Raw genomic sequence first — 56,468 nt, 5'->3', positions numbered from 1 at the left:
CCGGTGGCGAAGAGCGACAGCCCCATTCGTTCGGCCAGATCCTCGAAGACCTCCCATTCGGGGCGTGCCTGCCCGTATGCGGGCACCACCGGTTCGGCGGCCTGCAGGAATACCGTGGGACAGCAGGCCGCGTACGCCATCGGGAGGTCGTCGCGCTCCAGAAACGTGGTGGCGGGCAGGATGTAGTCGGCGTGCCGGTTGGTCTCGTTGACATACAGATCGAGGGACACAAGCAGATCCAATTCCCCCAGCGCGGACTCCAGGGCAGCGCTGTTGGGCACCGACAGCACGGGATTGCCCGCGAGCACGAAAAGGGCTCGCAGTTGTCCCTTTCCGCCGGTGGTGATCTCATCGGCCATCAGCGCAGCCGGGAACGAGCCGAAGACATCCGGGAACCCACCGATGCGCGACGTCTTGGTGTCGTAGCTGAACGCCCCGGACTTTTCCCCGAACTGCTCGACCGGGATCACCTGATGTGACATCAGGGCACCGCCGGGGCGATCCAGATTGCCTGTTGCGGTGTTCAGTGCGTCGATCAGAAAACTGACCAGCGTGCCGTGATGGCCAAGGCATGCGCCGGTTCTCCCGTACGCCACCGCGGTGCGGGCGGTGGCGAAGTCGCGGGCCAGTGCGCGGACGGTCGGCGCCGGGATACCCGTGCGGATGGCGGTGTCCTCGGGTGGGAAGTCCGCGCACAGGGCGCGTAGAGTTTCCGCGCCGACGGTGTGTGCCGTCAACGCGAGATTGTCCTGTAGATTCTCGGCGAACACCACGTTCAGCAGCGAGAGCATCAACCAAGCATCGGAATCGGGTCGGACCGCGACATGTTCGTAGGCGGCCGCCGTCTCGGTGTGGCGAGGATCGACGACGATGACGCGGCCGCCGCGCTTGACGATGCCGGCGAGGTCATCCTTGACACGCGGTGCGCGTAATGCGCTGCCGTGGGAGACAAGCGGATTGGCCCCCAGCATGAACAGGAAGTCGGTGCGCGGCAGGTCGGGGAACGGGATCTGGGTGGCGGCACCGTAGAGCAGCTTGCTGGCGACGTAGCGGCTGTTGATGTCCTGCGATCCGGCCGAGTACAGATGGCCTGCCCCGATCCGCTTCATGAACAGTCCCGACCACAGGCTGGCCGCGTACCCGAATGCCGAAGGGTTACCCAGATATTCGCCGACGGCTCCGCCGCCGTGCTCGGCGAGCACACTTCCCAGGCGGGTGGCGATGTCATCGAGTGCCTCGTCCCAGCTGACGGTTGCGAAGCTGCCGTCGGGCCGGCGCCGAAGGGGTTGCAACACCCGGTCGGGATCGTTCTGGACGTCGCTGAACGCGATCCCCTTGGGGCAGGCGCGCCCCTGCGAGAGCGGGTGGTCCTTGTCGGGCCTGAGTGAGAGCAGGCGGCCGTCCTCGACGGTGGCGATCAGTCCGCACAGCGGTTCGCAGATGCGGCAGTAGGTGATCTTCTTCTCGGCGGTCACGCTGTCCTCCTCGGTCGCGGACTTCCGCGAGGTGTGCTGGCCGTCACAGTAGGCGGGGTGTCAGTGGTCGGGCAAGCGGTGGCGCCGTTGTCGGAGCACGGTGCCACTGATTCGCCAAACTCCGTCTTCTTTCTTGAAGACAATCTCGCTACTGATATTGGTGATGTGGCTGCGCTCAGGTGGAAGCCGCGGGTCTGCGAATGATGTGACCAGATAGCCGATGGCTGTCGTCTCGCCGACCGCTTCGACGGTGAAATTCTCGACAGCTGCGGGGCCGTGCGCTTCGACAGCGACTCGTATCGGGGAGATGATGTCGTATGGCAGATCGACTTTCATCGGGCCGACTGTCGTCCTCTCAAGGATTTTTCGGTCGTGGCTGTTGATTGCGGTTACGTAGCCCTCGACCACTCGTAGCAACGAACTATGCGCTTTGCGTTCAGCGCGCTCGGTCACAATGTCCGCGTAGAGCCAGTATGTGCACGCGCCGACAAGCGCAGCGATCAGTGCTATGGCCACCAGATGCAAGGCGTCCTCCCGTTCTTCGAGTCGTATTCGCCGGAGATCGGCGAGCTGACAAAGCAATTCCTCTCAACAGGGAGGTCTGCGTCGGGCAGTGAGGAGTTCCGACAGTCGCCGGAACCGCGCACGGCCAAACGTCGTGTTGCCGACGGCGGGACTGAGGCCAGGGTTGTCAGCAATGAGCAGTGTGATATCGCTCGGTCCGGATGTCGGGAATTCAGCGGGAGGGTGAGTGAAATAGATTGTTCTGATCGAGGTTTCGATGAAGACGCTGACGTGAAGTGTGGCTGGTTCACCGAACAGGAGCTGACGATCCGGGCTCCGCGCGTCACCGATCGCCAGCACTCCACTTCCTATGGTGAGCGGTCCGCGGAACACGAGCCTGCCGAGCCCTCGCGTGTCAGAACCGACCAGCACTCGGGCGCGAACCCGTCTTCCGAGGAGCTCCGCTTCGTGAACGCTCATTGTGCGCACCCACAGGGCATGCACGGACCCGGCCCTATCGACGGTGGACGCGGCGCCGTCCACATAGACGCCCCCGAGTCCGCGAGCGCCGACATCTTCGATCGCCAAAACCGATCCGTCCGGTGTCACCCGTGCGTCACAGAGCAGCGCATTCATGGTCGTGGCCCCCTGACCTCACCGTTCCCACGCCTGGTTGCCACAGAAGCTGCTGTAGCCGGCTAGTCACAATTACCTGATTAACGTGTCACTCGCAATATGGAGTCGCCCCCGTCACTTCAGCTTGACATTTCAGTCAGTTATATGTGGGCGTGACGCCACGCACGTGCTGAGCTGGGCTGTGGGGGTACCGGGATGTGTGTGGCAAACGGGGGTTTGTGCGTGTTGGCGGTGGTCGGCGCGGTCGCGGGGTGTGGGTGATCTAGAAGCCGTCGAGCGTCGAATGCTCTACACCACTGCCCATGGTGGCGAGAAGATGCTTCCGAGCACTGCCACCTCGACGAACGCGCCCGGCGATCGGCACTGTCCGGCGGGCTCCACGCCACAATCACCAGCGGCAACACTCGGGGGTCGGCAAGGTCCCGGGCGTCACCCGATTGACCGTTCTACCTCGGCAGTACCACTAGCTCCTACGGTCGAACTCGATCCTCGCGTCGTCGACGGCGCGCATGTTCGACTCAGCCCAATTCCGCAGGGTGGCAAGCGGTTCGGACAGTGATCGCCCTAGGGGTGTCAGCTCGTAGTACACACTCGGCGGGGTGGTTGGCTGGACCCTGCGTGACACCAACCCATCGCGCTCGAGGTCACGCAGCGTGCTCGCCAGCATTTTGCGCGATATGCCCGCTGCGCCCCTTGAGAGCTCGCTGAAGCGGCGCTCGCCGGCCTCGTCGAGAAGCTTCACGAGCATTGCCGTCCACTTTCCGCCGACGCGATCGAGCAGATCACGGGTGGGGCACCTCACGTCGAAAAGATCGCCACGAGGCGCCCGCTTGGACTGCACGGTCACCTCGACGTAACCAGGGGCTGGGCAGGTGCCGTCTTCCCAGGCAAGTAGAGGTTTCCTACGGTAACCATGACTACATTCTTAACCACTAGGAGGGTTTCCGCGGCGATGACGATCGAGATTGCGCGCGTTGATGTCGGGGAGATCACGCTGAACACGGCGCTGGCTGGATCCGGACCGCCGATCGTGTTGTTGCACGGCTGGCCGCACACCTGGCGTTTGTGGGGCGGCGTGATCGAGATTCTCGCCGAAAGTCGCCGAGTCATCGCGCCAGATCTGCGCGGCACCGGTGGGAGTACCCGCGCCGCAACCGGTTACGACCTGCAGACGGTGGCGGACGATATCGACAGGCTGCTCGATGTATTGGACGTCTCCGACGCCCTGGTGGCGGGTATCGACGTCGGCGCGCCCATAGCGTGGATGTTTGCGGAGCGGCACCCGGCACGTGCCCGCAGGCTGGCCGTGATGGAGGCAGTGCTTCCGAATGCGCCCGGCGCCGAGGAGTTCTTCGCAGACGGTCCGCCATGGTGGTTCGGATTTCACGCTGTGGACGGCCTCGCCGAGGCCATCGTCACCGGCCGCGAGGACCACTACCTGGGGTGGTTCCTGGACGGGGGCACGGTGACGGCACTCGCCCCGGGTCTTCGAGAGGAGTTCGTGGCGGCGTACTCCGGCTATGACTCGCTGCGCTGTGGGTTTGAGTACTACCGTCGAAATGCCTTGAACAGCAGTCAAATCCAATCGGCAGTGGCCGACGCGCGCCGCGTTCCCGTGCCAACCTTGGCTATCGCGGGCGGGGTTGTCGGCCATGTGTTGGGGGTTCAACTCCAGCCGATCACTCAGAACTTGCGGACCGTCGACATGACCCACTGCGGCCATCTCATCCCCGTCGATGATCCCTGCGGACTTGCCGTCGCGCTCGCGGAGTTCGCCGATCCAGAGTCAGCTGATCCCCAGCAGTACAGCTAGCGCTCAACGATCAGCGGGAACGCAGTGCCACCCGCGTCTGTGTCTGCTCTGCTCCGCACTCCTTCTTGAGCCGACGCAGCAGCAGGTCCAGCGCGCCGGTATCCGGGACGTACGCCCGCAGCAGGTAGTCGTAGGGACCGGTCATGTGGATGGCGTCGACGACCTGGCGAACCTGCGCGATGCGTGTGGTGAACGTGTCGTTGTCGGTTTCGGCGTCGAGGCGGACATCGATGAATACTTCCAGGCCGCCCCGCGGACCGGGCACATTCTGGCCGGCGAGGATGGTGTAGCCGAGGATGACCCCCTCGGTTTCCAGCCGTCGGACTCGGGCCGCCGCAGCATTCGTGCTGAGTCCGACCAGGCGGCCGAGCTCACTGAACGAGCAACGCGCATTTTCCCGCAGGATCCCGAGAATTTGCTCGTCCAGACCGTCCACGCTTGGTATTTTAACCGTCCACCGGAGATTTTGTCGGTGCGCGCACGGGGAGGACGCGCACACTCGGCGGGTGCTGAATGACATCGTGGCACCGGCCGTTGCCGGGGTGGTGGCTGGGCTCGGCGTGGCGATGCCGCTGGGCGCGGTCGCGGCGCTCTTGCTGCGTGAGGGACTGGTCAACGGGTTCCGCACCGCGGCCGCCGGGGCCGCGGGTGTGGCGACGGTGGATCTGGTCTATTGCATCATCGCGGCGCTCACCGGCGCGACCTTCGCGCGGGCGATCGATGATCACCGTGGCGTCTTCCTGCTCACATCGGGGGTGCTGATCGTCGCGATCGGCGTGCGGCAGCTGTGGCAGGGCATGAGACAGCCGCCGCGAGCGGCAGCCGAGGTAGAACGAGCGTCGGCGCCGGCGGCGTTCGCCCGGTTCGTCGGGCTCACGGCGATCAACCCGATCACTTTGGTGTACTTCATCGCACTCTCCGGTGCAGTGACCCATTCCGATGGCTCGTGGATCGGGTCGGTGATCTTCGTGGCCGCGGTCGGCGGTGCGTCGCTTACCTGGCAGCTTCTTCTGGCCTGGGTGGGCTCGGCCTTCGGTGGGGCGTTGAGCCTGAGCGCTACTCGCGCCATCGGCGTCATCGCTTCGTTCCTCATCGTCGCTCTGGGCATGGTTGTGGTGGTCAATGGCGCTGCCGCACTTGGCTAGTCGCCGGCCGTCCCGTCAGCCCACGCGGGCGAGCAGCGCCAGGTGATCGGCACCCGGGACCTCGTGCGCCGTAACCGCCGCGGCGCCGAGGCCGCGTAGCAGGATGTGGTCGATGCCGACCACCGGCGGATAGGTCTTGTCCGTCGGGTACGTGGGCAGCCACCCGGCCCCCGCGAGTTGCCCAGCGTCGCGGTAGCCACCGGTGAGCAGGTTCCGGAAGCGCACGTGGTCATAGGTGGCGTTGTAATCACCGAGCGCGACGACGGGTCGACCCTCGGGAACGCCCTGCAAAACAGCTCTGATGCGGCCCAACTCGGAGTCCCAGGTGCCCACGTCCAGCGGTGGCATGGGGTGCAGCGCGAAGAGCTGCACGTCGCCGCGGCCGGGAACGGTGGCGACAGCGGTCAGCGCCGTCATGACGAAGCCGGGCACGACGCCGGTGTTCTTGAGGGGGTGGCGGCTGTAGAGCGCGGTGCCGTTGGCCAATGCTGCCGGACGCACCAGTGCGTGTGGAAGGTCGATGGTGATCGTCGTCGCAGAAATTCGTTGTGCCGCCTCATCGGTGACCTCGTGAACGGCGAGGACGTCGACATGGTTGTCGCGCACCAGCTTCGCGAGTGCCTCGGCGTCGCCCGCCCCGACCTGGATGTTCGCGGTGAGCACCGTCAGGGCCGGGTCTGTGGGTGCGGGCTCGCCGCGCCACAGCGGCGCCTGCACCCAGATCCCGGACGCAGCCAGCGCGGCGGCGAGCACCAGGCGCCGCGGGGCGCGAGCGTACAGAAGGCACACCACCGCGGTCACGGTGCAGGCCGACCAGAGCACCGGCGAGACCGCGGCGGCGGCCACTGTCACCCGATCGACACCGGGCCAGAAGTGCAGCACGAGCGCAAGGAGCGCACCCAGCAGCGCCGCGGTCCCGACGATGCTTGCCGCCGTCCGTAAGAAACTCATGTCGACATCCTCCGCACTGCGCCGTCACTGACCTCAGAAGCGCAGGTGAATTCCCATCACACCGTGTCGGGTAGCTCCGTGCCCGTGGCCAACCGGGCGTAGTCGCGCATGAGCCGCAGTGCCACCGGTCGGTCCAATTGGGGATCGCGCGCCACGATCCGGTAACCGAAGTAGTCCTCCATCGCCATCAGCGTCATGCCGATATCGCGGGCGGGGGAGCTCAACACGAACGCCCCGGACTGCGCGCCGGCGGCCAGCAGGTCGGCATAGAGCCCCACCTGCCGGTGGTAGATCGCCTGGACATCGCCGCGTTGATCCAGCTCGAAGCCTGCGGCAAGTACTGCCCGCCAGATGGCCCGCCACTCGGCGTCCTCGGGGCCGGTGGGCAATCCGGCGGCGATGGTGAGTGCCAGTCGGGTGCACGGATCGTCGGTTCGGGTTCCGATCTCCAGCCGCTGCTCATAGAAGCGGATGTCGGAGCGCAAGGCGAGTTCGGACAGCAGTTCCGGCATGTCTTTGAAGTAGTAGCGCAGCGCGTTGGTGGTCAGGCCCAGTTCAGCGGCCACATCGGCCAGTCGCAGGGAGGCCAGGTCGTGGCGCTCGATGACGGCGATCGCCGCGTCCAGGATCTCGGTACGCCGCTCCTGCTGGCGGTTGGGTCGTGCCATCGACGCGCTGCTCCCCTCGAAAGTCGTTCAGACCCTATTTTGCCGTTCCTGTTGCGCAGCGCACACGACGGGCGCATAGTTCTTTTCCAACATGGAAAATAACTCGTGAACGAGGCGGGAAGAATGCGTGCCAGAGATCTCGGCGTGATCATCGGGGGACACCCCACCGGAACACACAACGCGATCACCGACGTACCCGGCGTGCGTGTCGGCCAGACCACTCTGCAGGGCGATGGGATCAACACCGGGGTCACCGTCGTCGTTCCACACGACGACATCTGGACCGAGCCGGTGTTCGCCGGCTCCCATGTCCTCAATGGCAGCGGTGAGTTGACCGGCCTTGAGTGGATCCGCGAATCCGGGGAACTGACCACCGCGATCGGCCTGACCAACACGCACAGCGTCGGTGTGGTCCGCGATGCACTCGTGGCTGAGCAGGTCCGTGTCCGAGGTGACGGTGCGTACTGGTCTCTTCCGGTTGTGGGCGAGACTTACGACGGATTCCTCAACGACATCAACGGGTTTCATGTCCGGCCCGAGCATGTGCGGGCCGCCCTGGAATCCGCATCCGATGGGCCGGTCGCCGAGGGCAACACCGGCGGGGGCACGGGCATGATCTGCCACCAGTTCAAGGGCGGCACCGGCTCCGCATCACGGGTCCAGGGCTATACCGTCGGGGTGCTGGTGCAGGCCAATCACGGTCGGCGAGAGCGTCTTCGAATCAACGGCGTACCGATCACCCAGCCCGATGTGCCGCTGCCGGCCATTCCTCCCGGCTACGCACCCGGATCGGGATCGATCATCGTCATCGTGGCCACCGACGCGCCGCTGTTGCCGCATCAGTGCCAGCGCATGGCGCAGCGCGCCGCACTCGCGGTCGGCCGGCTCGGCGGCACCGGCGAACAGTACAGCGGCGACCTGATGCTCGCGTTCTCGACGGGCAATCGCGGTATCCCGCCCTACGGTGCCGTCGAGGGCGCACCGGAGGTGGCCCGCGAGATTCCCCTGCGAATGGTCGGCCCCCAACTGATGGACCTGCTGTTCGACCTCACCATCGAGGCCACCGAAGAGGCCATCGTCAACGCCATGGTGGCCGCCGAGACGGTGACCGGATACCGCGGCTACACCGTGCATGCCATCGACCACGACCAGCTAACCTCGGCCCTGCGGGAGAACTCATGACCACTGCCCAGAACGCGCAAACCCAGCGGCTGTCCGGACGTCTCGGACCCGTCGGAATCGTCTTCATGGTTGTCGCGGCCGCCGCACCATTGACGGTGATCGGCGGCAACATGCCCTTGGCGATGGGACTGGGCAACGGCGCCGGTGCGCCCGTCGGCTTCCTGATCGCCTCCCTGGTGCTGTTGGTCTTCAGCGTCGGCTTCGTGACCATGACCCCCCACGTCCCCGAAGCCGGCGCGTTCTTCTCCTATGTGACAGTCGGTCTCGGTGAACGGATGGGTAAAGGCATTGCCGTGGTCGCGCTGATCGCCTACACCGCCATCCAGGTGGGCATCTACGGCTACATCGGTTGGGCCATCGGCGATACTGTCGCGTTCTACAACGGCCCGACCATTCCCTGGCCGGTGTATTCCTTCGCGATCCTGGCGATTGTGGCCGTGTTGGGCTACCGGCACATCGAGCTGAGCGCCAAGGTGCTCGGCGTGGCACTGGCGCTGGAGATCGGCATCGTCGTCGTCCTGGACCTCGCCATCGTGGCCGACCCAGGTCCGGCCGGCATCACGTTTGTCTCGTTCACGCCCGAGGTGTTCACCCAGGGTGTCATCGGTATCGCAATCCTTTTCGCGCTCACCGGGTTCATCGGATTCGAGGCCACTGCCGTGTTCCGTGACGAGGCGCGTGATCCCGAGCGCACCATTCCACGGGCCACCTACGCCGCGGTGATCCTGATCGGCGCCTTCTACACCCTGACGGTATGGGCCTTCGTCGTCGCGATCGGGCCGGATCAGGTGGCCGCCACCGCACAGCAGACGTTGGACGGCGAGGCCAACATGTTGCTGGACACCACCGATGGCGCGCTCGGCCGCATCGGCCGCGATATCGTCAACATCCTGCTGCTGACCAGCCTTTTCGCGTGCGTGCTTTCCTTCCACAATGTGATCGCCCGCTATCAGTTCGTGCTGTCGCGCAAAGGCCTGATGCCGGCCCGACTGGGCACGGTGCACGGCAGCCATGAGTCCCCTGCCTTCTCCTCGGTGGTCCAGACCGTGACCGCGGCGGTGATCGTGGCAGTGCTGGCCGTTCTCGGAATCGACCCGCTGGTCGGTGTTTTCGGGTCGATGGCCGGCGTGGCCACGGTCGGGATGGTGCTGTTGATGCTGACCACCTCCGTGGCGGTGCTGGTGTTCTTCCTGCGGCACCGCGAGTTCGGCGGTGGCAAGCTGTGGCAGACGCGACTCGCGCCGGTGCTGGCCGTACTCGGCCTGCTGGGCAGTCTGTGGCTGGTGTTGTCCAACTTCACGCTCGTCACCGGAGGCAGTGTCACCCTCAGCACCATTCTGGCCGCGGTGCCGTTCGCCGGGCTGATCCTGGGCGCCCTGTTGTGGAGGCCGGTACGCAATGGTGTTTAGCGGGCACCCGTTGGTGGGCAATAAACGAGGGTGCCCCGCCGAGACCTGAGCCCACACGTCTTCGTGGTGTTCGGCGCCACCGGCGACCTGGCGGCCAGAATGCTGTTCCCCGGGTTCTATCGGCTGGCCGCTTCCGGCCGATTGCCCGATGACTACGCGATCATCGGGTCGGGTCGCCACGCCCCCGAGGACTTCGGCGATACGGTCGCCGCCGCCCTGCGTGAGGCGATCGATGATCACGACGACAAGGTTCTGGCGGACTTGCTCGGGCGGTTGAGCTTCGTGGTGTCCGACGCCGACGACGGAGCCGAACTGGCGGACGCGGTGCGCCGCAGCCGGGAAGACGTCGGCCCCGACGCCCGCGTGCTGATCTATCTGTCGGTGCCACCAGAGGCGATGGAGCCGATGATCGACATGCTCGGTCGCGAAGGACTGGCCGAGGACGCCCGAGTGGTGGTGGAAAAGCCGTTCGGGACCGACCTGGAATCGTCGCGCCAGCTCGACTCTGCCCTCAAGGAAATCTTCGACGAGACGCAGATCTACCGGGTCGATCACTTCCTCGGTAAGGAGGCGGTGCAGAATATCCTGGCACTGCGCTTCGGCAACGGATTCTTCGAGCCGGCCTGGCGCGCAGGAACTCTGGAGTCCGTCCAGGTCGACGTGCCCGAGACGCTCACCATCGAGGGACGTGGCGGCTTCTACGAGTCGACGGGATGCTTCCGCGATATGGTCACGACTCATCTGTGCCAACTGCTCGGAGTCATCGCGATGGAACCGCCCGCGCGTCTCGACGAAACCGGTCTGCGCGACGCGAAGGCCGCCGTCTTCGACGCCATGCGACCGATGGACCCGCAGCGGGTGGTCTTCGGCCAATACGAGGGCTACCTCGACGAGGATGGCGTAGCAGACGACTCCCAGGTCGAAACGTTCGTCGCCGCCCAGGTATTCGTCGACACCGAGCGGTGGCGTGGCATCCCGTTCTATCTCCGTACCGGAAAAGCCCTCGGCGACAACCGACGTACCGTCACCCTCACCTTCGCTGCATCGACCGATCTGTTCGGACCCCAACGCAACCGGCTCGTGCTCGAACTCACCGACGAACCGACCATCGGCCTGCACCTGGCCGCCAAAAAGCCGGGACCCGGGCTAGACGTGATGGCTGTCGACGCAGACTTCGGTATGGGCCGGTCCGAGGACACAGAGGTGCCGATGGAGGCCTACGAGCGGTTGTTGTTCGACGTGATGCGCGGGGATCAGCTGCTGTTCACCCGCGCCGACGAGGTGGACCGACTCTGGCAGATATGCCAGCCGGTGTTGGACAGCCCGCCGGAAGTGCGGTCCTATCCCACCGGATCGTGGGGACCTGAGGCGGCCACGACGCTGACCGATTGGCACCTGCCGGATGACTGAGGCGCTCGCGATCTCCCAACACGGATTGATCGGCGACCTTCGGACCTGTGCGCTGGTCGGCGCCGACGGCACCATCGACTGGTTCTGCGCGCCGCGTTTCGACTCCGCCAGCGTGTTCGCCGCCATCCTCGATCAGGACAAGGGCGGCAGCTGGCAGCTCACCCCGTGCACCGACGTCACCCGCACCCAGCAGTTCTACTATCCGGACACCGCCGTGCTCATCACGCGTTTCCTCACCGATGGCGGTGTGGTCGAAGTCCACGACTTCATGCCGGTGCTCGCTCCCGACGAGGAGGCTCATCGCCAACGTCTGGTACGCCGGATCAGCGGCGTCCGCGGCACCATGCGCCTGCAGATGCGACTGGACGCCCGCCCCGACTACGCCCGTCAGTCCTGCACGGCCGAATACACCGGGGACGGTGTGTTGATCACCGGCGACGGGGTGCGGCTCGGCCTGATCGCCTCCACCGATCTCGATATCGAGGATGGTCCCGAAAACAGCGTGGTGACAGCGGACTTCGAACTGGCATCGGGTCAGACCGCGCTGTTCGTGCTGGAGATGCTGCAGGACGGAGACGATGTCACCGCCGACACGATGAGCCGGACCGACGACCTCTTCGACGCCACCATCGCGTTCTGGCGCGACTGGATCTCCACCTCCAGCTACACCGGCCGCTGGCGGGAGATGGTGCACCGGTCGGCCATCACACTGAAGTTGCTGACCCACGAACCCACCGGTGCGATCGTGGCCGCCCCCACCATGAGCCTGCCCGCACCTGTTGGGGGAAGCCGCAATTGGGACTACCGGTACGTGTGGATCCGGGATGCCGGGTTCAGTCTGTACGCGTTGCTCCGGCTCGGATATGTCAACGAGGCAAGCGATTTCATCCGCTGGCTGTCCGAGCGGATGGGCCAGCGCGACGGCGATGACGACCGCCGGTTGGGTCCGCTGCGCGTCCTCTACGATATCGACGGCAAGCCGCCCGAGGAGCATGAGCTCGACCATTTGAGCGGCCACCGTCATTCCCAGCCGGTACGGGTCGGTAATGCCGCCGCACGCCAACTCCAGCTCGACATCTACGGCGAGATCATCGACTCGGTGTATCTGTTCAACAAGCACGGTCCGGGTATCAGCCATGATGCGTGGCACGACGTGATCGCGATCGTCGACTGGGTTGCCGAGAACTGGGATCGCACCGATGCGGGCATGTGGGAGATCCGCGACGAACCTCAGGCCTACACGACCTCACGGCTGATGTGCTGGGTGGCGATCGAAAGAGCGATCCGGATCGCCCGGGCACGGGGACTTCCCGGTGATCTGGTGTCCTGGTCCACGGCTCGCGACGACATCTACGACCGCATCATGACGAAATCGTGGAATCCCGATCTGCAGTCGTTCACCCGGGTCGAGGGCGGTGACGATCTGGATGCCGGTCTGTTGCTGATGCCGATGGTGAAGTTCCTGTCGCCCGCGGATCCGCGGTTCCTGTCCACGCTCGCCGCGATAGAGAAACATCTGGTGACGGACAGTTTGGTCTTTCGTTATGAGCCGGGCACCGATGGGTTGGACGGCGAGGAAGGCACCTTCTCGATCTGCTCGTTCTGGTACGTCGAAGCGCTCACCCGGGCCGGACGGCTGGCCGATGCCCAGTTGGCGCTGGAGAAGATGTTCACCTACGCCAATCACGTCGGGCTGTACGCCGAGCAGGTGAGCGCGACCGGTGACCAGGTCGGCAACTTCCCGCAGGCATTCACCCATCTGGCGCTCATCAGCGCGGCGATCAATCTGGATCGCGCCCTGTCCTGACCGTCCGAGACGCTCCTCGGCGGACCCGGCGGGTTTGCCAAAACGGCGTCCCGCGTGCGCTTTGTGGCTACTGTCCCATGACATCGCATGTTGTCAGCGTCGGGCTGGAGCGCAGGGGGGTCGTCGATGGAGGCTGTCGAGCGGATGGATGTGGCCAGGACGCGGCGGTCGTGGCGGTATGGCGTAGCCGCGGTCACTCTGAGCGCGGGCCTTGTCGTTGCACCGATACACGGTGTGGCCTGGGCGGAGGGATCCGAATCGACCGGCGGGACCGGATCGAACTCGGCTCCCGCCGGCCCGACGTCCACCCGGCCCGACACCAGAAGCGAGGAGACCAAAAGCCCCGCCGATCGTGGGGGAGAGAACGGGGCCGAGCCGGTCCGGCCGGGTCCGACCGATCACCGGGAAACCGACGACAACGATTCGGTCGACCTCAAGGATCACCAACCGGAGGCAATCGAGCCGGATGGTGACAGCGCCGGTACCCCCGCACCGACTCCCGACGTCGACGTCCCGACACCGGACACCGGGGAAGTCATCACGCCCGGCATCACCCCCGAAGATGATGAATCCGGGGAACCGACTCAACCCGAACCCGGCTCGGACCAGCAGCCCGAGCCCACCCGCGATCCGCAACCACCCCTGACCGAATCGACGCCGCAACCCCTGGCGTCGTCCGGCTCACTGGCCGAGCGCTCTCGCGACGACCGGTTCGAAGCCCGGCCCGCCCCGACGTCGACTCGTGCCGAGGCCATCGGATCCGTCGGCCTGCTCACCGCCCCGGTGTCGCAACCCGAACTCGGGACCGTGACGCCTGCGGCGGCTCTGGTCGAGGTCACCACACCTACCCCGCCACAACCGCTGTCGCCGATCGCGGCGCTGATCGAACTGCCCGGCCGCATCGTCAATGCGATCCTGCAGTTCCTCGATTTCACCGTGGCCGCGACCGGGCCGCGCAGTCCGTTCCACATTGCGCCGATCAACGATCTGTTGTTTGCCGCATTCCGGGAGCTGGAGCGGTGGGCGGGTCTGCATCAGACTCCGGCGGTACAGCCGGCGCTTCCCACCATGGTCTACACCGGCCCCACCGACCGCCCGACGCCGACGGTCGCGCAGTTCCTCAATGCGTCGACGGCCGCGTACGGCCTGGGCACCACACCCGGCGGCCTGGTCCCGTTGACCGTCAACGGTTTTCAACTGCAGTCGACCAACATCTTCTCCGGCATGTCGGGCAAGGCGTGGGTGACACCGCAGGGCCAGGTCATCATCGCCTATCAGGGCACCACCGGTGGCACCAACCTGCTGTTCAACCCGCTCATCACGATCGCCCAGATTGTCGCCGATCTGCAGGTCGTCCTGACCGATACGACGCCGTGGGCCTTCTACGATGCGTTGGACTTCGCGCGCCGGGTCCAAGAGGAAGCTGCCCTGCAGGGATATGCCCCCGACGACGTGTTCGTCACCGGTCACTCACTGGGCGGGTGGGAGGCGCAGTTCGTCGCGCAGCAGACCGGTCTGTCCGGTATCGGTTTCGAGGCCCCCGGAATGAACACGAGGGTCGACGGCAACGGTGCCACGTCGAACTTCGTCAACATCGCTCAGTACGGCAGTCCGGTGGCGTTCATGTCGACCGATCTGCCTGGGCTGCAACCGTTCCTCCCGCCGTTTGTGGCCGGCGGCGGCCTCAAACCGCACTACGGCCCGATCGTGATGATCGGTGACCGGGCGGCGATGAACCCGATCGTGAACTCCGCGGCCATGTGGGGCACCGGCCTGGTCGGCAGCGTCATCTTCGCGATCGACTTCTTCGCCAACTTCTTTCAGTACCACCTGATGGGTGTACAGGCCTATCACCTCGACGTCGATCCCGACCCCGGCGTGGTCCCATGGTTGGGCACGCGCCAGGGAACTGTACACACCGGCTACGGCGAGCTGACCATTCAGGAGCTGCTCAAGGCCGCTTCCGATGACGGCATCCTGATCGCCCCCTGACGACGGATCGACTCAGTCGGCGGTGCCGTCAGCCGAATCGCCGGCCTCGTCACTCGGTGTCCGGTCGACCGGATCTTCCTTCGTGCCATCCGAAGTGCCGGTGACGAGACCGGTGTTGACCGCTGCGGGCTCATCGGTGATCGAGGGCACCTCCGGATCGGGAGTCGTGAGCTCCCGGCGGATGTCCACCTCGTCGGTCGAGTCGACAACCTCTCCGTCCTGACCCTCGCCCCCGGTGAGGTCGGCCTCGACCACGGGAGCGGAAGGCTGTGCGGGCGGGCCGGGTTCGGTGGTCTCCGCGATATCGTCCGGTGTGGCCTGCGCCGTGATCGAGCCGCCGTCAGAGTCGTCAGAGCCGCTGCTCACCTGCCGGGCCAGCATGCGTGCCGACTCCGTGTGCGGACCCGCGGTGTCGAGCTCCGGCGGTGCGTCGGTGGTGACCGTCGTGCTGGCGGCCGCAAGGCGATTGACGCCTAGGATCGACCCCACGAAGCCGACGACCGCCTGGACGACCTGGGTGATCAGGTTCGGAATGAAGGCCAGTGCCTGACTGACCGCCCGCACGATCTGCTCGATGAAGGCCTGCAGGGGGTTGACCACCGGACCGGTCGGCGGGTTGAACTCGGCGATGAGGTTCTTGAGCACATCGGCGGCCGGCTTGCGGTCCCACGTGTAGGTCCACAGCCCGAGGTTGTCCTCCGGGACGGTGCTGTTGGGTTGGGTGTCGCGGGTCTGATAGATGAACACCGGGCCGGCGCCCTGGACGTTCTGCCAGGTGCGCAGCAGATCCTCGATGAACGCTGCCTGCTGTTGTTCGGTCAGCTGGGAGTTCTGGTAACTCACGTTCGTCGGCTGACCGTACTCGGTGATCCACACCTTCAGATTGCCGTCGCCGTTCTGGACCATCAGCGCGCGCATCTCGCCGAGTTGTTCGATGGGGTAATCGAATTGGTCGATCTGGGTGGCGCCGTTGGAGAACGGCAGTGAGTACAGGTAGGGGTGATAGGAGATGGCGTCGAAGTAGCCATGCGCCCCGGCGTCGTACATACCCTGCAGGAACTCGACGGGACTCATGGCAGCCCCGTCCGGGTAGGTCGGTCCGGGTACTACTGAACCGGCCACCACGATCGCCGACGGGTCGGCCGCCTTGATGGATTGGTAGCCCGCCTTGAGGAGCTCGGTATAGGCCGCGGGATCGACCGGATCGAAGAAGATCCTCGCGGTCGGCTCGTTCCAGATCTCGTAGGTGGAGATGCGTCCCGCGTACTTCTCGGCGAGAACGCCGACGAAGTCTCCGAACTTCTCCGGATCGGGGTGGTTGACCAATCCGGACGATTCGGGCTCGGCCGAGGCCCACGCGGGCGTGTACAGGATGGTGCCGAGAATGCCCATATCGCGCTCGCTGGCCTTGGCGACCAACAGGTCGAGTTTGTCCCAGTCGTAGACACCCTCTTGGGGTTCGATGGCCGCCCAGAAGACACCGAGCCGGATGCTCTTGACGCCCAGGCTCTCCATCGCGTCGAGTGTCCGATCGATCTGCGCCTCGTCCATGGCGTAGAAGTCGTAGCCCTCGGCGATCCCGATGGAACTCGGTAGCTCCGCGATGGCGGCGATCGGCTGCACGGCGTAGCTCGCCGCCCGCGCCGTGAACGCGGTCGCCGGGCCACCGATCCCGCTGATCAGGGACAGGGTCACACCGGTGCTCACCGCCACGATGGCCAGGCGTTTCAGTGGGTTACGGCTAGGTCGCCCCATGGCTGATGTCCTCACACGCGCTATTGCACAGGAAACTCACAGTAGTGCGCTGGGAGAGGACCTGATCGGTCTTTCGGTGCATTCCAACCGGTATTCGCGACGATCGACACTGGTATCTGGACGGCACAATGTTGCTGCCGCAAGAACATCCGCGCCCCGGCCCCCATCATGCGTCGAAGTCGACCCCCACCGTCGCACTGGTGGGGCGAGACTGACAGGTGAGGATGTGCCCGGTCCGCACCTGCTCGGTGCTCAACGCGAAATTCTGGTCCATGGTGACCGTGCCGGAGGTGAGCGTCGCCATGCACGTCCCGCATGCACCACCCATGCAGGCGTACGGTGCGGCGATGCGATTACGCAAGGCGGCCTCCAGCAGCGTCTCACCGGCATTGAGCGAGACTGTTCGGGTGGCGCCACGCAAGCCGATGGTCAGTTCCGCGGCGATCGAGTCCGACGGTGCGCTCGGCGCCGCGTGCGCATGGAAGAGTTCGAGATGAATCTTCTCAATCGGTACTCCGGAGTCGGTCAGGTTGTCGCGTAGGTGTGTCACCAACTCCTGTGGTCCGCAGAGCAACCAGCGGTCCACCGCGTGCACATCGCTGCCGATGACACTGCGCACCATCGGATAGTCGATGCGACCTGTCAGCACCCCGGACGTCGGTTCGGCGGATCGCACGTGCTGCACGCGAAGCCGATCGCCGAAGCGGCACTGCAGATCCTCGAGTTCGGCACGGAACATCGTCGATTCCGTGGTCCGGTTTCCGTAGATGAGCGTACAACGACTGTCACGTTCGATCTCCAGAATGCTCGTCACGGCGGACAGCACCGGGGTGATCCCACTGCCCGCCGCGATGGCCACATACTCGCCTCGGATGTCCGGGTCCGCCGGCGGGCAGAAATCCCCTGTGGGAGGGCCCAGTTCGAGTGTGTCACCGGCCCGTAGTCGTTCGGTGGCGAACGTCGAGAACAGTCCGTCGGGGATTCGGCGGATCGCGATGGCGAGTTCACCGGAACCGGTGGAGGTGCATATCGAGTACGTGCGCCGAATGTACTGCCCGTCCAGTCGGTGATGGACGGTGAGATGTTGGCCTGCGCGGAAACGGAATTGCTCGCGTAGGTCGGCAGGAACATCGAAGCTGATCCGGACGCTGTCGGGCGTCAGCGGGTCGACGCTGCGTACGACCAGGGTGTGGGTCTCTCCGCTCTTGCGGGGGGCATGCACCGGGAGCAACCGAGAAAGACTGCCGTTCAATTCTTTCCAGGTATGGTACTGCTCGGCATCGAGTTGCTGCCCGAAGGCCGTGAGTAGCGCCGGGTTGTGCTCCAGATAGGCCGCCTCGTTGCGTCGCCACGCTGCGACGTAGCGGTGGAACGGGATCGACGGATGTAGATGGTGGACCAGGTGGTAGTTCTGCGACAGCAGCAAGGGAGTCAGAATCCACTCGGCACCAACGCGGTTGCGGGTGGCTCGATAGCGATTCTGCCGGTGGGTGTCGGTCAGATCGTGGTGGGGCAGCCAGTCGAACCACCAGGCCAGCACGAACACCGCGATCCGTTCGGGGATGAGATAGACCAGTGCCAGCTGCCACAGGTGTCCGGAGAATCCGGCGACCGCGACCGCGGCAACCGAGAACGTGATCAAGGCGGCGGTTTCGAGGATCTCCGAGCGCGGGCGGGTGTCGATGTTGCGCACCAGAAAACGCAGATACGGCACGTCCATCAACGGGAAACGCAGCGGGAGTTGCCAGCGTGGGCCTGCGGTGACGAAGTGGTCGGGATCGTTGTCGCCGTCGTTGGTGTTGAGGTGGTGTTGGATGTGGATGAAGGCAAAAGATCTGAACGAGATAAGTGGTGAGACGAACAGCATGGCTGCGCGGCCGAAGGCTGCATTGACCCAGCGGTGGCGGCTGATCGAGTAGTGCGATGCGTCGTGCAGCACGGTGAACAAGACGAAGATCGCTGCGGCGCTGAGCATGATGGTCACGACGGCGGGCAGCCGCGACGTCAGGGCCGCCCAGGTCGAGATGCCGAACACGCCGACCGCGGCCACGAAGATGGCGGCTGTCGGCCAGGACAGCGTCGGGATCTGCTCCCCGGTGTCGGGCACGGGTTCCGGCGTAGTGGCGGAGGCACCGGAGTGCGGGGTGGGCTGCTGGATGGTGATGGACACGGCGTACGTCCTCTTCCGCGACGAGTTGAGTGTCTCGAAAGTAGGTCTGCCGGGGACCGCGGGACAATGACCCCGCCGCACCTATCCATGTGCTGTGCGCACATCGATGTACCGCTGTTCGGCGGTCAACCGGTCATTTTGTCCGCAGGATAGATGCGCCGAGCACGTCGCAGATGTGCAGGGCGGCATGCACCTGGGCACGCCGGGCGGCCACCGGCCCGCCGAGCCGATCCTCTGCACGGCGCACCCGTTGCAGCACCGTGTTGCGATGTACGCCGAGCGCCTCCGCGGCGGTCTTGAGGCTGCCCTGGGCGGTCAGGAAGGCCAGTAGCGCGCTGCGCTCGGCCTCGGTCTTGGCGTCGTCATGGGCCAGGTCGCCGAGTTCACCGTGCACGAAGTCGCGAGCACCGTCGAGGTCCTGGGTCATCAAATCCACCAGGGCGATATCGCCGAAGTAGGTGACCCGTGCGGTCCGCTCACCGAGCTCGGCGACCCGACGTGCGCGCAGGGCCTCTCGGTGGGAGGTCCGGAATCCGGCTGGACCAGGATGGACCGCACCCACGGCGATGTGGACGTCGGGGTCGACCGATGACGGCGGTACCCGCAGGTCCGTCGACGTATCGAGCGATGCGGCGACCCAACCCCACAGGCAGCGTGCGCCGGCCGGGATGCTCAACGGGTGGTCGGTACCGAGGGCTTTGGCGAAGCGTTGGGCCGCCGTAGGCAGGTCGACACCATTGTCCGCGGTCCAGCAGATGAATCCGAGCTGGCCGCCGGTGAGTCGATGTCCCAGTACGGTTTCGGCGTTTCGCGGGTCGACCCGCTCGTCGGCCAGCAGGGCGCGCACCACGTCGCTGCGCTCGGCCCGGTCCCGGCTCTGTCGGCGGTCGAGTTCGGCGACATACTCCGTGGAGACCGAGGCCGAGATGCGATCGATGTACTGGAAGCCGAACCGTTCGACCTCGAGGAACAACCGTAACGATTCGGCGGGATCGGGCACATGGGCCGTGACCGCTTCAGCGAACCTGCCGGTGAAGAATTGATGGCCCAGGCGATAGAAGCGCAGCATCACATCGAGGCTGTGCCCCCGCGACGCCATTGCGCGGGCGTGCTCGAGCGCGGTGACCGGAGCCTCGGCCGCGGTCGCATCGATGCCGTGCCGGACCATGGAGAGCACCGCCTCGAGGTTCGACGAGCATGATCCAAGGGTCAGTCCGCGCAGCTCCGGATCGGCCGTGATCTCGGGAATGTGGTGGGCGAGATGTTCGAGCATGTCATCGGCCAGCGCGGAGACGTCGCCGAGCAGGCCGGCCGCCACGGCCTGGACCGTAGGCGAACCGTCGGCGGCAGGTCGCGGGTCCACGTTCCGGACCTTAGTGGTTGTGCACGGGCGTCGTCAGCGCACGCGCACCACGGTGCGTCCTCGGTTGCCGCCGCCACGGATCCGCTCCAATGCCGCGGGTACCTCGTCGAGACCGACCTCGCCGGCAACCAGCTCCTCGAGCAGTGGCGGGCGCAGGTCGCGCCCGAGCCTGGCCCACACGTCACGTCGGCGAACTATCGGGCACTGCACCGAATCGACTCCCAGGAGCGCGATTCCGCGCAAAATGAAGGGGAAAACGGTGGTGGGCAACGCCATTCCGCCGGTATTGCCCGACGCGGCCACGGCAGCGCCGTATCGCAACGAGGCCAGCACTGCGGCCAGCGTCTCCCCGCCGACGCAGTCGACCGCGGCGGTCCACTTCTCCTTCTGCAATGGCCGTGCTGGGTCGCCGAGAGCCGAGCGGTCCACCACCTCGGCCGCGCCCAGCGTGCGCAGCCAGTCACCGGCATCGGTTTTGCCGGTCACCGCGGTGACCGAAAATCCGAGCGCGGCAAGGATGGACACGGCGACGCTGCCTACACCGCCAGTGGCTCCGGTGACCAGCACCGGTCCGTCGTCGGTGCTGGTCAAACCGCGTTCTTCCAAAGCGATCACGCTGAGGGCGGCGGTGAATCCGGCGGTGCCCACGATCATCGCCTCCCGCATAGTCAAACCGTCGGGCAGTGGCACCACCCAGTCGGCGGGAACCCGTGCGTACTCACTGAATCCACCATGATGGGCGACGCCGAGGTCATAGCCGTGCACCAGCACCTCGGCGCCCGTGTCCAGTCCGGAGCTTCCCGGGTCGACGACCGTGCCCGCCAGATCGATGCCAGGGACCAGTGGGTCGATGCGGGCGACCTTGCCGTCCTTGCTGGCGGCCAACGCATCCTTGAAGTTGACACTCGACCACGACACCTCGATCAGGACATCGCCCTCGCCCAGATCCGATATCGGGATCGAACGGACCTGCAGCACGGTCTCGGGTCCGGTCGAGTCGGCGACGAGGGCGTTGGCCTGGTCGGTCATGGGCTGCTCCTTCTGCACTGGGTGCGTTCCGTTCTTCACCGTCGTACACGCCAGCCACCAGGTGCTGGTCAGAGGGCCACGTTTCAGGAATGTTTCCTGTCAATGGTGTCCGCAACGAGAATATTTACGCCGTTCGCCGTGCGCGTTCTCGGATTTGGGTCCAAGATGGCTACCCGGGTCGCTCGAGAAGCGTAAACGTGGACGGATTCGCCCGTGCCGCCGAACCTAGGGAGCCAGATGAGCAAGCTGCGCGATGCGCTGCGCAAGATGACGGTCCTGTCTTGTACGTCGGTGGTCGCCGTGTTCGGCGTCGCCGCGTGCGGGAGCGAGGGATCCGACGGATCGGGCGGGGGCGAGATCAACATCTCGATGACGTCGTTCCCGGACTACATCGACCCGCAACTGTCCTACACACTGGAGGGGTGGGAGGTGCTCTACAACACCTACACCCCGCTGCTGACCTATAAGCACGCCAAAGGCGAGGACGGCACCCAGATCGTCCCTGGCCTGGCCACCGATATGCCCGAGATCTCCGATGACGGCAAGACCTACAAGCTGAAGCTGCGGTCGGGGATGAAGTACTCCGACGGCACCGATATCAAGGCATCGGACTTCACCTACGCCATCCAGCGGTTGTTCAAGGCCGACAGCGGTGGGTCGGTGTTCTACAGCGGGATCGTCGGTGCCCCGCAGTACGCCGACGGCACGGCCGACACCATCAGTGGCATCGTCACCGACGACGCGACCGGCGATATCACCATCACCCTCGACGCCGCCAACGGCACCTTCGAGAACGTGCTCGGCCTGCCGTTCGCCGCACCGGTGCCGCCGAGCACTCCGCTCTCCGATGACGCCACGAACAGCCCACCGCCCTCCAGTGGCCCGTTCATGATCACCAAGGTCGAGGCGCCCCAGACGCTGACCATGGAGCGCAACCCGAACTTCTCGACCGTCCGCGACGCCGGTGCCACCGAGGTCGCCGATGCCCAGGTCGACAAGATCATCGTGACCCAGAACAAGAGCAACACCGCGCAGGTCACCGGGGTCGAGCAGAACACCATCGACTTCATGGTCGACCCACCCGATGCCGACCGCCTGCAGGAGGTGAAAACCCGCTTCGGCGACCGATTCCGGCTGGAAGAGTCGATCAATACCTACTACTTCTGGATGAACAACCAGACCGCGCCGTTCAACGATGTGCGTGTGCGCCAGGCGGTCAACTACGCCATCGACCCCGAGGCGCTCAACCGCGTCTTCGGTGGGCGCCTGCGCCCGACGCAGCAGATCCTGCCGCCAGGCATGCCGGGCTATGAGGAGTACAAGCTCTATCCCGGGCCCGATATGGACAAGGCGAGAGCGCTTCTGGCCGAGGCGAATCCGTCCGATCGCGATATCACGGTGTGGACCAATGACGAGCCCGACCGCAAACGGATCGGCGAGTACTACCACGACGTGCTCAACCAGCTCGGCTTCAACGCGACGCTGAAGGTGATCGCCGGCGATGTCTACTTCACCACGATCGGTAATCAGTCGACTCCCGATCTGGACACCGGTTTCGGCAACTGGTTCCAGGATTTCCCGCACCCGGACGACTTCTTCCGGCCGCTGCTCAACAGCGCGGCGATCCTGCCGACCAACGGCAACAACTTCTCCCGGGCCTCCTATCCCGAACTGGACGCGAAGATGGACGAACTGCTGACCAAGCAACTCACCGAGGGGGACACCGAGGCGCAGTATGCGGCGCTGGACAAGGCCTATATGGAACAGGCGGCCTGGGCGCCCTACGGTAACGAGCAGTTCACCACGTTCGTCTCCGACCGCATCGACTTCGACAAGGCCTACCACCACCTCCTGTTCAATCAGGACTGGTCGGCCCTGGCGCTGAAGTAGGGATGACCACCCCGTCCGATGCGGTGGAGGCGCCGGGGGAACCCGTTCCTCCCCCCGGTGTTCCCGCCGAGCAGATCCGTGGGCGTAGTCCGTGGTATCTGGCCTGGCTCTGCCTGCGGCGCAACAGGATCAGTCTTGCCTTCGGGGCGTTGTTCGTGCTGATCGTGCTGTTCTGTCTTGCCGCCCCGGTGTGGGCCGATCACGTTGCCCACACCGGGCCGAACGAGAATCACATCACCGACACCGTGCAGATCGACGGCCGCGATGTCGATGTGGTCTCCCCGGACGGCACGCCGCTCGGCCCTGGGCTACATGGCAGGTACCTGCTGGGTGCCGACCAGAACGGCCGCGATGTGATGGTGCGCCTCATGTACGGCGGACGGACCTCGATCTTCATCGGTGTGGCCGCGGCGGCCATCACCACCGTGCTGGCCGTCCTGGTCGGGTTGCTGTGCGGCTACTACCGCGGATGGATCGACGCGACGCTGTCGCGGGTGATGGATGTGGTGTGGGCGTTTCCCGTGCTGCTGCTGGGCATCGCCCTGGGCACCGCACTGGCCCTGGGCGGCTTGAAGATCGGCGCATTGCAGATCGCCGGGGACTCGCTGTGGATCCCGATCATGATCATCGGGCTGGTGTATGTGCCCTACATGGCCCGTCCGATCCGCGGTGAGATCCTGGCACTGCGCGAGAAGGAATTCGTCGAGGCGGCGGTGGCACAGGGTAAGGGCCCGGTGCGCATCATGATCAGTGAGCTGCTGCCCAATGTCGTGTCGACCATCATCGTGTTCTTCACCCTCAACATCGCCAACAACATGCTGCTGGAGTCGGCATTGTCGTTCCTGGGCGCGGGTGTGCGAGCACCCAACGCGTCATGGGGCACGATGATCGCCGACGGCTACCAGACGATCTACACCGCCCCGCATCTGACCATCGTGCCCGGTCTGATGATCGTGTTGACGGTGTTGTCGCTCAACGTGTTCGGCGACGGTCTACGCGATGCCCTCGACCCGCGCGCCAAGATCCGGTTGGAGCACTGAGATGCTGCGATTTGTGGTGCGGCGGCTCGTCGGCATGGTCGGGGTGCTGTTCGCGATATCGGTGCTGGTGTTCCTCATCTTCAACGTGATTCCCAATTCCGACCCGGCGGCCCGCATCGCCGGGAAGAACGCCGATCCGGAACTGATCGCCAGGGTCAGCGCCGATCTGGGACTCGACCAGCCGCTCTACGTGCAGTACCTGACGATGATGAAGCAGATCTTCACCGGTCAGCTGACCTCCTATGCCAGTTCCCAGAATGTCGTCGAGCAGATATGGAAGGGACTGCCCGCGACGCTGTCGCTGTGCATCGGCGCCGCGGTGCTGTGGATGGCGCTGGCGATCTGGTTCGGCTACCTCAGCGCCGTGCACGCCGGCAAGTTCACCGACCGCGCGCTGACCGTGCTCTCGCTGGTCGGAATATCGATGCCGGTGTTCTGGCTGGCCGCAATCCTGTTGTACTACTTGAGCTTCAAGGCCGAGCTGTTCCCCACCAGCAGTTACGTTCCGCTGACCAAGGACCCACTGGACTGGGCGTATCACCTGATCTTGCCGTGGCTCACCCTGGCCGTGCTCTACGTCGGTTTCTACAGCCGGGTGTTGCGGTCGAACATGCTCGACGTGATGAACGAAGACCACGTGCGCACAGCACGGGCGAAGGGCATCAGCGAACGGCAGATCCGCATCAAGCACGTGCTGCGCAATTCGATGATCCCCATCGTCACGCTGTTCGGGCTGGATTTCGGTGTCGTCGTCGGCGGCGGGGCAATCCTGACCGAGACGGTATTCAACCTCAACGGCGTCGGTCTGTATGCCGGACAGGCGATCGGCACGCTGGACCTGCCGCCGCTGATCGGCGTCACGATGTTCGGCGCGTTCTTCATCGTGCTCTTCAACACCCTGGTCGACGTGGCCTACGCGTTCCTTGATCCACGGATTCGGCTCGGAGAGGCGGCACCGGTATGAGTCCGATACTCGAAGTCGAGGACCTGCGGGTCAGCTTCGCCACCCAGGACGGTGTGGTGGGTGCGGTCGACGGGGTGTCCTTTGCCCTGGAGGCCGGTGAGGTGCTGGCCATCGTCGGGGAGTCGGGCTCCGGTAAGAGTGTCACCGCACAGACCGTGATCGGACTGACCCGTGCGCCGAACGCCACCATCGGTGGGGCGGTCCGGTTCGACGGGCGCGACCTGACTCAACTGGATGACCGTGAATTACAGGGCGTGCGAGGCGAACACATCGCCATGGTGTTCCAGGACCCGATGACATCGTTGAATCCGGTGTATCGGGTGGGGGACCAGATCATCGAGATGATCCGGGCGCACCGCGCGGTCTCCCGTGCCGAAGCACGCGACCGGGCGGTCGAGCTGCTGCGCACCGTCGGCATCCCCAATCCCGAACGCCGCGTGAAGGATTACCCGCACGAGTTCTCCGGGGGCATGCGGCAGCGCGTCATGATCGCCATGGCGCTGTCGCTGGAGCCGGAGGTGTTGATCGCCGACGAACCGACGACGGCGCTGGATGTCACGATCCAGGCCCAGATCCTGCGCCTGCTCGCCCAATTGAACGCCGAACGTGGGCTGGCGGTGGTGCTGATCACCCATGATCTCGGCGTGGTGGCCGAGGTCGCGGACCGGGTGCTGGTGATGTACGCCGGACAGGTGGTCGAGGATGCCGGGGTCGACGACATCTTCTACGACCCCCGGCATCCCTACACCTGGGGGCTCTTCGGGTCACTCACACCGCTGGACGCACCGCAGCATGCGCGGTTGCCGCATATCGGCGGCGCCCCGCCGTCGTTGTTGTCACCACCATCGGGCTGCCGATTCGCCCCGCGCTGCCCGCACGTCTTCGATGCCTGCGCACAGCTGCCCGCACTGACCCTCGATGACAACGCGGCCGGGCACCGGGACCGGTGTTGGCTGGACCCGGAGCAGAAGGCCACCCTGCGGCTTGTCGACGGTCGTATCGGGCTGCGTAAGCCGGTGGCACTGTGAGTCCGGGGGAGCCGCTGCTGGAAGTCACCGACCTGGTCAAGCATTTCCCGATCAAGGCCGGCGCGATCATCGAGCGTGAGGTGGCGCGGGTGCGGGCCGTCGACGGGGTGAGCTTGACCCTGCGCGAAGGCGAGACCCTGGGCCTGGTCGGCGAATCCGGTTGTGGGAAGTCGACGCTGTGCCGGCTGATCCTGCAGCTGACGGCGCCCACTTCGGGATCGGTGCGCTTCCAAGGTCAGGAATTGGTGGGCCGGTCCCGCCGGGATCTGCGGCCGATGCGCCGGGATATCCAGATGGTGTTCCAGGACCCGTATGCCTCACTCAACCCGCGTAAGCGGATCGGTCAGATCATCGGGGACCCCATCGAGTTGCACGGGCTGGCCAGCGGCGGCGAGGTGAAGCGCCAGGTGCAGGACCTGCTGGACCGCGTGGGTTTGGCGCCCGAGCATTACAACCGGTTCCCGCACGAATTCTCCGGCGGTCAACGACAACGCATCGGGATCGCCCGCGCGCTGGCCCTGCGACCCAAGCTGATCATCGCCGACGAGCCGGTCTCCGCGCTCGATGTGTCGGTGCAGGCCCAGATCATCAATCTTTTCGAGGATCTGCAGGACGAGTTCGGTTTGTCCTATCTGTTCGTGGCGCATGATCTCGGCGTGGTGCGTCACGTATCGGACCGGGTGGCGGTGATGTACCTGGGCAAGATCGTCGAAACGGGTGCGGCGAACGAGCTTTACGACCATCCGTTCCATCCGTACTCGGGGGCCCTGCTGTCGGCGGTCCCGATCCCCGACCCTCGCCGCAACGCCGCGCGCGAGCGCCTGATCCTCGACGGTGATGTGCCCAGCCCGATCGATCCGCCGTCGGGATGCCGCTTCCGCACCCGGTGCAGATGGGCGACCGACATCTGCGCCGACGAGGAACCCGCGTTGCTCGAGCGGGAGGCGACGCACGCGGCGGCCTGCCACCATCCGCGCAATATCGAGGCCGCCGTCGGGTCCGCGCCGTCGCAATAGACTGTGTGACATGTTCAATCGGCGGATCTTCACCGACCCTCCGGTGCCCCTGAGCGCGGCCCAGGAGCGGACGGCCAAGCATGCGGCGATGCGGGCGGCGCGGGAGGCCCGGCGCTCGTTGCGGACCGCGCGGGGGCAGTACCGGCGCTACCGCACGGTTGCCGGGGACTGTTATCTGGACTGGCCGCGCTGGCATGCCGAGTACCTGCGGGAGTACCGCGGCGGGCCGATGGTGGACGAGGGCGGAACCAGCGTCAGCGCACCGATGTATGGCGGAGGGCTTGGCGCCCCCTGAGGCACCGGGCACCATTAAAGCAACAAAACGTGGCTATAGTGGGTTGACTGCTGTTCGAAGGGATTGGCGATGCGCATTTTGGTGAGCGGGGCCGGCGTGGCCGGTCTGAGCGCGGGGATAGACCTGGCGGGGGCCGGGCACGACGTCGAGGTGATCGAGCGGGCCGGTCATCTGCGGGTCAACGGCTCGCCGATCGACGTTCGGGGTGCTGCTCTCGACATCGCCCGCAGCATGGGCATTCTCGACGCTGTCCACGCACACCGCATCACGATGACCGAGCAGACGACGTTCGTCGACCGGTCCGGTGCGCCCGTCGCCCACCTGGTGCGTGACGAGATCGACGAGTCACCCGAGGACGTCGAGATCCCTCGCGAGGATCTGATGAACATCCTGCGCGCGGCGCTGCCTGCGACGGTGGACCTGCGATTTCGGGAGTCCGTCACGCGCCTGGACGACGATGGCGACCGGGTGTCGGTCGGCTTCGCCTCCGGTCGCAACGGCGTCTACGACCTCGTCGTCGGCGCCGACGGGGTGCACTCGGCGGTGCGCCGACTGGCATTCGGGCCCGAGCAAGATTTCACCGAGCATCTCGGCATGTACGTCGCGATCGCCGAGGCGCCCGAACAATCGACGCCGGGCAACCGCACCTCCGAGGTGCTCAACCTGCCCGGGCTGATGGCCGGCGTGGCCCGCTACCGAGATAAGGCATTGGCGCTATTCGAGTTTCGATCCGAGCCGCTGGACTACGACTATCACGACCTCGACGCGCAGAAGCGCATCCTGGCCGACACCTTCGCCGGTGTCGACGACTGGAAGGTGCCGGAGCTGATCAGCGCGGCACAACGCGATCCCGAACTCTACTTCGATGCGCTCGCCCAGATAAAGATGCCGTGCTGGCACCGCGGCCGGGTCGTGCTCATCGGTGATGCCGCGCATTGCGCGACGCCGATGGCCGGGCGGGGCACCTCGCTGGCCCTGCTCGGGGCATGGACGCTGACCGAAGAGCTCGGCCGCAGCGCTGATCTCGACGAGGTGTTCAGCAGCTACGAGCAGCGGATGCGTCCGGAAGTGGCCGCGGCGCAGGAATTCGCCTCCGTCGGAGCCGATATCGTGCTGCCCGCCACGTGGCAGGCCATCGAGGCGCGCAACACCCGGCTGCGCGCGGCCCAACCGCTCTAGAGTGTCGAAGGTGGAAGACAATGCCGGACCTGGCCGGCGCCCGGGTGGGCGTTCGGCCCGGGTTCGCCGGCAGATCATCGAGGTTGTCGTCGAACTCATCGCCCGAGACGGCGTCGGTGGCTTGAGCTACGAACAGATCGCCGAGCGCGCCGGGGTCAACAAGACGACCGTGTACCGCAACTGGCCGAATCGAGCGACGCTGATCGCCGACTCGCTGGTCAGCTTCGGTGACGACGTGGCGCCCCTGCATGATTCGGGTGACCTGGCCGCGGACCTCACCGATTTCCTCGATGCCCTTGCCATTGCGACCGAAAGCCCGCGCGGGCGCGCGATGCTGAGCATCGTGACCGCAGCGCGGGACAACCCCGAGCTGCGGGCTGTTGTGGACGAGGTGTTCGACCGTCGCGTGGAGATGGTGAAAGATCGGTTACAGGTGTCGGTGGAGCGCGGTGAGCTACCCGCGACCGACCTCGCGCTGATCGCCGCGATACTTTCAGGGCCCGTGCAACTGTTCGCCAGCCGTGGCGCTCGCACATTCACCAGGGACGACGCCCGCCGGGTGACGGCGATCGTCCTTGCCGGAGTGCATGCGACAGCCGGGACGCTATGAGCGAGAGGGGCGCAGCCGCCGAGATCGTCGGCGAACTCATCCACATCGTCGGGCGCGGGCACGTCCTCACCGATCCCGAGACGATCGCCAGTTATCGAACCGATTGGACCGGGCGATTCCAGGGGCGCACCGACGTGGTGGTGCGGCCGGCCAACACCGCGGAAGTGGCCGCCGTCCTCGGCGTCTGCCACGCCCACGGCGTGCCGGTGGTGCCCCAGGGTGGTAACACCGGTCTGGTCGGTGGGTCGGTGCCGATGCACGGCGAGCTCGTGTTGAGCACGCGGCGCCTCGACGAGATCGAGCATGTCGATCCCGTCGGCCGCACACTGGCGGCGGGCGCCGGGGTGACCGTCGCGCGGGCCCAGCAGGCGGCCCGTCAGCACGGCCTCGACCTCGGTGTGGATCTCGCCTCCCGCGACTCGGCCACCCTCGGCGGCATCGTGGCCACCAACGCCGGCGGGGTGCGCGTCATCAAGAACGGCGGCACTCGCGCCCAGCTGCTCGGTATCGAGGCGGTCCGCTCCGACGGGTGCGTCGTGACCCGATGGAAAGAGCTGAGCAAGGACAACATTGGGTATGACCTGCCCGGCCTGCTGGCCGGCTCGGAGGGGACGCTCGCCGTCATCACCCGGGTCCTGATGCGTCTGGTGGTGCCCGTGCAGCAGACGGTGGTGGCGCTGGTGGCCCTGCCATCGGTGGACGCGGCGCTGGTGTTGTTGGACCGGGTGCAGCGCCACGGCCTGCGGCTGGAGGCCGCGGAGTTCATGACCGCGGCGGGAGTCGATCTGGTCTGCAGGCACACCGGACTGCGCGCGCCGTTCGGCGATGACGCCCCGATCTATCTGCTGCTGGAGGTTGCGGGTGCGGGCGAGGCGGAGAACGCGTTGTCGGGGCTGTTCACCGAGGACGCCGACGCGGTCCTGGACGCCACGTTGGAGGCGGGCCCCGCGCGCACGTTGTGGCAGTACCGAGAGCGGCACACCGAGTCCATCTCGGCGGAATCACGCACGCCTGCTGTCAAATTGGATGTATCCGTGCCGCTGCGAGTCCTCACGGACTTCTTCACCACGCTGGATTCCCGGCTGCGAGCCGAGCACCCCGACGTCCGCGCGATCTGCTTCGGGCATATCGCCGACGGCAATGTCCACGTCAACATGCTCGACGTACCGGTCGAAAAGCAGCACGCCATCACCGATTTCGTGTTGCGACTGGTGGCTGACCACCAGGGCAGTATCAGCGCCGAACACGGCATCGGGCACGCGAAGGCGGCGTGGATAGAGCTGGGGCGCAGCGCGAACGATATCGACACGATGAAGCGGATCCGAGCCGCCTTCGATCCGGCCGGGATATTGAACCCGCATGTGTTGCCGCGGTGACCGCCCACCCGGCCGCCGGGGAATGCGGCCTTAAGCGTGGAATATCGAGCATAGGGGTGTCTCAAGGCGGATTTGCGACGGATCCGTAGCGCAATGCTTGAAATTGCATGCTTAAGTATTGACAGCGGTACGGGCTATGTCCGACGATGGTCTTACGCGTGAAATTGGAAGCATAAGGAGTGCGATGGTGGGCCCCAGGCGGCGGAGATCGCAACGCGATGACGCTATGCCTGAAATCGCACGCATAGGCGCCGCCTTCGCCGATCGCCGGATCGCGCTGCGACTCACGCAACAAACCTTGGCCGACTTGGCCGGGGTGTCCCGCTCGACTGTTCAGTCACTTGAGCGCGGGAGCGGATCGATCAACTTCGGGTCTGTCCTCGAGATCGCCGACGCACTGGGGCTCCACGTCGACGTGAACGCGACGGCGGAATGACCGGCCCGCACCCGCTCGGCCTGCGTGAGATCGACTCAGCCGATGTCTATATCGGCGACAACCTTGCCGCCCAATTGGTGCGACAAGGCGGTGACGGCATCAGCTTCGCCTACGTCGATGAAGGGGCCCTCGACGGTCGGGTCCGTGACCGGTCGGTTTCCTGGTCGCTGTTACGTTCCGGCGAGTACCCGGTGGTCACCACCGGTGGGTCCGTTCCCGCGTTCTTCGCGGGGTTGCTCCCCGAGGGCGTCCGGCTGGGCGTGGTGACCTCGTCGACCAAAACCTCTGCCGATGATCACCTCACCTTGTTGCTTGCCATCGGAGCCGACACGATCGGCAACGTCCGGGTGTTCCCCGCCGGGGCGGATCCGATCCGGCCGCTACCACTGTTCGACCCCGAGCGTGACAACGACTTCCGTGCTGTCTTTGCCAAGATGTCCGGTTCTGTGGAGGCCGACCCGGTGGGTCTGGCGGGTGTCCAACCCAAGGTCAGCGCCGGTATGTTGTCCACGCCAATGCAGACCGCGTCGGGGCCGGCGATCCTGAAGCTCAGTCCGGCGCAGTATCCGCTGATTGTCGAGAACGAGCACTTCTTCATGACGATGGCAGCGGCGTGCGGTCTGCGAGTCGCCAAGACCTCGGTGCTGCACGACGCCCAGGGGCAAAGCGCCTTGCTGGTAAACCGATTCGATCGCGAAGGCTCCGTCCGGCTTGCGCAGGAGGATGCGTGTCAGGTCGCAAATGTCTATCCCGCCTCGAAGTACCGCATCAAGACCGAGGTTGCCATCATCGGACTCGCCGAGGCGTGTGCGCGCGGCGGAGGTTCCAGGACGGCGGCGGTCGCCGAGTTGCTCAAAACCGTTGTCTTTTCTTGGCTTATCGGCAACGGCGATCTGCATGGCAAGAACCTGTCGATCTACAATCCGAACGGAATATGGCAACCGACTCCTGCCTACGACCTGCTGTGCACCCAGCCGTACGCGGGCTGGAGAGACCCGATGGCGCTCAATCTGTACGGCCGTGCCAATAAGCTGAACCGCGCCAACTTCATCGAGGCGGGGGAACGTCTTGGGCTGCGGCAACGCGCGGTCTCCCGGATGATCGACGCCGTCGTCGACGCGGCCGAGCCGTGGCCGGCGCGATGTGAGCAGATCGGTTTCGGTGACCGGGACACTGAGCGCCTTGCCGAGATGCTGCGGACGAGAATCGACAGCCTGAAGTAGTTACTCGTGCCGGCGTTACTGCTCGCCATTCATCGAGCCGATGACGGGAATCGAACCCGCGTATTCAGCTTGGGGCCGATGCGTCTACCAGCATCCAGGATGGTGCACGAAAGTGTTGTGTAGCAACCGATCACAAAGTTACCTGATACTTCCAGGTACAGGTAAATCCACGGGAGTGTATGACGGTTTATGCGGGGAAAATGCGGAGTAGCTGCAATGCAATCTCCGCGCCTCTGCCCCGTCGTTGTGCTCGACTTCCTCCATGGATAAACGCCCCTCTACAGTCGCGCCGATGCCGCGACCTATCTGAGCAAGAGCATGTCGGAGATCGACCGGCTGATCAGGTCCGGCCGCGTCATCGCGAAGAAAGACGGCCGGCGCACCGTCATCGAGCGCCGCGAACTGGATCGCTTCGCAGACCGCCTACCCACCATGGAACCGAAGCACGGCGTGGTGACGGCAGGGGGCCTCTACGAACACGTGTTCGGAATTGACGCCGCGACACGCCCGGAACTGTCGGACCCCACCGGTAGAGTGTGATTCGGCGGGACGACTGTCCCGCCCATGGAAAAGCCGAGGCCCTGCCGAAGCGGACTCCAGCAGGGCTCGGGATTGTCTTTGGTCGGACGTCCACGAGTCTAAGCGAAACGCCGACAAATGGCATCATTCCGTCGGAATCGCTTGGCTGTGGTTCCGATCGCGCTGCGACCTCGATTTTTCCTTGCTCAGCAACAGGAAGGTCGACCATTGAGCGACGACGCAAACAGTAATCTGCCAGGCGATTTGGGCGAGTTCATCGTGTACCGGACGCCGGACGGTCGCGCACAAATCCAGATGCGGGCGGTTGAAAACACCGTCTGGCTCACGCAACGCGAAATGTCGGAGCTGTTCGACAAGAGCATCTCGACGATCAGCGAACACATCAAGAACATCTATGACGACGGTGAGTGCAGGCCGGAGGCAACTTTTCGGAAATTCCGGACAGTTCAGAGCGAAGGCGGCCGCGATGTAACCAGGTACATCGAGGCATACAGTTTGGACCTGATCCTGGCCGTCGGATACCGAGTCCGTTCCGCGCGGGGTGTCCAGTTCCGCCAATGGGCCACCACGGTGCTTCGGGAGTATCTGATCAAGGGCTTCGCGATGGACGACGCCCGGCTCAAAGATCCGGCCGGCCTGGACTACTTCGACGAGCTGCTCGAGCGGATCCGCGACATCCGTGCATCCGAGAAGCGGTTCTACCAGAAGATCAAGGACATCTTCGCTCAGACCAGTGTGGACTACGACAAGACCAGCTCGGCGGCCACCACATTCTTCGCGACCATCCAGAACAAGCTGCTATACGCCGTCACCGGCCATACCGCAGCCGAGTTGGTGTGTGCGCGCGCCGACGCCGACCTGCCGAACATGGGCCTGACAACCTGGAAGGGCCCGGCGGTCCGCAAGTGCGACGTCGGCGTGGCCAAGAACTACCTCACTGAGGCGGAGGTCACCACCCTGAACCGGATCACCACGATGTTCCTGGACTATGCCGAGGACCGTGCGAGCCGGCGCCAGCAGATCACCATGTCGGAGTGGGAGGGCAAGACCGACGAGTTCCTCACCTTCAACGAACGTGAAGTCCTGCGCAACGGCGGCAAAATTTCGTCGAGCAAGATGAAGGCCGTCACGGACGACCGGTACAGCGACTTCGACCGCCGTCGCAAAGCGGACGAGCTGGAAGCAGCGGAGCGGGAGCACATTGAGGAACTTGAGTCCGCAGTGAAGGCGATAAACCCTAAGGTGCACTAATTGAGGTCATCACCGGCCTCGGCTCATGTCTGGGCTGGGGTCCGGTGATGCCCGCACCGGGCTGACGGCCGGCTCTGAACGAGATCCGGCCCCCGCATCCGATACCGACCCCACATGAGGAGACGACCACTATGGCCGACACCGACCCTGAGCGGGCCGACAATCTGGTGACAGTAAGTCAGACGGCCCTCTACGCGATGCGGGGCTTGTCCGAGTCGGACAAGTCCGCCGTCGATACTGCTTTGGCCGAGATGCGGTCCTCCATCCGGACCGGGAGTGATCCGACCATCAGCGGCCAGTCCGTCAAGATGGTCCGCCGCGTCCACGACCACCTACGCCTCGTCTACCGCGACGTGGGTGTGTTACCTCGCGATGGGCGACGATGGTTCTCGATTGATGCCGTGGTCACTCCGTATCCAGGACAGATGTGGCGGCTGACCGAGGATGCCGGCCGTAGGAGTTGAGCTTTGGCGGAGCAGCCCGTCACTGAGCGGGCTCATTCCTGAACAATCTCTCCCAAGACCGAGTGTTTGTTTATCCCTTCACCCTGCCGACGTTAAGGTCACGGCTACTTATGAATGCGTCTTTCTTTCCGGAATCCGGGTTCGTCGGGCGTGGTAAAGGCCCACGCCGCGAAGCGCCGAGGGACTGGATCGTGTGGCATTTCACGCACATCGACAATCTCTCAAGCGTCGTCGACGCGGGGCGCTTGCTACCCGACTCCGCGGTCACCGCCGCAACCAACGTTGCGAACGATGAAGTGAAAGAGCGACGCCGGCACAAGAAGGTTGACCCTCATACGTCCTACCCGACGTCGATGGTCAGTGACCACGTCCCGTTCTACATCGCCGCGAAATCACCCATGCTGTACGTCGTGTGCAGAGGTCACGGTCATTACACGGGCGGAGCTGGGCCGCTCGTGAATCTCGGAATTTGCCTTGGCGACATCATCGACGCCGGCCTCACGTGGTGCGCGAGCGACGGCAACGCGGCCGCATCCTTCACGCAGTTCAGCTCGGATCTGGCAAATCTGGGCAATTTCGTAGACTTCGACTTGCTCTGCCAGCGTGACTGGTACAACACTGCCGAGGACTCGGACCGCAAGAGTCGACGGTCGGCCGAGATTCTCGTCCACGGCGCAGTGCCGATCGAGCTGGTGTCCTATGTGTGCTGCTCAGACGAAGACACGTCGGCCGCTGCAGCGACCTTGCTCGATTCTGTCGGTGGGGTGCGCAACTATATCGTTGAACAGAAGATGTACTACTAGGACGGAGAGGCGCGGCCAATGATCACCTACGGTCACGGAGACCTCTTGCAGGCCGATACCGACGCGATCGTTAATACAGTGAACTGCGTAGGCGTGATGGGCAAAGGGATTGCGCTGCAGTTCAAACGACGCTATCCCGATATGTATCGGGCTTACGAGAAAGCGTGCAAAAAGGGCGAGGTACGCATCGGCAGCATGTTTGTCGTCGATACGAACCAGCTCGAGGCGCCACATTACATTGTCAACTTCCCCACCAAACAGCATTGGAGATCCCCCTCTCAGCTGACGTTTATAGAAGCGGGCCTCAAGGATCTCGTGCGTGTCATTCGCAAGTTTGGCATTACCTCGATAGCAGTTCCACCGCTTGGAGCAGGGAATGGTGGGCTGGACTGGCGTGACGTGGAACCCCTTCTGGTCGAGGCGTTTTCGGAACTGCCAGATGTCACCTTCGTTCTATATGCCCCCGCAGGAGGAACTCGTCAGATTGCTCCACCCGCTCGCATTCGAATGACTTGGGGACGAGCCATGCTTTTGCATGGAATGCGTCGATACATTGAACGGCGTCGTGCTTCCGAACCGTGGGAAGACCAATCCGGGGTATCCCACTTGGAGATCCAAAAGCTGATGTACTTCGCCGACGCACTCGAACCGAGTCTCGCGTTGGCTTTCGAGCCGGGCCGCTATGGCCCCTACAGCGAGAAAGTCCGCCACCAGCTTTCAAGCATCGAAGGTGCCTACACAGTTGGATTCGGAGACGGCACTGCCAAAGCTCTTGATCATGAACCCATTTCGCTCACCGATCGGGGCATTCGTGCGCTCGATGAGTACCTCACGTCTGGCGCCGAGGCTGAGACGGTAACGAAGACCATCGATGCCGTCCTGGACATTATTAACGGCTTCGAGGGTCCCTACGGCGTCGAGCTGCTCGCCAGCACCCATTGGGTCGCCACTCAGGAAGGTGCAACCGAGCACGTCGCTGCAGCCAGTGCGGTGCGGTCCTGGACGAAACGCAAAGGGCGGATCTACACCGATGACCGCGTGGGCGTAGCTCTTGACCGAGTGCTTGCGGCGGCGGTCGGCGCGTAGAAGTCGTGCCTAACCGTGCGATCTACACCGATCACGCAGTTATTTGGTAAGTGCAGGTACAGGTGAATCCACGTGAGCTTCCGGCGGTTGATGCGTGGAAAATACGGAGTAGCTGCAAACGGGAAACGGTTGCGTCTCGCATAGCCGCGAGACTAGTTCGGCGCCGACGGAAGCCGATAGCAGAGTGACGGCCACGACCTGAATCCAAAGGCTCCACGCGACCTGCGCAGCCTTGGTGCGGTTCCCCTTGCGCATCGTGCAGATCGTGCTGGCTTGTATGCCTACCCACGCCCGCGTCGCATCATCCGCACGCCGTGCCCACTCCGTGTCATCACGAGCAAGGGAGGTCAGAGACTCGTTGCTCAACACGTCGTACTCGAACCCATGAGCTTGGACGACGATCGCGAGAACTGCAGACAGCAGGAACGCCGCCATAGCCGCGATAAGCACCCCAACCGCAGCGGCGCTCTGATAGACCGCATCCTTGCCGTCTCCGGTTACCAACACCGTGATGCCGAAAATCAGCGTCAGCATTGTCCCGCTCGAACCCAGAAGGGCGGCAGCGCGCGACTCGAACGCTTTCCGCCGGTCGAATTCCGCGGTCAGCAGCTTGTCGGTGATCGCTAGGTAGATCCGGCCTGCCGGCGAGACCGGGTCGACTGGCTCGGTCAGGCCGTCACTCACTTGCCTCTGGGCTTGTTTTCGGGTGGCCGCACGACACCCTGCAGCGGCCGCGGATGCTCTGTCTCGGGGCTCACGCTGCCTCGGACGCCCTCCACTGTCCACGGGTTGTGCCACTCTCCGGTTGTGACCGTGACGGGTGGCGGGGGTGCTGGAGGTGGTTCCTGTGCGGGCTCGCTGCCGCCCTCGGCCTGTGTCATGGGACAACACCCTTCGTAGCTACGGAATAGGACTGCCTCCGCTGATGATCGCATCCACCACCGACATCTCAGTGCAGGTCGCTCAACGTTAGGCCCACAGGGGCCGCAGCACGGCGAGATCCTCTGTCAGCGACTGGACATCGATCTCGTCGCGCGCGATATCGTCGATCGCCGCTTCGATGGCATCGAGGAGCTCCGATCGGAGCGGTATGCGGTGGGTGGCGGCGTGCTCCAGCGCATCGAGAACGACTGCGCCGTACACGCCGGCGCGCAGCGGACTAAGCAGCACGTCGTTGTCAGGGGTAGCTTCCCTGATCAGTTCCTCGGCGACCTCCTGGGGCGTCATGGCTGCCCGTCCCGGTGCTGTCGCTGCTGGCGGTCGACGGCGTCCAGGATGAGCTGACGGTAGGTGCCGTTCAGGTACCAGCGCGTGGCGCCGGCGGCGACCTCGTCCAGGGTTTTTGTCGGCAGCGGCTTGCGTGTGTCGAGGACAGCGATGCTGAGTGCGATTTCGGTGTCACCGAAGTCCATCTCCCACTGGAACTGGTCACGCGACTTACCGTCCAGGTCAGCCGCAGCGGTTGCCTGCTCAGCGAGCGTGACCAGATCCATCCGTCGATGGTACGGCCGACCAGCCTTACCTGAAACCTTCTTTACGCAGGGTGTATGTCATCAGCGGGCCCGGCGGATGTTCGGCAAGCCACTCGTCGATCGCCGTCGCCTGGACCTCGCGACTGGCGGCGGTCAGCTTCAACTTCCGCAGCAGCGCGTACACCGTGGTCGGCTGGAAAGTCCCCACCGGGAGCAACCGCAGATCCTCCGAGAACTTGTCCACGCCATGAAGTATGGCCAGCTCGACGACCTCAGTCGACCGGTTAAGGCAGCGCGGCACAGCTACCATCCCCCTTCTTCGTGGTCGCACGAAAGGCTGGGTGCGGCTGCCAGAATGGGGCATGCGGTACTTCACCGATGGCCACCGGTTCATCCGCGTGCACACCGACGCCCGTGTCAGCGATCCCGCGTTCGGCACAGCGCCAGCCGAGGCGTGGCAGCACCGCAACCAGCACTGGGCGGTGAAACCAGACCTGGCTTCGCGGGTCATGCTCACCGGTGACTGGCGACCCTGCGCCCGACCATTTCACGGTTGACCGCGAAAAGGGTCCGCGGTCGGTCGTACGGTGTCGTCGGGTCGCACTTCAGAACCAGTCGAGAGCCTGTTCGCGACGCAACGTCACCTCGGGCAGACTGCGGCCGCGCAGCTGCCGGCCCTCCAGCACCGCCGGCCGACCCGCCTCGAGCGCATCCAACAGCGGCGACCGCGACAACGGAATCGGCTCGTGCTTGCACACCGTGTCGGCCAACGTGCAGTATCCGCCCTCGGGGTGAAGCCGGCGCATCTCTCGCGGATCCGGCCGAGCACGGTCGCGCTCCCTGGCCAGCAGCGCCGCGTACAGACCGTCCACGCGAAGCACACCGTAGGAACCCTCAACCCAATCGCCGTCATCGAGGTCAAGAACGGGCACGGTCGCGCTCCCACCGGGTTTCGGCCGCTCGCTGCGCCTTCGTCGTCGTCAGCGACGGATCCGCAGGCAAGTCCGTCTTGATCTGCCCGATATACCGGGCCACCGCCGTTTCCAGTAGCCGGATCTCGGCCGACAGCTTCACCCGCAGATTGTCGTCCGTCGTTTTCCGCCAGCTCGCCTGCAACACCACCTTGCGGTCGATCGCATCGGCCAGCAGCTCCAGAACCGTCGCCTCCGCGGTCGACCACCTCATCGGCTTCACCAGACCACGGCGCCGAGAGCTCGCCTGCAGCTCCGCGTCCAGTCCCGCGAGCACCGCCAGGGCCTCCGCGCTGTGAACCGCTGACTCGGCGGCCGCCGCCGCCCGCTGGCGCTTCGCCGGCGCCGGTGCTGGCGCCGGATCTGTGACAGCGGTGTCACACTTACGGCCGCGGCCGCGCCGGGCCCGTTGACGGCACGCCGGCGAGCAAGTCGTCGCATCCGAACGGCCAATGAACCCCTCACCGCAGCTCACACAGGTGCGCCTAGCAGACACCGCGCACCAACCCCGCGGCCCAGATCGCCCGATTCGGCGCCGTAAGTGTGACAAAAACCCTGCGTTTATGCGTGCAGCCGTCGGATTTCGCAGTGCGTTGCGGCAGCGGGGAGGGGCCCGGGGGGAGGGTGGTGCGCCTCCCCTTCGCGCCGGTCAGGTGAGCAGCAGTGGAAGTGTGGCGATTGCGCTGGTCGTGAGGATCGCGCCGGCAATGCAGACCGACCTCCAGTGTGAGCGCCAGCCGGTCGGCGGTTCGATGATCGGATAGAGACCTTCGTCCTCGTTGTCGGGTCCGATCGTGAGGCCGCGCGCTGGTGCTCGGTCGAGTCCGATTACGAACACGCTGTTCAGGATGAGCAGTGCGATTGTCAGGGCGATGAGCTGTGTTGTGTTCACGGTTCGGTACTGAATCAAACGAGGGTGCAGCGACTACGCGTCGTCGCTGTGAAGTGCATCGATAGCTTTCTGGAGCTTGGGCTGCAGTTCCTCTATCGCTTGCGATCGGTCGCGCTCGTGTCTGCTCAGCAAGAGGCTGGACGCGACTCCGAGCATCACACCTAGGACGTTCCTCATGCGGTCTGGGCGTTCGAGCAACTCCGGTTCGAGTTCGCGGTCGACGATGCTCATCGCGTCGGTGTCGTCGTTGAGCTGCGCCAGGAGCAGCCGGTAGGCGGCCACCTTCGCCGTGTTGTACTCGTCGTCTCTGGGGCTCACGGATTTCATTCTGGTCGAGCGTGGCTGCGATTCCGTGGTGCGACGCGTTGCCGTTGTAGTCGAGCCAGCGCCGTGGTGCTCTGGGCATTTGAGTCAGGCCCGCTGTGTTGTGGGTACGCCAGCGGCGTCGAGCTTGTCGATGATGTCGTCGCGCTTGTCGTCCTCGGTGATGGTCACCTTGTCCGTGAAGTGCGACGCGTACTCGGCCCACGCAACGAGGTTGGCGCCGGCACCACCGCGAGGCGGGGGCCCACCGAGCCGTCCTGTTCCGTCGGAGTCTTCCCAGATGTCGGAGTTGGTGATCATGGCTGCGGCCCAGCCGGGTACCTCGTCGCCAGGAGCGAATGAGTGCACGTAGCCGGAGTCGGGGTGGCGGATGCTTACGTGCCTGACGAGGTGGTGGCGGGTCGGGTCGAAGGAGTTGACAGGCATCGGCGCCCGCTTATCCGGCGTTGATGAACGGTAGATTAATGAGCGAGTCGGTTGCTGCTGGTCGCTCTCGGTCGCCGCCTTGCAGTCGCGGCGGAACGGTATTCAGCGATGCGGCGATCTCGGTGGCGGTGGGGCACCAGATTCCAGAGTCACGGTTGATGCACCAGATGAGTCGCTGGGTGGGGTCGCTGGGCCACGGCAGTGAGCTATCGCGCTGGTTTCCCCTGGCATCCAGTCCAGGCTTCCAATCCGGCGCAACGTCGTCCAAGTTGCGGTGGTAGTACAGGCGTGCCTCGGGGTCATAGACCTGGATACCGTCGCCGCACGCCGCCCGATCGATCTTCTCGAAATCGGCGCTGCGATACAGCTCCAGCTGCACGAGGCGGATGTCCTCGTAGACGGGGACCGCCGTGCTGATCTGTTTCCAGGTGTCCGCTGCATCGGCGTCGATCGCGGCGGCCGCGGTGTCCACGCCTGGGCCCAGACGCTCGACGGCAGCACCGATCTCGTCAACGAGGGCTTCGAGGTCTTGGGCCAGTAGTTCGATCAGATCGTCCCGGCGCTCGACGATCAGGCTGTTGGCTTCGTCCTGGGAGCTGGTGATCAGATCGCGGAGTACTTCGAGCTGAGTGTCGATTCTGGTTGCTCCGAGCCGGCGGTCGACTTCGGTGTCCAACCACTCCGGTGTCAGCTCGTCCGGGGCAGTCGGCCACGCCGGGGCTCGGGTGGCGGCCGACCGCAGCTCTTGTGCGCGGTCTTCGGCAGCGAGCGCGGTGGCGGTCAACTGGGCGCATTCTGGGACGACCTCATCGAGTAGTGCCTGTGCTCGGCTATTGCGTTTCGCGAGGTCCAGGAACGAGTTGCGGCGACTCATCGCTTCACCGGCTTTCCGTTGTCGTCGATGAATCCGCGCCGCTTAGCCTCTTCCAGGCCGGCGTTGCGCCCCTTGCCGATCTTGGTGGCCGGAGCGTCGGATTCGTTGTCGAGGCGTTGTCGCTCAGATGGCTGTTGCTGTTGCGGCGTTCGGACGCGCTGGGCTAGCGCGGTCCATTCGTCGTCGGTTAGCGACCTGAGGTGTTGTTCGAATGCTTCAGCGATGTCTGCCATTACTGCGCTCCTCTGCGTACTGGAGAACGGTGGAGAGCTTGAAAACCCAATCACGACCTACCTTTTGGCCGTCGAGGTCGGTTGCGAGACGGCGAACTGATGCCTCTGTCAGGCCTAGTAGCTTCGCCGCCTCGCGGGTTCCAACGAAGGAGTTTCCGATCTCCGACTCCAATGCTGCACCAACACTTTGCAATTTATGATCGCGTGCGCTCAAAGCACTGGTCAGGTCCAACCTCGCGCTCAGCTTGAGCATCCAGGCGGGTATGTTGACGCCGGATCTCGCGCGTCTGTCGACGAGTTCAGTCACGCAATACAACAGCGCGGCGATGTCGTCGTCGGTGAAACGCACTTCACGCCTCGCCGCCGGCCTGGGCGAGCTCGTCGAGCAGCTGGCCAAGGCGGCCGTTCAGCGCCGCAACCAGGATTCTGTCGAGCGGCTCGCTCATCAGTGCAGTTGCGGTCATACGGCACCGCCGGCCGGTGGGTGTCGAGGCTCGCCAAAGTCGAGTGGTTCGGCATTGTCTTCGGAGTCAACAACATTGAGCTGGCCAGCCAGGTTGTCGGCGCCGGCAACCTCGGTGAGCTGGCCGGGGATGCGGGTGCGCAGCACGCACGGGACGCGGCGGATCCGGCCGCGGGAGTCGATGCACCACTGGCGCGGTCCTGCGTCGCACTGCGGGCACCCACGGTCCAGGGCGCCGTTCTGCTCGTAGGCGGCGTGGATCGGTATCCGGGTCACGAGGCCGACTCGGTGGTGCGTCGGACTCTCCACTCGGTATTGGGTCCAGAGTGCGTGGTGTGGATGTCGGGGCGGTCGCGGATTGCTTTGCGGAGGTTCTCCCAGGAGTAGCCCTCGGCCATTCCCTGTGCCTTGAAGTCGAGGCGGTCGATCTGGGCGCCGTCGGCCACTACATCCACGTAGCTGGCGATCCAGTCACCGACTGGCTGCCAGACCTGAGGCGGTGCCTGCGTGGGGTCTATCCACCACACCGTCGTGCCGTTGCGCCGCGACATGATCGTCATCCCGGGGTGCTTAGACGTCTCGGCTATGAGACTCTGCCGGTAGTGTCCTGCCGCTTCCCCCGCCGACAGCACAGCAAACGAATCAGCGGTCTGGTGTCCTGCCTCTAGGAGGTCAGCGACGTGATTCGCCATCCACTCCCGTGTTGACAGCCTTGACTGACCGTTTTCCTGCGACCTGGGAACATCTAGCTCTGTTTTGGCTACAGGTGGTTCACCGGTGAACTTCTGGTTCACCGCTTCTGACCTGGTGATTTGTGGGGTGAACTCGGGTTCACCGGTGAACTCCGGATTGAGCGCATAGTGCAATGCCTTCTCGCCTGGAATCGTGACGATCTGGCTAACTTCTAGAAGGTGCGGCAACACCGCATCAAAGGCTTCTCGGTAGTGCTGTTTGCCCATAGCTCGGCGAAGCTCGCTGCGCGACATCGACCCCGTCGTCAGCAGTCGGAGTATTCGGCTTCGGACGGTCTTCGCGTGTCGATCGTCGACCATCTCATCGAACGTCGCCCGGGAAGCTGCCCGCTCGCGCACCTTTGCTCGTGCCGCCTGGCGCGCTTCGGTGACAATCCAGTCGCGGGTGCGGTCGGAGACTGCCATGACTGTCTCGGAGAGTTGCCAGTCGACTTCAGAGACGACGGTGCGGTGGTGCATGATGGCCAGCACAGCGGCGACCTTGAGGCGGGTCAGCATCCAGTGTCCGTCCAGTGCGTCGCCTTCTCCGCGCTGGCGGGCGAGGTGGGCCGCGATGATCGCCTGCCGGATCTCGTCGGGGCCGTAGACGATCTCGGTGACGATCTCGGGGTCGTCATGGCGGCGTGTCAGCAACCCGGGCAGGTGGTGATTGAGCGGCTCGGGGTCGGCGGTGGGTTCGGCCGGCATCGTGGGGTCGATGGTGAGCGCCCATAGGAGACGCTGGGGTGTGCCGCCGGTGACGTCGTTGAAAATGACCCCGGTGTGGCCGGGCTGAGCACCGACCGACAGGCACCCGCGGTAGGAGTGCGCCGGTACGTTGCGGCTGTTGGCTTTCGAGGCGTTGGTGGAGCCGAGCTGCTCGCCCATCGCGAACGACTTCAAGGTGCCCAGAATGGTGGATCCTTGCCGTGATTCGAGGCCGGTGAGGATGTCGATCTCGGGGCAGTTGAAGATCGCGTTGGTGACGCGTTCGTTGTCGGAAGATTCCTTGCCGCGCAGGGTGAATGTTTCGGCGATGCCCTCCCCGGATCCGATCGGTAGCTCGACGATCTGAGCGGGCCACGCTAGCCGGGCGACCTTGTCGGAGATACCCTTGCCGCCGCCGGATGGGGCTACGAACGCGCACAGCAGGTTCAGGGATGCTCGGCCGCCGATGATGCCGGGGAGTTGGACGTGGGGGCTGACGCTGGCTGAGACGCGCAGCAGGACGGCGAAGAACACGGCCCAGGGTGCGGCGTAGCGAGCACGGGCCCAGCGGTGGATCAGCGTGAGTTCTTCTGTGGTGGACCAGAACTCGGACTCGTCTATCAAGATGCTCTCCTTCGGGGAATGTAGGCGCGGCCGCGGTCGGCGCGGTGCCGGCGGGCGATGGCAGTCCAGTCAGTGCTGGCGCTGATGTCGCGGGAGGCTTCGGCAAGGGCCTCCTGGCGCAGTTGCAGGTGCAATGCCCCGTAGCGGGCGACATCGAGGACGCTGGCCCACTTCGCCGGGTCGGTGTCGGCCAGCTCTTGCCATGGCAGCGTGCCCGCGACAGGCAATGTTTCGAACTGGTCGACGATGGGTGTGACGAGGCGGTGGACCGGAAACCAGTCCACCGCCCGTGTCACGATCAGCGTTTCACTCACCAGGTTCCCGGATGCGTGCGATGCGCTCGACTGCTCGTGTCAGAGATTGCGCCTCTGCCTTTATGCTCTCGATAGCTTCGATTTCATTGGCGCGCAGCGTCTTCAATCGAGCGGTCAGCATCGGTGTGTCTACCCAGAGCCGGAATGCCCACGCCTGCAGTCCGCCGCTGGGGCACTCGCGGATAGTCGCGATAAGATCATCGCCAGCGATCAGGCGCCTACTGGCGATCTCATCGACGATCTCCTCCTCGAGTGCGGCCATCTCTGGATCAGGCGGCACTGGACCGCGTTCGATGTGCACCAGCTCGTGCGCCAGGGTGCAGCGCCGCTCCGCCTGGTTGAGGCGCTTGTCCAACCAGATCCGTTTGGCCCTGCAGAGTCCCATCACTCGGTCAGGCAACGCGAGATCGTCGCTGAGCCTCACGTCGGGATACTCGATGTAGACGTGTTTCCAAGGGTTGTACCGGGCCTCGGGCGCCAGCACCGATGCCTGCCGTGAATCGCCGTCGGGGTAGTACTCCTGCAGTGGGGCGGAGGAGGTCATCGGGCCACCGCAGCGGTGTCGGCTTCCAGCGTGTCGGTGGCCTTGTCCAGCGCCACCGCGGCCTGGCGCAGATGACCGAGCGCGGTGACGATATCGACGATCGCGAACAGCGGGGTTGCGGCGGGCAACCCGCGGAGTTCTTCGTTGAGGTCATGGCGCAGCAGGTCGATCCTGTTGACGGCGATGTCGAGGCGCTGGGCGGCGGTCTCGGGTGGGGTGTACGTCGCGCAGAAGGCGCACACCTCGGTCCCTTTGGTGGGCACGGTGCAGTGACCGCACTGTGTCCGCGGGGGTACCGGAGCGGTGCCGGTAGTGGGTACAGTCATGGTTGAACTTCTCCTATCTAGCGGTTGGGGTGGTTCGGACGGCTCCCGCCGGTGCTGGTAACACCGGGTTCACGGGGGCCGTTCTGCTTATCTGCTGCCGTGTCGTCTCCGGCTGGTTCGTGGTCGACCAACGCGTGGTCATCGAGCAGATCGCGGTCGGTTTGGTCGATGTGTGGGTGGGACATCAGGCGGCGTCTCCGCCGGTGGCCACCGATTCCAGACTGCCGATGTAGGCGTTGATCTGCGCATCCGTGCTGAATCGCCGGCGGCCGATCTTCACCGACGCCAGGGCCCCAGACGCCCAGAGCTGAAATACGAGCGACCTGCTGATTCCTCCGAGTTTGAGGCTGGTCGCCTCCCAATCGTTCGTCCTCACTCCGATCGTCTGCGTGTTTTGACGTATATCGACATATGATTGCGTCGATGCACGCACGTTAGCGTGCCGACTGAATCGACGCAAGGAACCGGCTATCCTGCGTGTTATGACGCAACCGAGACCGCGACGGCAGAATTGGATAGACAGTCCGCCGAAAGACTGGAGCGAACGCCAGGCGCACCGCCTCGCTGTGGAGATCCAGCGCAGGCGGGGCCAACGGTCAGGGCAATGGCTGTCTGATCGAACGGCGGAGCTCGGTCACCGTGTATCGCGTGCAGTGATATCCGATCTCGAGACCGGGAGGCGCCGACACCTCACCACTGTCGAGTTGACCATGATCGCGGCGGCATTGAACGTGCCACCCGTGATACTCCTATACCCCGGTCCCTACATGCAGGAGTGCGAGGTTCTGCCAGGGGCGAAGGTCCCAGAACTTGTTGGAGTCGAATGGTTTTCGGGGCATCAGGATTGGCGCTTTGAGACTGCCAGCCTCACCGATGCCGAGCGTGCGGAGTCGGATATTGCCGAGCAAAACAGCCGCCCTCTGCGCCTTCACCGGCAGTATTTCGAAGCGGTTATCGAGCGGAACGCGTTGGCCAAGGCAGACGACGTAGGAGAGCAGGATCGCAAACTAATCGAACTGTACGACAAGCGAATTCGTGAGCTCGCCAAAGAGATCGAAAGCTTGGGTGCGTGATGCCGCGCCAGCGGATGGCTCCGGGCGAGCATGGCAAGATTACTGATTCGAGGCGTGGCGAGATCTTCTATGCGACAACCTATGTGCGTCTGCGCAGCGGTGTGTTGCGGGAGCGTGAGGCGTCGTCTCGCAAGTCGGCCGAGGATGCCCGTAGGGAGCTGAAACGTCGCATCGCCGCCGAACTTGAGGCCGGTGAACCTACCGGTGCTATCGACCGGCGCACCACGCTTTCCGAGCTGTTCGGGGCATGGATTCCGGCCAAGGTTGCGGAGGATGGGATTGGTGAGCGCACGGCGACTCTGTACCGGGACACGTGGCGGCTGCATGGCGACCGGCAGCTCGGTGCGCTGCGAATCGCGGAGCTGACGACCAGCCGGGCCGACTCGCATCTGAAGTCGCTGCCGTCGTCGGCGGCCACCTATATGCGGATCATCCTGGTTGGGATGTACGGGCTGGCGGCGCGGTTCGATGTCGTGAAGCACAACCCGATGCGCGAGACGAAGAACGCCAGGGTAGAGCGCGCCCCTGCGCGGGCGCTGACGGCGATGGAGTTCGAGCAGGTGCGCCAGGCCGTGAAGGTGTTCACGGAGCGCAAGGGGCCGGGGCCTCGGCGCGGCCGGATGCTGCCCGCGTTCGTCGAACTGCTAGCAGCGACCGGCGCGCGGCCGGGGGAGGTCTTGGCGATCCGCTGGGAGGATGTGGACCTGCTCGGTGACCCGCCGACCGTCACAGTCAACGGCACGGTGGTGGATGCCGGGCGTGTAGCCGGCAAGGCTCTGCACCGGCAGGGCACACGCAAGGGCGGAGCGCCGGCGCACACCGTGAGCCTGCCAGCGTTCGGCGTCCAGGTACTCACCGACCTGTACGCGGTGACGGGGCCGGCCGGACAGGTGCTGACCAACCGCGACGGCGGCATGGTCGCGCTGACGAATATCCGGTCGTCGCTGCGGGAAGCTCTCGCGGGCCATGAGGATCTGCGGTGGGTGACGCCGCACAGCTTCCGACGGTCGGTGGCCACGGTCGTGCGGGATGGGCTCGGTGTTGAGGCTGCGCAGCGCCAGCTGTCCCACGCGCAGCTGGCGACCACCGAGGGCCACTACGTGCAGCGGGTGACGGCCGGCCCGGATACTCGCGCTGTACTGGAGAAATGGGCCAGCAACCAGGGCTGAGGATCGAATCTACGGGAAAAATGCGGGATTTCGCGTCGTGGAGTTAGCCCGCAAATCCGAATTTCGCACTGACCTGTACGTATGGAGCCGATGACGGGAATCGAACCCGCGTATTCAGCTTGGGAAGCTGATGTTCTGCCATTGAACTACATCGGCCTGTTTGATCAGGAAGGCTAGCACCCAGGCCACACCGATTCACGAGCTGGGGGATCCATGAAACGCCTCGCCGCCGCTTCGGCCGCCGCGCTGAGCCTGAGCATCGCCGTCGCACCGCTCGCCGCGGCCACTCCGCCCGACGGTGATATCGAGCGGACCGAGCTGGCCACCGGCACCGGCGACCAGCCCGTGCAGATCCAGACGGCGGGTCCCACCACCCTCTACGTCCAGGAACTCCTGCTGCACCCACCGGCCAGCAGCGGCTGGCACACCCACCCCGGCGTCGAGCACACCGTCATCACCGGCGGAACCGTCACGCTGCAGACCGCCGACCAGTGCGCCCCCACCCCGTACCTCGCCGGCCAGGCCATCGTCATCCCGGCCGGCGTCCCGCACGTCGTGCGCAACGACAGCCCGCACGATGCCAATGCCGTGGCCACCTACACGCTGCCGGCCGACCAACCCGTCCGCGCGGACGCGCCAGCCGCCTGCCCCTGACCCGCGGCGGTTAGGCTCACCGCGTGCTGCTCTCCGATCGCGATATCCGCGCCGAGATCGCCGCGGGCCGGCTGGCGCTGGACCCGCATGACGACGATCTGATCCAGCCCTCCAGCATCGACGTCCGCCTGGACAGTCTGTTCCGGGTGTTCAACAACACCCGCTACACCCACATCGACCCGGCGCTGCGCCAGGACGACCTGACCACGCTGGTGGAACCCAAGGAAAACGAACCCTTCGTCCTGCACCCGGGCGAGTTCGTGCTCGGGGCCACCCTGGAGCGCTGCACCCTGCCCGATGACCTGGCCGGACGCCTGGAAGGAAAGTCCTCGCTGGGTCGCCTGGGCCTGCTGACCCACTCCACCGCCGGGTTCATCGACCCGGGCTTCACCGGGCACATCACCCTTGAGCTGTCCAACGTCGCGAACCTGCCCATCACGCTGTGGCCGGGCATGAAGATCGGCCAGCTGTGCCTGCTGCGGCTGACCAGCCCCGCCGAGCATCCGTACGGCAGCAGCAAGGCCGGATCCAAGTACCAGGGACAGCGCGGACCGACGCCGTCGCGCTCGTATCTGAACTTCCCTCAACGCTGAACCCGCGTAGGGTTTGTTTCATGCGCTAGCTAACGCCGCCGGATGTAACGACGGTGCTGCTCGTGGCGATGAATAACTAGTTGCCGGTTTGTGTCGACGTTTCGGTTGCGACAAAACGAGCGATGTAGCAAACACTCTGGAGGGGTAAGTGGACATCGTACTTGGCGTGTCCCTGACACCGACGACAGTGCGGATGGTGCTGGTCGAAGGGGAGAAGGGCGACGGCGCGACCGTCGATCACGACGTTTTCGACGTCAGTGCCGCGGCGGGCGCAGCAACGCCCAGCGCCGCCGATCAGGTGGTCGAGGCCGTGCTCGGCACGCAGGAGAGCGCCGAAGCCGGCGGACATCACCTGAAATCGATCGGCGTCACCTGGACCGACCACACCGAGGCCGCCGCCCTGCGTGACGCATTGGCCGCGCGCGGACTCACCGACGTGATGCTGGTGTCCGAACTGCACGCCGCCGGCGCGCTGGCCCAGGCCGCCGGCCGGGCGGTCGGCTACGCCTCCACCGCGCTGCTGTTCCTCGACCGCGACACCGCCACGCTGTCGGTGGTCCGCGGTGACGACGGCTCGGTGGTCAAGGTGCTCAGCCGCAGCCTGCACAGCACCGACGCGATGGCCGTCCTCGCCGATATGGCCGCCGCGGTGGCCCGCCAGGACACCCCGCCCGAGGGCATGTTCGTGGTGGGCTCGGGCATCGACGTCGCCGCGGTCAAGGAACATCTGGCCGATCTGGTCGACATCCCGGTCAGCGCCCCCGAGGAATCCGGACTCGCCCTGGCCCGCGGTGCCGCCCTGGCCTCGGCCGCCGCGCCGATGTACGAGGCCTCGACGGTCGGGTTGGCCTACTCACTGGACCCCGACGGCCCGACCGCGGGTTCGGCGCTGCACACCGCCGACACCCAGCTGGCGGCCAGCGCGGTCCCCAACTACGCCGAGATCCCCGATGACCTGTCCGGACTGGACGTAGAGCCGCCCGCCGACGAGGAACGCAAACCGTTCCTGCTGATCGGCAGCGCCATGGCGTCGATCTTCGTCGTCGGCGTGGTGGCCCTGGCCATCTCACTGGCCGTGAGCATCCGCCCGACCGCCGACGAGCGTCCCGCACCCGCGCGGGCCGCGGTGGCGCCCAGCATGCAGGCCCCGGCGCCGGCACCAGAAGCGCTGCCGGTCCAGCCCGCCCCGCCGCCGGCGCCCGAGGTCGCCCAGACGATCAAGGCCCCGATCCCCGTGGTGCAGCAGGCGCCCGCGCCGCGCCAGGTCTATGTCGAGGCGCCCGCCCCGCAGGCCCCGGCCCCGGCGCCGGCACCCGCGTTCATCCCGCCGGTGGTGCTGCCGCCGCCGGTGATCGTGCTGCCGCGCCCGCAGTGGCCGGTGTGGACACCGCCGTGGGAACAGCAGCCGCAGCGTCCCGACTACTACGACGATGACGACTCCGGCTGGCCGGATTGGACACCGCCGCAGCAGACCCAGGCGCAACCCCAACCGACGCGTCCGCAGCCGCAACCTCAGCAGCCGCAGCCACCTCAGCAGCCGCAGCCACCGCAGTGGCCGCAGCTCCCGCAGTGGCCCGGCGGCGGAAACGGTGGCGCCCCCAGCGCCGGCCCGAGCGGGGCAGGGCCCGGTGCAGGCGGACCTCGTGGTGAATCCGGCTACGGCCGAGGCGATTCCGGTCGCGGCGGTTCAGGTCCGGGCAGCCAGTCCGGTCCGGGTGGGCCCGGCGGCCCGGCCGCACCGGGGAGCAACTGCTTCCTGATCTTCTGCAGCTGAGCCCGCTCAGTCGGTCACGGGTTGGACCTGGATCGGCGGAATGGCGTCCAGGCAATCCAGTGGTCCGGTCGATCCGGAGCGTACGAAGCGGTCGATGATGTCGGCGACGCACCCGCTGGGCTCGCTGTCAGGGGTGTGCCCGACATTGGGCACCGTCACGAACGTCGAATGCGGGAACTGGCGGGCGGTCAGCAGACCGTTGGCATCCGGCGTGACGGCGTCCAGGTCGCCGGACAACACCAGCACCGGGACGTCGGGCAGCGGGGTGTGGACCTGGTCGGGACGCTTCTGCTGCGCCGCCGCCGGCCATTTGATGCAGATGTCCCCGCCGTCGTGCTGTGCCTCGGCGAAGCCCTGAGCGCTGAACGAGCCGAGATCGCCGGCCCCCCGGACCGCGCTCTCGAACTGGTTCTCCCGTTGCGTCTCATCGGATTTCGTGGACCACAGCGATAGGTAGTCGTTGCACGAGATGGCGATGTAGAGGTCATCGCCCACCGGTGTGTAGCCGGGCACACCCAGCTCGGCGATCAGGTCGCGCAACGCCTCGTCGTCACCGTTGACGTAACGGTGCAGTGCCGCCGGTAATTCGCCCAGCGCCGTCGTCTCGTCCGGATCGGCACCCACCCCGCTGGTGGCCCCCTCGAAGACGAGGTTGGCGAACTCGCCCTCGGTCACCAGGGCGTCGTCGACGGTGATCGGGGACTCGCGCAGCGCGGCGGTCACCATCCGCAGATCGGCCACCGAGACGTTGCCATCGCAGGCCCCGCTGCGATCGCAGATCCGGTGCAACGCAAGGTCGACCGCTTCGGCATTGGGCCGCTGCAGCGGGTCGAAGTGCAGCGGATAGGCACCCGCCAGGACGATCGACTGCACGTGATCGGGATGGCGCTGGGCGTACACCGTCATCAGATAGGTGCCATAGGAGGCACCGTAGGCGATCACCTTGTCGATGCCGAGATGATCGCGCACGGCATCGAAATCGTCGGCGGTGGCCGCGGAGGTGTAGGCGCCGGCCCGGGGGCCGAGATGGTCGGCGCACTGGGCGACGGCATCGCGCTGGTCGGACCGGGTGCCGATCGCGAAGGCGAAACCGTCGACCGCGCAGTCCATCGGCGAAGATTCGCCGATCCCGCGCGGATCGATCAACAGCACGTCGTAATCCTCGAGGACGCCCGGGGTCAGTGCGGCGACATCGGGACCCCACGCGATCACCGGGACGCCAGGGCCGCCGGGGTTGGGCATGATCGTGCCCGCAGGTTCGGGATTGTCGCCGCTGTGGCGCACCAGGGCATAGCCGACGTCGATGGTGCCCAGTTCGGGTGCGCCGTCGAGCAGGGGGCGCTGGATGACCCCGCACTCGGTGACATGGTGCAGGATGCTCGGGCACCAGTCCGGAGTGCTCGACACCGCGGCGGTCGAGACCGGCGGGGAGGCTACCGGGATGGCCTGTCCGCACCCCGCCACCATGACCGCAGCCCCCAGCGCGGCGATCCAGTGAATGGCGCGCCGTGACCGTTGTGGTGTCCTGGGCCGGGGTTCGTGGGATATGAGCGTTCCGCCCTCCTGCGCGAGTGGTCGAACCGCCACGATAGCCGTCAGAGCTGTTGTTGGCCGGTGACGCCGTTGCGCAACATCCCGTCGAAGCCCTGCCAGAGCAACATGGACACCAACTCGACGACGCGCTCACGCGGTACGTCGCGGTTCTCATACCACCAGGTGGCGACCCCATCGCAGGCAGATTGGGTGGCCCGAGCCAGGATCCACGCCGAATCGTCGACTGTGATGCCGCGCACGGACGTGGTCTCCCCGGCGCCGAATCGGATCAGATCGGCGATGGCGGCGGTCCCGCGGCCGATGATCTCCTCGACGACCTTGGCGGTCTCGGAGTCGGCGGGCGGGTCGCGGTGCAGGAATCGCCACATGAACGGATCGGCCTCGACGAACTCGAAATAGTTGGAGATGCTGGCGCGCACCATCTCTTCGGGGGTGGCGCCCTCGACGCGGCGCAGTGAGTGCTCCCGCAGCTGGGTGGCGTGCTCCTCGATGACGGCGAGATGCAGTTCGCGCTTGGACCCGAAGTGGTCGTAGAGCACCGAGGGCACCACTCCGGCCAGGCTGGCGATGTCCTGCATCTTGGCCTCGGCGAAGCCGTGCTCGGCGAAGGTCTCGACGGCCGCGTCGAGGATGCGCGCACGTCGCTGTGCTGCCGGTATTCGGATCCTTGCCACACCGAATTGTAATTCGGTAGGCTGCGAACGAGGTACCGAACCGCGATTCGGTTAGGGGTGATGATGGCGACAATGCGTGAACGCATCCACTGGATGGCCATGCACGGATTCGTCCGTGGGATCTCGACTCTGTTTGCCCGCCGGGGCGACCCGCAGGGCCGGTTGATCGCCGATCCCGCGATCCGTGCCGACCCGGTCCCGTTCACCGAGGAACTGCGCGCGCAGGGACCGCTGGTCAAGGGCAGGGTGGTGTACCTGTCGGTCGACCACAAGATCTGCAGCGACGTCCTGCGCTCCGAGGACTTCCGCGTGCTGGCGCTCGGGTCGAATCTGCCCGGGCCGCTGCAATGGGTCATCGACCGCACCAAACCCGATGTGCTGCACCCACTCCAGCCGCCGTCGATGCTCTCGGTCGAGGCGCCGCAGCACACCCGCTACCGCAAGCTGGTGTCCTCGGTGTTCACCACCCGGGCCGTGGCGGCGCTGCGAGATCGGGTGCAGGACACCGCCAACCGGCTGCTGGACGACCTCGGAGCCGAGACCGGCACCGTCGACATCGTGGCGCGGTACTGCGGGCAGCTGCCGGTCACCGTCATCGGTGACATCCTCGGCGTCCCCGAACACGACAGATCCCGCGTCCTGGAATTCGGCGAGCACGGCGCCGCCAGCCTGGACATCGGCCTGACCTGGCCGCAGTACCAAGAGGTCAGTGCGGCCGTCCAGGGGTTCAACGATTGGTTGGTCGGGCATCTGCGGCAGTTGCGCCGCAACCCCGGTGACGATCTGATGAGCCAGATCATCACCGCCTCCGAGGCATCCGAGGACGGTCCGCTGACCGAACAGGAACTGGTGGCCACCGCCGGGCTGGTGCTCGCCGCCGGGTTCGAGACCACCGTCAATCTGCTGGGCAACGGCATCAGACTGCTGCTGCAGCACCCCGAACACCTGCAGACACTCGCCGAACGTCCCGAGCTGTGGCCGATCGCCGTCGAGGAGATCCTGCGCCTGGAATCCCCGGTGCAGCTCTCGGCGCGCATCGCCACCAAGGACCTGGACCTGGCGGGCACCCGCGTGCGGGCCGGGGAAGGGGTGCTGGTCTACATCGCCGGCGCCAACCGCGACCCGAACGTCTTCGACGACCCGCACCGTTTCGACATCGAACGGTCCAATGCCGGAAAACACCTGTCGTTCTCCGGCGGCAGGCACTTCTGCCTCGGTGCCGCACTGGCCCGGGCAGAGGGTGAGGTCGGGCTGCGGACGTTCTTCGAGCGCTTCCCCCACGCCGCGCTCGCCGGGGACGGAACCCGTCGTGAAACCCGGGTGCTGCGCGGCTGGTCCACCCTGCCAATCGCCCTCGGCGACACTCGCGCCGCGCTACCGTCGTAAGCATGGACTTCCGAGCCGCCCTGCTCGAACAAACCAGAGACTTCGGTGAACTGATCCGCGCTGCGGACCCGGCGACGCCGGTGGACAGCTGTCCGGGGTGGACCGTCAACCAGCTGTTCCGCCATGTCGGCCGCGGAAACCGTTGGTGCACACAGATCATCACCGACCGTCGCACCGAGCCGCTGAATCCGCGTGAGGTCCGCGACGGCAAACCGCCCGAGGACATGGACGCGGCCATCGACTGGCTCAACGAGGGTGCGGTGGCGCTGATCGACGCCGTGGAGCAGGCCGGGGCGAACATCAAGGTGTGGACCTTCGTCGGCCCGCACATCCCGGGTTGGTGGATCCGGCGCCGGGTGCACGAGCAGACCGTCCACCTCGCCGATGCCCATCTGGCGCTGGGCACCGAGTTCGACCTGCCCGCCGGGTTGGCCGCCGATGGCGTCAGCGAATGGCTCGACTTGGCGACCGCGCTGCACAAGCCGATTCCGCGCGGACAGTCGCTACACCTGCACGCCACCGATGACGGCCTCGGCCCCACCGGGGAGTGGACGGTCGTGCACGACGAGGAGGGGCTGTCCTGGACGTATGCGCACGGCAAGAGCGACGTCGCCGTCCGCGGAAGGGCGGTGGATCTTCTGCTGGCCATCACCCGCCGACGCACCGCGGCCGATGCCGGGCTGGAGATCCTGGGGGACGCGGAGGTATGGGACGCGTGGTTGGCCGGCTCGCCGCTCTAGAGTGCTCAGCATGAGCACCTCCGAGATCGCCACCGTCCTGGCATGGCACGACGCCCTCAACGCCCGTGACTACGACACACTGGTGAAGCTGTCCAGCGACGATATCGAGATCGCGACCGCCGACCGCGCCGCCCAAGGACACCAGGCGCTGCTGGACTGGGCACAGGAGGATGTCACGGCCGAGGTGGGCAGGCTCTACGTGCACGACGGGGTCGTCGTCGCCGAACAGACCGTCAACGGAGCGCCCGCCGCCTCGGCGTTCCGGGTGGTGCACGACCAGGTCACCTCGCTGTTCCTGCACGAGAGTCTCGACGCGGCGCTGGCGGCCACCGGCCTCACCGAAAAAGACCTCGACGCCTAGATGCGCGGCATCATCCTGGCCGGGGGGACCGGGACGCGTCTACACCCCATCACACGGGGCACCAGCAAGCAGCTGCTACCCGTGTACGACAAACCGATGATCTACTACCCGCTGAGCACCCTGATGATGGCGGGAATCCGGGACATCCTGATCATCACCACCGGCCACGACGCACCGGGCTTTCACCGGCTGCTCGGCGACGGCGCGCAGTGGGGTATCAATCTGACCTACGCGGTACAGGACACACCGGAAGGCCTCGCGCAGGCCTTCGTGATCGGTGCCGACCATATCGCCAGCGATTCGGTGGCATTGGTGTTGGGCGACAACATCTTCTACGGACCCGGGCTGGGAACGGGATTGCGCCGATTCCAGAATGTCAGCGGCGGAGCCATTTTCGCGTACTGGGTGGCCAACCCGTCGGCCTACGGGGTGGTCGAATTCGACGACGACGGGCGGGCGATATCGCTGGAGGAGAAACCGAACAAGCCGAAATCGCACCACGCGGTTCCCGGTTTGTACTTCTACGACAACGATGTCGTCGAGATCGCCCGTGGGCTGCGCAAGTCCGCGCGCGGCGAGTACGAGATCACCGATATCAACCAGACCTATCTGCGCCAGGGCCGGCTCTCGGTCGAGGTACTGGCCCGCGGCACCGCGTGGCTGGATACCGGGACCTTCGATTCCCTCCTGGACGCAAGCGATTTCGTGCGGACCATCGAACAACGCCAGGGGCTGAAGATCAGTGCTCCCGAAGAGGTGGCCTGGCGGGTGGGCTTCATCGACGACGAGCAGCTCGCCGCCCACGCCCAGACCCTGCTCAAGTCGGGTTACGGGAACTATCTTTTGGAGCTGCTGCAGCGTTAGGCGTCGCCAGCACCGCCGCGATCGCCGTCGTCAACGGAACCGAAAGGGCAAGGGCGATACCGCCGACGGCCGAGCGGGCGATCTCGATGGCCACGCTTTCCCCGGTCAGGACGTCGCCGAGTGAGCGGTTGGCCACGCTGAACAACAGCAGCAGCGGGAGCGCGCTGCCCGCGTAGGCGAGCACCAGCGTGTAGACCGTGCTGGCGATGTGGTC

General features: G+C 65.4%; 63 protein-coding genes, 1 tRNA gene and 1 pseudogene (1 of these 65 running past the window's edge). 33 read left to right on the top strand and 32 right to left on the bottom strand.

Features of this window, described 5'->3' with window-relative positions; all coding sequences use genetic code 11:
• From G154_RS03800 to G154_RS03790, 3 genes are all read right to left on the bottom strand, one after another.
• Positions 1-1,475: the 5' portion of a molybdopterin-dependent oxidoreductase gene (locus tag G154_RS03800; protein ID WP_019513394.1), read on the bottom strand. It extends 742 nt beyond the left edge of the window; 1,475 of the gene's 2,217 nt are visible here — the first part of the coding sequence; the start codon lies at positions 1,473-1,475; the stop codon falls past the left edge of the window.
• 60 nt (positions 1,476-1,535) lie between these two features.
• Positions 1,536-2,000 carry a hypothetical protein gene (locus G154_RS26305; protein ID WP_131701343.1) on the bottom strand — a complete coding sequence of 155 codons (465 nt, stop codon included), beginning with the start codon at positions 1,998-2,000 and terminating at the stop codon, positions 1,536-1,538.
• A gap of 1,078 nt (positions 2,001-3,078) precedes the next feature.
• Entirely contained in the window at positions 3,079-3,462 is a 384-nt protein-coding gene (locus tag G154_RS03790; protein WP_023985199.1) for a helix-turn-helix domain-containing protein, read from the bottom strand.
• 105 nt (positions 3,463-3,567) lie between these two features.
• Here G154_RS03790 and G154_RS03785 point away from each other — a divergent pair, with 105 nt between their 5' ends.
• Complete coding sequence (locus tag G154_RS03785; RefSeq protein WP_019513397.1) at positions 3,568-4,428, top strand: alpha/beta fold hydrolase; 861 nt, start codon at positions 3,568-3,570, stop codon at positions 4,426-4,428.
• Positions 4,429-4,438: 10 nt separating this feature from the next.
• Here the strand turns inward: G154_RS03785 and G154_RS03780 are convergent, their stop codons facing one another.
• Entirely contained in the window at positions 4,439-4,864 is a 426-nt protein-coding gene (locus G154_RS03780; RefSeq protein ID WP_019513398.1) for an Lrp/AsnC family transcriptional regulator, read from the bottom strand.
• Between the two features lie 70 nt (positions 4,865-4,934).
• On the opposite strand from G154_RS03780, the gene G154_RS03775 reads away from it, so the two are divergent.
• On the top strand, positions 4,935-5,573 hold the full coding sequence (locus G154_RS03775) for a LysE family transporter (protein WP_019513399.1): 639 nt from the start codon (positions 4,935-4,937) through the stop codon (positions 5,571-5,573).
• Positions 5,574-5,588: 15 nt separating this feature from the next.
• Here G154_RS03775 and G154_RS03770 read toward each other — a convergent pair whose 3' ends face one another.
• A complete protein-coding gene (locus G154_RS03770) occupies positions 5,589-6,524 on the bottom strand; it encodes an endonuclease/exonuclease/phosphatase family protein (RefSeq protein ID WP_019513400.1) in 936 nt (311 codons plus the stop codon).
• Positions 6,525-6,580: 56 nt separating this feature from the next.
• Positions 6,581-7,192: a TetR/AcrR family transcriptional regulator gene (locus G154_RS03765; protein ID WP_019513401.1), complete on the bottom strand. Its 612-nt coding sequence runs from the start codon at positions 7,190-7,192 to the stop codon at positions 6,581-6,583.
• 123 nt (positions 7,193-7,315) lie between these two features.
• Here G154_RS03765 and G154_RS03760 point away from each other — a divergent pair, with 123 nt between their 5' ends.
• The 5 genes from G154_RS03760 (at position 7,316) to G154_RS03740 (ending at position 14,992) form a co-directional block, all read left to right on the top strand.
• Positions 7,316-8,374: a P1 family peptidase gene (locus G154_RS03760; protein ID WP_023985201.1), complete on the top strand. Its 1,059-nt coding sequence runs from the start codon at positions 7,316-7,318 to the stop codon at positions 8,372-8,374.
• Positions 8,371-9,783: an APC family permease gene (locus tag G154_RS03755; RefSeq protein ID WP_019513403.1), complete on the top strand. Its 1,413-nt coding sequence runs from the start codon at positions 8,371-8,373 to the stop codon at positions 9,781-9,783. Before G154_RS03760 ends, G154_RS03755 begins: the two co-directional genes overlap by 4 nt.
• Before the next feature lie 30 nt (positions 9,784-9,813).
• Positions 9,814-11,193: a glucose-6-phosphate dehydrogenase gene (zwf, locus tag G154_RS03750; RefSeq protein WP_023985202.1), complete on the top strand. Its 1,380-nt coding sequence runs from the start codon at positions 9,814-9,816 to the stop codon at positions 11,191-11,193.
• Positions 11,186-13,000 (top strand): glycoside hydrolase family 15 protein, encoded by a 1,815-nt coding sequence (locus G154_RS03745; RefSeq protein WP_019513405.1) that lies wholly within the window; start codon positions 11,186-11,188, stop codon positions 12,998-13,000. Before zwf ends, G154_RS03745 begins: the two co-directional genes overlap by 8 nt.
• A gap of 126 nt (positions 13,001-13,126) precedes the next feature.
• The gene (locus G154_RS03740) at positions 13,127-14,992 is read left to right on the top strand and encodes a hypothetical protein (protein WP_023985204.1); all 1,866 of its coding nucleotides are present in this window, start codon (positions 13,127-13,129) and stop codon (positions 14,990-14,992) included.
• Between the two features lie 12 nt (positions 14,993-15,004).
• Here G154_RS03740 and G154_RS25445 read toward each other — a convergent pair whose 3' ends face one another.
• The 4 genes from G154_RS25445 to G154_RS03720 all read right to left on the bottom strand — a co-directional run bounded on the left by G154_RS25445 (position 15,005) and on the right by G154_RS03720 (position 21,309).
• A complete protein-coding gene (locus G154_RS25445) occupies positions 15,005-16,747 on the bottom strand; it encodes a beta-galactosidase (RefSeq protein ID WP_081649918.1) in 1,743 nt (580 codons plus the stop codon).
• Positions 16,748-16,913: 166 nt separating this feature from the next.
• The gene (locus G154_RS03730) at positions 16,914-18,917 is read right to left on the bottom strand and encodes a fatty acid desaturase (protein ID WP_019513408.1); all 2,004 of its coding nucleotides are present in this window, start codon (positions 18,915-18,917) and stop codon (positions 16,914-16,916) included.
• Between the two features lie 133 nt (positions 18,918-19,050).
• Positions 19,051-20,280 carry a CdaR family transcriptional regulator gene (locus tag G154_RS03725; RefSeq protein WP_031601288.1) on the bottom strand — a complete coding sequence of 410 codons (1,230 nt, stop codon included), beginning with the start codon at positions 20,278-20,280 and terminating at the stop codon, positions 19,051-19,053.
• A gap of 33 nt (positions 20,281-20,313) precedes the next feature.
• Positions 20,314-21,309, bottom strand: coding sequence for an acryloyl-CoA reductase (locus tag G154_RS03720; RefSeq protein ID WP_023985206.1), 996 nt, complete (start codon positions 21,307-21,309; stop codon positions 20,314-20,316).
• Between the two features lie 237 nt (positions 21,310-21,546).
• On the opposite strand from G154_RS03720, the gene G154_RS03715 reads away from it, so the two are divergent.
• The 16 genes and pseudogenes from G154_RS03715 (at position 21,547) to G154_RS03640 (ending at position 36,510) form a co-directional block, all read left to right on the top strand.
• Entirely contained in the window at positions 21,547-23,199 is a 1,653-nt protein-coding gene (locus tag G154_RS03715) for an ABC transporter substrate-binding protein (protein WP_019513411.1), read from the top strand.
• A gap of 2 nt (positions 23,200-23,201) precedes the next feature.
• Complete coding sequence (locus G154_RS03710) at positions 23,202-24,239, top strand: ABC transporter permease (protein WP_019513412.1); 1,038 nt, start codon at positions 23,202-23,204, stop codon at positions 24,237-24,239.
• Between the two features lies 1 nt (position 24,240).
• A complete protein-coding gene (locus G154_RS03705; protein WP_019513413.1) occupies positions 24,241-25,203 on the top strand; it encodes an ABC transporter permease in 963 nt (320 codons plus the stop codon).
• The gene (locus G154_RS03700; RefSeq protein ID WP_019513414.1) at positions 25,200-26,231 is read left to right on the top strand and encodes an ABC transporter ATP-binding protein; all 1,032 of its coding nucleotides are present in this window, start codon (positions 25,200-25,202) and stop codon (positions 26,229-26,231) included. The genes G154_RS03705 and G154_RS03700 overlap by 4 nt, the downstream gene beginning before the upstream one ends.
• Positions 26,228-27,247 carry an ABC transporter ATP-binding protein gene (locus G154_RS03695; protein ID WP_019513415.1) on the top strand — a complete coding sequence of 340 codons (1,020 nt, stop codon included), beginning with the start codon at positions 26,228-26,230 and terminating at the stop codon, positions 27,245-27,247. Before G154_RS03700 ends, G154_RS03695 begins: the two co-directional genes overlap by 4 nt.
• Positions 27,248-27,257: 10 nt before the next feature.
• On the top strand, positions 27,258-27,542 hold the full coding sequence (locus tag G154_RS03690; RefSeq protein ID WP_019513416.1) for a hypothetical protein: 285 nt from the start codon (positions 27,258-27,260) through the stop codon (positions 27,540-27,542).
• A 69-nt stretch (positions 27,543-27,611) separates the two neighbouring features.
• On the top strand, positions 27,612-28,721 hold the full coding sequence (locus tag G154_RS03685; RefSeq protein ID WP_019513417.1) for an FAD-dependent monooxygenase: 1,110 nt from the start codon (positions 27,612-27,614) through the stop codon (positions 28,719-28,721).
• 10 nt (positions 28,722-28,731) lie between these two features.
• Entirely contained in the window at positions 28,732-29,331 is a 600-nt protein-coding gene (locus G154_RS03680; RefSeq protein WP_019513418.1) for a TetR/AcrR family transcriptional regulator, read from the top strand.
• Complete coding sequence (locus tag G154_RS03675) at positions 29,328-30,707, top strand: FAD-binding oxidoreductase (RefSeq protein WP_019513419.1); 1,380 nt, start codon at positions 29,328-29,330, stop codon at positions 30,705-30,707. The genes G154_RS03680 and G154_RS03675 overlap by 4 nt, the downstream gene beginning before the upstream one ends.
• Before the next feature lie 226 nt (positions 30,708-30,933).
• Positions 30,934-31,143 carry a helix-turn-helix domain-containing protein gene (locus tag G154_RS03670; RefSeq protein WP_031601289.1) on the top strand — a complete coding sequence of 70 codons (210 nt, stop codon included), beginning with the start codon at positions 30,934-30,936 and terminating at the stop codon, positions 31,141-31,143.
• Positions 31,140-32,366: a type II toxin-antitoxin system HipA family toxin gene (locus tag G154_RS03665; protein WP_019513421.1), complete on the top strand. Its 1,227-nt coding sequence runs from the start codon at positions 31,140-31,142 to the stop codon at positions 32,364-32,366. The genes G154_RS03670 and G154_RS03665 overlap by 4 nt, the downstream gene beginning before the upstream one ends.
• 288 nt (positions 32,367-32,654) lie before the next feature.
• A pseudogene (locus G154_RS03660) lies at positions 32,655-32,906 on the top strand (helix-turn-helix domain-containing protein); the annotation flags it as partial.
• 207 nt (positions 32,907-33,113) lie between these two features.
• Complete coding sequence (locus tag G154_RS03655) at positions 33,114-34,157, top strand: virulence RhuM family protein (RefSeq protein WP_019513423.1); 1,044 nt, start codon at positions 33,114-33,116, stop codon at positions 34,155-34,157.
• 131 nt (positions 34,158-34,288) lie between these two features.
• The gene (locus G154_RS03650; RefSeq protein ID WP_019513424.1) at positions 34,289-34,621 is read left to right on the top strand and encodes a hypothetical protein; all 333 of its coding nucleotides are present in this window, start codon (positions 34,289-34,291) and stop codon (positions 34,619-34,621) included.
• 110 nt (positions 34,622-34,731) lie between these two features.
• Complete coding sequence (locus G154_RS03645; RefSeq protein ID WP_019513425.1) at positions 34,732-35,424, top strand: DUF4433 domain-containing protein; 693 nt, start codon at positions 34,732-34,734, stop codon at positions 35,422-35,424.
• An 18-nt stretch (positions 35,425-35,442) separates the two neighbouring features.
• Positions 35,443-36,510 (top strand): macro domain-containing protein, encoded by a 1,068-nt coding sequence (locus tag G154_RS03640; protein WP_019513426.1) that lies wholly within the window; start codon positions 35,443-35,445, stop codon positions 36,508-36,510.
• 39 nt (positions 36,511-36,549) lie between these two features.
• Here G154_RS03640 and G154_RS03635 read toward each other — a convergent pair whose 3' ends face one another.
• The 4 genes from G154_RS03635 to G154_RS03620 all read right to left on the bottom strand — a co-directional run bounded on the left by G154_RS03635 (position 36,550) and on the right by G154_RS03620 (position 38,226).
• Positions 36,550-37,194: a hypothetical protein gene (locus G154_RS03635; RefSeq protein WP_019513427.1), complete on the bottom strand. Its 645-nt coding sequence runs from the start codon at positions 37,192-37,194 to the stop codon at positions 36,550-36,552.
• Between the two features lie 285 nt (positions 37,195-37,479).
• The gene (locus G154_RS03630) at positions 37,480-37,737 is read right to left on the bottom strand and encodes a hypothetical protein (protein ID WP_019513428.1); all 258 of its coding nucleotides are present in this window, start codon (positions 37,735-37,737) and stop codon (positions 37,480-37,482) included.
• Positions 37,734-38,003, bottom strand: coding sequence for a hypothetical protein (locus tag G154_RS03625; protein ID WP_019513429.1), 270 nt, complete (start codon positions 38,001-38,003; stop codon positions 37,734-37,736). The genes G154_RS03630 and G154_RS03625 overlap by 4 nt, the downstream gene beginning before the upstream one ends.
• A 25-nt stretch (positions 38,004-38,028) precedes the next feature.
• Positions 38,029-38,226: a hypothetical protein gene (locus G154_RS03620; RefSeq protein ID WP_019513430.1), complete on the bottom strand. Its 198-nt coding sequence runs from the start codon at positions 38,224-38,226 to the stop codon at positions 38,029-38,031.
• 97 nt (positions 38,227-38,323) lie between these two features.
• On the opposite strand from G154_RS03620, the gene G154_RS03615 reads away from it, so the two are divergent.
• Positions 38,324-38,539, top strand: a complete 216-nt coding sequence (locus tag G154_RS03615) for a hypothetical protein (protein ID WP_131701344.1) — start codon at positions 38,324-38,326, stop codon at positions 38,537-38,539.
• A 48-nt stretch (positions 38,540-38,587) separates the two neighbouring features.
• Here the strand turns inward: G154_RS03615 and G154_RS03610 are convergent, their stop codons facing one another.
• The 14 genes from G154_RS03610 to G154_RS03545 all read right to left on the bottom strand — a co-directional run bounded on the left by G154_RS03610 (position 38,588) and on the right by G154_RS03545 (position 45,788).
• Positions 38,588-38,914, bottom strand: a complete 327-nt coding sequence (locus G154_RS03610; protein WP_019513432.1) for a hypothetical protein — start codon at positions 38,912-38,914, stop codon at positions 38,588-38,590.
• Complete coding sequence (locus G154_RS03605) at positions 38,901-39,230, bottom strand: hypothetical protein (protein ID WP_019513433.1); 330 nt, start codon at positions 39,228-39,230, stop codon at positions 38,901-38,903. Before G154_RS03605 ends, G154_RS03610 begins: the two co-directional genes overlap by 14 nt.
• Before the next feature lie 372 nt (positions 39,231-39,602).
• Positions 39,603-39,845: a hypothetical protein gene (locus tag G154_RS03600; RefSeq protein ID WP_019513434.1), complete on the bottom strand. Its 243-nt coding sequence runs from the start codon at positions 39,843-39,845 to the stop codon at positions 39,603-39,605.
• Positions 39,846-39,878: 33 nt separating this feature from the next.
• Positions 39,879-40,163: a hypothetical protein gene (locus G154_RS03595; protein WP_131701345.1), complete on the bottom strand. Its 285-nt coding sequence runs from the start codon at positions 40,161-40,163 to the stop codon at positions 39,879-39,881.
• A gap of 93 nt (positions 40,164-40,256) precedes the next feature.
• The gene (locus G154_RS03590) at positions 40,257-40,595 is read right to left on the bottom strand and encodes a hypothetical protein (RefSeq protein WP_019513436.1); all 339 of its coding nucleotides are present in this window, start codon (positions 40,593-40,595) and stop codon (positions 40,257-40,259) included.
• Between the two features lie 10 nt (positions 40,596-40,605).
• Complete coding sequence (locus G154_RS03585) at positions 40,606-41,469, bottom strand: hypothetical protein (protein WP_019513437.1); 864 nt, start codon at positions 41,467-41,469, stop codon at positions 40,606-40,608.
• Positions 41,466-41,702 carry a hypothetical protein gene (locus G154_RS03580; RefSeq protein WP_019513438.1) on the bottom strand — a complete coding sequence of 79 codons (237 nt, stop codon included), beginning with the start codon at positions 41,700-41,702 and terminating at the stop codon, positions 41,466-41,468. Before G154_RS03580 ends, G154_RS03585 begins: the two co-directional genes overlap by 4 nt.
• Positions 41,686-42,051, bottom strand: coding sequence for a helix-turn-helix domain-containing protein (locus G154_RS03575; protein WP_019513439.1), 366 nt, complete (start codon positions 42,049-42,051; stop codon positions 41,686-41,688). The genes G154_RS03580 and G154_RS03575 overlap by 17 nt, the downstream gene beginning before the upstream one ends.
• A gap of 111 nt (positions 42,052-42,162) precedes the next feature.
• The gene (locus tag G154_RS03570; RefSeq protein ID WP_019513441.1) at positions 42,163-42,441 is read right to left on the bottom strand and encodes a hypothetical protein; all 279 of its coding nucleotides are present in this window, start codon (positions 42,439-42,441) and stop codon (positions 42,163-42,165) included.
• A complete protein-coding gene (locus tag G154_RS03565; RefSeq protein ID WP_019513442.1) occupies positions 42,438-44,228 on the bottom strand; it encodes a hypothetical protein in 1,791 nt (596 codons plus the stop codon). The genes G154_RS03570 and G154_RS03565 overlap by 4 nt, the downstream gene beginning before the upstream one ends.
• Positions 44,225-44,542, bottom strand: coding sequence for a DUF2742 domain-containing protein (locus G154_RS03560; RefSeq protein WP_019513443.1), 318 nt, complete (start codon positions 44,540-44,542; stop codon positions 44,225-44,227). Before G154_RS03560 ends, G154_RS03565 begins: the two co-directional genes overlap by 4 nt.
• A complete protein-coding gene (locus G154_RS03555; protein ID WP_019513444.1) occupies positions 44,535-45,086 on the bottom strand; it encodes an ImmA/IrrE family metallo-endopeptidase in 552 nt (183 codons plus the stop codon). Before G154_RS03555 ends, G154_RS03560 begins: the two co-directional genes overlap by 8 nt.
• Positions 45,083-45,412, bottom strand: coding sequence for a hypothetical protein (locus G154_RS03550; protein ID WP_069566718.1), 330 nt, complete (start codon positions 45,410-45,412; stop codon positions 45,083-45,085). The genes G154_RS03555 and G154_RS03550 overlap by 4 nt, the downstream gene beginning before the upstream one ends.
• 184 nt (positions 45,413-45,596) lie before the next feature.
• Positions 45,597-45,788: a hypothetical protein gene (locus G154_RS03545; protein WP_019513447.1), complete on the bottom strand. Its 192-nt coding sequence runs from the start codon at positions 45,786-45,788 to the stop codon at positions 45,597-45,599.
• Between the two features lie 328 nt (positions 45,789-46,116).
• Here G154_RS03545 and G154_RS25440 point away from each other — a divergent pair, with 328 nt between their 5' ends.
• On the top strand, positions 46,117-46,485 hold the full coding sequence (locus G154_RS25440) for a hypothetical protein (RefSeq protein WP_131701347.1): 369 nt from the start codon (positions 46,117-46,119) through the stop codon (positions 46,483-46,485).
• Entirely contained in the window at positions 46,485-47,654 is a 1,170-nt protein-coding gene (locus tag G154_RS03535) for a tyrosine-type recombinase/integrase (RefSeq protein WP_019513449.1), read from the top strand. The genes G154_RS25440 and G154_RS03535 overlap by 1 nt, the downstream gene beginning before the upstream one ends.
• Positions 47,655-47,736: 82 nt before the next feature.
• On the opposite strand, the gene G154_RS03530 is transcribed toward G154_RS03535, so the two are convergent.
• A tRNA-Gly gene (locus tag G154_RS03530) sits at positions 47,737-47,810 on the bottom strand.
• Between the two features lie 57 nt (positions 47,811-47,867).
• On the opposite strand from G154_RS03530, the gene G154_RS03525 reads away from it, so the two are divergent.
• The 3 genes from G154_RS03525 (at position 47,868) to G154_RS03515 (ending at position 50,675) form a co-directional block, all read left to right on the top strand.
• Complete coding sequence (locus tag G154_RS03525) at positions 47,868-48,308, top strand: cupin domain-containing protein (protein WP_019513450.1); 441 nt, start codon at positions 47,868-47,870, stop codon at positions 48,306-48,308.
• Between the two features lie 23 nt (positions 48,309-48,331).
• Entirely contained in the window at positions 48,332-48,901 is a 570-nt protein-coding gene (dcd, locus tag G154_RS03520; RefSeq protein WP_019513451.1) for a dCTP deaminase, read from the top strand.
• Positions 48,902-49,049: 148 nt separating this feature from the next.
• Complete coding sequence (locus G154_RS03515) at positions 49,050-50,675, top strand: hypothetical protein (protein ID WP_036478932.1); 1,626 nt, start codon at positions 49,050-49,052, stop codon at positions 50,673-50,675.
• Between the two features lie 6 nt (positions 50,676-50,681).
• Here the strand turns inward: G154_RS03515 and G154_RS03510 are convergent, their stop codons facing one another.
• Together G154_RS03510 and G154_RS03505 are read right to left on the bottom strand one after the other, a co-directional pair.
• A complete protein-coding gene (locus tag G154_RS03510; RefSeq protein WP_019512867.1) occupies positions 50,682-52,142 on the bottom strand; it encodes an alpha/beta fold hydrolase in 1,461 nt (486 codons plus the stop codon).
• Between the two features lie 128 nt (positions 52,143-52,270).
• A complete protein-coding gene (locus G154_RS03505; protein WP_019512866.1) occupies positions 52,271-52,903 on the bottom strand; it encodes a TetR/AcrR family transcriptional regulator in 633 nt (210 codons plus the stop codon).
• 72 nt (positions 52,904-52,975) lie between these two features.
• Here G154_RS03505 and G154_RS03500 point away from each other — a divergent pair, with 72 nt between their 5' ends.
• The 4 genes from G154_RS03500 to rfbA are packed head-to-tail and all read left to right on the top strand — an operon-like array spanning position 52,976 to position 56,254.
• Positions 52,976-54,289 (top strand): cytochrome P450, encoded by a 1,314-nt coding sequence (locus G154_RS03500; protein ID WP_019512865.1) that lies wholly within the window; start codon positions 52,976-52,978, stop codon positions 54,287-54,289.
• Positions 54,290-54,291: 2 nt separating this feature from the next.
• Positions 54,292-55,029 (top strand): maleylpyruvate isomerase family mycothiol-dependent enzyme, encoded by a 738-nt coding sequence (locus G154_RS03495; RefSeq protein WP_019512864.1) that lies wholly within the window; start codon positions 54,292-54,294, stop codon positions 55,027-55,029.
• 10 nt (positions 55,030-55,039) lie between these two features.
• Positions 55,040-55,390, top strand: coding sequence for a nuclear transport factor 2 family protein (locus tag G154_RS03490; RefSeq protein WP_019512863.1), 351 nt, complete (start codon positions 55,040-55,042; stop codon positions 55,388-55,390).
• A complete protein-coding gene (gene rfbA, locus G154_RS03485; protein WP_019512862.1) occupies positions 55,391-56,254 on the top strand; it encodes a glucose-1-phosphate thymidylyltransferase RfbA in 864 nt (287 codons plus the stop codon).
• Here rfbA and G154_RS03480 read toward each other — a convergent pair.
• Positions 56,208-56,468 (bottom strand): YibE/F family protein (locus tag G154_RS03480; protein ID WP_036478929.1); only part of this gene is annotated, 261 nt, incomplete at its 5' end. The two genes, rfbA and G154_RS03480, sit on opposite strands and share 47 nt — an antisense overlap.

The organism is Mycobacterium sp. VKM Ac-1816D, assembly GCF_000416385.1.
Lineage (GTDB): Bacteria > Actinomycetota > Actinomycetes > Mycobacteriales > Mycobacteriaceae > Mycobacterium > Mycobacterium neoaurum_A.
This window is presented reverse-complemented; position numbering and strand designations above follow the sequence as displayed.

Bases quoted from the DNA above. Each gene is read 5' to 3' on its own strand.
- G154_RS25445 (WP_081649918.1), bottom strand. From the start codon at position 16,747: ATGGGGCGACCTAGCCGTAACCCACTGAAACGCCTGGCCATCGTGGCG.
- G154_RS03535 (WP_019513449.1), top strand. From the start codon at position 46,485: ATGCCGCGCCAGCGGATGGCTCCGGGCGAGCATGGCAAGATTACTGAT.
- G154_RS03710 (WP_019513412.1), top strand. From the start codon at position 23,202: ATGACCACCCCGTCCGATGCGGTGGAGGCGCCGGGGGAACCCGTTCCT.
- G154_RS03675 (WP_019513419.1), top strand. From the start codon at position 29,328: ATGAGCGAGAGGGGCGCAGCCGCCGAGATCGTCGGCGAACTCATCCAC.
- G154_RS03625 (WP_019513429.1), bottom strand. From the start codon at position 38,003: ATGGATCTGGTCACGCTCGCTGAGCAGGCAACCGCTGCGGCTGACCTG.
- G154_RS03585 (WP_019513437.1), bottom strand. From the start codon at position 41,469: ATGAGTCGCCGCAACTCGTTCCTGGACCTCGCGAAACGCAATAGCCGA.
- G154_RS03665 (WP_019513421.1), top strand. From the start codon at position 31,140: ATGACCGGCCCGCACCCGCTCGGCCTGCGTGAGATCGACTCAGCCGAT.
- G154_RS03500 (WP_019512865.1), top strand. From the start codon at position 52,976: ATGCGTGAACGCATCCACTGGATGGCCATGCACGGATTCGTCCGTGGG.
- G154_RS03765 (WP_019513401.1), bottom strand. From the start codon at position 7,192: ATGGCACGACCCAACCGCCAGCAGGAGCGGCGTACCGAGATCCTGGAC.
- G154_RS03755 (WP_019513403.1), top strand. From the start codon at position 8,371: ATGACCACTGCCCAGAACGCGCAAACCCAGCGGCTGTCCGGACGTCTC.
- G154_RS03650 (WP_019513424.1), top strand. From the start codon at position 34,289: ATGGCCGACACCGACCCTGAGCGGGCCGACAATCTGGTGACAGTAAGT.
- rfbA (WP_019512862.1), top strand. From the start codon at position 55,391: ATGCGCGGCATCATCCTGGCCGGGGGGACCGGGACGCGTCTACACCCC.
- G154_RS03555 (WP_019513444.1), bottom strand. From the start codon at position 45,086: ATGACCTCCTCCGCCCCACTGCAGGAGTACTACCCCGACGGCGATTCA.
- G154_RS03760 (WP_023985201.1), top strand. From the start codon at position 7,316: ATGCGTGCCAGAGATCTCGGCGTGATCATCGGGGGACACCCCACCGGA.
- G154_RS03785 (WP_019513397.1), top strand. From the start codon at position 3,568: ATGACGATCGAGATTGCGCGCGTTGATGTCGGGGAGATCACGCTGAAC.
- G154_RS03630 (WP_019513428.1), bottom strand. From the start codon at position 37,737: ATGACGCCCCAGGAGGTCGCCGAGGAACTGATCAGGGAAGCTACCCCT.
- G154_RS03670 (WP_031601289.1), top strand. From the start codon at position 30,934: ATGCCTGAAATCGCACGCATAGGCGCCGCCTTCGCCGATCGCCGGATC.
- G154_RS03770 (WP_019513400.1), bottom strand. From the start codon at position 6,524: ATGAGTTTCTTACGGACGGCGGCAAGCATCGTCGGGACCGCGGCGCTG.
- G154_RS03740 (WP_023985204.1), top strand. From the start codon at position 13,127: ATGGAGGCTGTCGAGCGGATGGATGTGGCCAGGACGCGGCGGTCGTGG.
- G154_RS03490 (WP_019512863.1), top strand. From the start codon at position 55,040: ATGAGCACCTCCGAGATCGCCACCGTCCTGGCATGGCACGACGCCCTC.
- G154_RS03580 (WP_019513438.1), bottom strand. From the start codon at position 41,702: ATGGCAGACATCGCTGAAGCATTCGAACAACACCTCAGGTCGCTAACC.
- G154_RS03510 (WP_019512867.1), bottom strand. From the start codon at position 52,142: ATGGTGGCGGGGTGCGGACAGGCCATCCCGGTAGCCTCCCCGCCGGTC.
- G154_RS03690 (WP_019513416.1), top strand. From the start codon at position 27,258: ATGTTCAATCGGCGGATCTTCACCGACCCTCCGGTGCCCCTGAGCGCG.
- G154_RS03550 (WP_069566718.1), bottom strand. From the start codon at position 45,412: ATGACTGTACCCACTACCGGCACCGCTCCGGTACCCCCGCGGACACAG.
- G154_RS03700 (WP_019513414.1), top strand. From the start codon at position 25,200: ATGAGTCCGATACTCGAAGTCGAGGACCTGCGGGTCAGCTTCGCCACC.
- G154_RS03590 (WP_019513436.1), bottom strand. From the start codon at position 40,595: ATGCCTGTCAACTCCTTCGACCCGACCCGCCACCACCTCGTCAGGCAC.
- G154_RS03720 (WP_023985206.1), bottom strand. From the start codon at position 21,309: ATGACCGACCAGGCCAACGCCCTCGTCGCCGACTCGACCGGACCCGAG.
- G154_RS03685 (WP_019513417.1), top strand. From the start codon at position 27,612: ATGCGCATTTTGGTGAGCGGGGCCGGCGTGGCCGGTCTGAGCGCGGGG.
- G154_RS03495 (WP_019512864.1), top strand. From the start codon at position 54,292: ATGGACTTCCGAGCCGCCCTGCTCGAACAAACCAGAGACTTCGGTGAA.
- G154_RS03715 (WP_019513411.1), top strand. From the start codon at position 21,547: ATGAGCAAGCTGCGCGATGCGCTGCGCAAGATGACGGTCCTGTCTTGT.
- G154_RS03705 (WP_019513413.1), top strand. From the start codon at position 24,241: ATGCTGCGATTTGTGGTGCGGCGGCTCGTCGGCATGGTCGGGGTGCTG.
- G154_RS03645 (WP_019513425.1), top strand. From the start codon at position 34,732: ATGAATGCGTCTTTCTTTCCGGAATCCGGGTTCGTCGGGCGTGGTAAA.
- G154_RS03745 (WP_019513405.1), top strand. From the start codon at position 11,186: ATGACTGAGGCGCTCGCGATCTCCCAACACGGATTGATCGGCGACCTT.
- G154_RS03640 (WP_019513426.1), top strand. From the start codon at position 35,443: ATGATCACCTACGGTCACGGAGACCTCTTGCAGGCCGATACCGACGCG.
- G154_RS03525 (WP_019513450.1), top strand. From the start codon at position 47,868: ATGAAACGCCTCGCCGCCGCTTCGGCCGCCGCGCTGAGCCTGAGCATC.